This window comes from Pseudomonas sp. B19125 (assembly GCF_044218855.1).
GTDB lineage: Bacteria > Pseudomonadota > Gammaproteobacteria > Pseudomonadales > Pseudomonadaceae > Aquipseudomonas > Aquipseudomonas edaphica.
Window position 1 is genome coordinate 6,302,081 of sequence record NZ_CP162589.1, and the last position, 57,351, is coordinate 6,359,431.

Below are 57,351 nucleotides of genomic sequence, written 5' to 3' on the forward strand. Positions count from 1 at the left end.
GTGGGTGAACGATGTAAGGAAAGCATCAGTCTTGCCGGTCCAGCCGCTACCGTAGATCTCAAGCCCCTCAACATGGCTGAAGTCGACGCTTAGCAGTGGTAGTTCCAGATCGCCCCTCATCATCAGCTTCAGGGGGCCTTCACTCATAAGCCGCCAGTGACTCTTGATCTCGCGCGCGATATCGGACGCACCGGGAAAATCGGCATCCCAACCATCAGCACGCGGCGGCCCACTGGCGTAAACCCAGGCATCCAACTCCCTCGTAAACGTTTTGAACTCAGCCTTCCAGTGTTTCAACCCACCCTCGACGTCGTCGCCCAAAGTGCGGACAAACGCATTGACTGCCTCCTCGTCCATCAAAGGGAACAGATCGGTGACCTGCTCGTGTACTAAATCGACATCGCTATCGACATCACTGGCCGCCTGTCGGCTGGACCCGCCGCCACCACCGAGTAATCTCAGCGTCGAATCAATCGTCGGTTTGCGCACCGGATGCTCCAGCAACACCGTGCGCAGCGGCTCACGAGGCAAAGGCGACTGCTGGATCGCTGTCTTCAACTGCTGTGCATCGGTGAACCCGAGGCTCTGGCGTTCGGCGGTGGACAACAGGTCCCAGGTTGCCCCAAAGAAGTCCCTGGGCATGGGCGCCTCGAATAAACCATTGTCCTTGAGCACCAGGGCCTTGGTGGTGGTTGAATCCGGGGAACCGATAGCATCCAGCAACGTGCCTTGGGCCGAGTAGTGACGCAACTCCACCCGCGTTCCACGCTGCCATCCAGGCAAGGTTTCCAAAGTGCGCAAGGCGAGGCGCTGGCTGTCGATGCTTGCCAGAGTGTCCAGGTGCAGGCCTTCATAGGCACGCGATACCCGGGTTTCCTGCTCAAGCCACCTCGCCTGCTCAATACGTTCCTGGGGCAGAAACCCGGTATCTCGAAAGGTGTGCAACTGTTCAACGCTCAGCCTTCTGAGCAACTCAGTAGCCATCGACGCTGGCAGCCTGGGGTAAGTCGCCATGAGCAGGCGCACATCAGGATCGTTCGTGGCATTCAAGGCTTGATAGCGCTCTTCGACCAGCGAGCCCTTAAAGGTATCGACGACATTGGCGATGTGTTCACGCAGCTTGCCGGCCCGCACCGCCAGCGACTCTTCGGCACTGCCAGGGATGTCCCGGAGCGTGGGGTCCACGCCTTGCAAGCTGAACAGCACCTCATTGAGCCACTCACCGCTCGCCAACTGGTTGTCACCGACCACCACTACGCGTTTGGGGGCAGCTGCGAAGGTCTCCTCCCACAAAATCCTGTTGTGGCTGTCCATGACCCGCAGCGGCGCATCAGGCAACATCCCTCGTCGACGCATGATTTGCAGCAGCAGCGTGAGGTCCGCCTGGGCATAGACGGCCGAGTCGCTGCTTCTCAATTGCTCGACAAACGTCGTCAGTGCCTGATGAGCCTTGAAGTGCTGGATCGTGTCATCCAACAACAAAGGCACCGGGTCATGCTCAACAAAGGTCTGGCGCAAGACGTCTTCCTCGACACCGCTGGCCATACGGGCTTGTTCCAGCGTCGCGGAGTCAAGCCCACGCTGTTCCAGCCCCAGGCGCCTCATCAGGGTCGGTTTGTCCCAGGTCAGCGGTTGCTCGATTTCATGGCTCCAGGCGCCAGCATGGTTATGCTCCAACTGCGGCTCATACGCATCAGGGCGGCTGGGGTGCTGGATGCGATACTGCCCAGTGACGGGGTCCTGCCCAACTCGATAGTGGTCACCCTCATGGTGCAAAATCAACTGGCCGTCGTGGGAGTAAAGGCCCAAAGCGTCTGGCTTGGCGCCTGTGGCCAGCTCGACAGGCACCTTATAGGGCGCAAGATCAGGCTTCCACAGGCGGATCTTGCCGCCGGGCAACGTGACGGCTTTGAGCCGTTCAATGAAGGGTGACACTGTGAAGCGCAACGCCACCGCCTGCGCCGCCAGAGTCGCCAGGTTTTCCACCACGTCGGTAACATGCGCCCAACCTGCCTCGCGGTCGCCTTCACTGAGTTCGACCGCACCCTCAAAGACCTCGTAAAGCAGCTGACCGGCCATCACCCCGGCCATCACCAGGCCCAAGGGTGGCACGGCCATCCCCACCAGGTTCAGGCCGAACATGCCGATACTCAGGTAATGGGCTGCACGCCTTGAACTCGATGCCTTGTCAGCAGCCTCAGTGCTCACGGCCTGGTGTTGGGCATCGTTAAACAGTCGCGTGCGCAGACTGGCATGGCGATACACCCACAAGTCCGCAGCCCGCCAGAGGCCAGCGATTTCGATGGCCTGAATATTGAATTCGGGGGCTTTTATCGGAACGCGTACGGTCGGTTGCGGCTCCCCCAGCGACGAGCCGGAGGAAAAGAATGGGGCCGTCAGTAAACGCCCCCATTCCGAACGCAGCGCCTGTGAACCGAACGGTTGCGGTGGCGCATCCACCACGAGTTCGGTCAGCCTGCGGTAGTAGTAAGCGCGATCCTTATAGGCTACAAACTGGGCAAAAAGCTGCTGGTATTGCGTGGTTTGTACCCCCTTGGAGCGGTCGGCACCCTCGCTGACGCTCGCGGTCAGGTGATCAGTCAATTCGTTGCGAAACTCATTAAACGTTTCATAACGCTTGATGGGGTGCTCGAGGTGGTCAGGAATATAGACGATAACCCAGCTCGAATAACGCTGCTTGGCGCATGGGGCGATGATCAGGCAGTCATGCAGGTGCAGGTTCATCAGGCTCAAGCAGCAGTAACCGACCGGCTGGTTGCCGATCACGATGTGCTTTTCGCCAGCCGTCACACGCATCAGCAACGTGTAATCGGTGGCACCGATATCACCCTTGAGCAAGGCCAGATACGCCGCCGCCTTGAAGGCATCTTTCTGATGGCGGATGAAGCGATCCCGAAACTCGGCACGGGACCGTACATCATCAGGTATCAACTGCGCCCTGAGGTGAGCCTGGTATTGACTCCCCAAATCGAGATCACGGCATAACTGGGCGAACTCATGAATTTTCAGGGTCGTGGTGTGGCGTTCAAAGTGCTCGCGAGTATCCGGCTCGGTGATAAATCCCGAAACGCTATCGTAAAAACCGTCCTCGGCCTCCCGCGCCTCAAAGTTGCCCAGGGCAGCCTTGAGCAAGGAGAACGTCTTGACCCTGGAACCGCCGGTTTTTTTGCCAAAGGCGTCTTCAACCGGAACATACAGGCGCAACCAGGTTTGATTGACGTCCAGCGCATAACCGGCAGCCTTTAATGCCGCTTCCAATAACGGCTGGGCGAATGCTTCCAGCGCCTGGACTTTGCTTAGGGATTTCTCCAGCTCATTCAGGGAGTGGCAACGGCTCTCCAACAGCGTCTTGAGCTGATCCTTCTGCGATTGAGACGTGGCGTCGTACCAAGAGGGGATATTCGCGGGGGTCTGTTTGAGGGCCTGGCGCCGCTCAGGTGAACTGCTGACCAGGCAGGACGGGATCGCCTGTTTGATTAATTCGTAGTGTTGTCCCTGTTCACCGGGCGGGAGCGTGGAGGAGGCAATAACCTGAAGTTCGAGCATGGGATGACAACCTTGTGGTGAGAAAGATTGTCATCCTATGCAGTGCGTTTTTTTGCTGGAGCTAACTATTTAGCAAGCTCGAAAACTCATCGGGTCAGCTCGTTCAGAAGTGCTCACGGGGGTCGAAAGCGGCCTTTTCAGCCAGCGCCTGCCACAATGCCTTGACCTCATCGTCTCCAGCCTTAGGCATCACAGCCTTGAGCTGGATAAACAGATAACCGCGTTGCCCGGCCTTGTTCAACAAGCCATGGCCCTTTGCGCGCATGCGTTGGCCGTTCTGGCTGCCGGCCGGCACCTTGAGGTTAATCTTGCCGGTAAGGGTCGGCACTGCGACTTCCGCGCCCAACGCCAGCTCCCACGGGGCCAGCGGCAGGTTGATGATCAGGTTTTCGCCATCCACCTCGAACTTGGCGTGCGGCGCAAACTTGATGATCAGGTACAGGTCGCCATTGGCACCACCGCCCACACCCGGTGCGCCCTGGCCCTTGAGGCGGATGCGCTCGCCATCGGCCACACCGGCCGGAATCTTCACATTCAGGCTCTTGACGGTATTGCTGACATGCCGGCCAGACGCATCGTATTGCGGCACCTGGAAGCTGATCTGCTTGGACTCGGTGGACAGCGTTTCCTCAAGGGAAACGCTCAGTTGCATCTCCACATCCTGGCCCTTGCGCCCGGTAGGACGGCGCTGGCCGCCGCCAAAGGCGTCGCCGCGCGCGCCGAAGATCGAGCTGAAGAAGTCCGAGAAGTCGCCCGTGTCCTGGCCACCGCCATAACCACCACGGCTCTGCCAGCCCGGTGGCCCCTGGAACGGCTGGCCATGCTGGCCGTATTTACGCAGCTCATCGTACTCGGCGCGTTTGTCGGCGCTTTTGAGCGCCTCATAGGCTTCGGACGCGTCCTTGAATTTCTCTTCGGCGTCCTTTTCCTTGCTCACGTCCGGGTGATACTTGCGTGCGAGCTTGCGATAGGCGGCCTTGATTTCCTTGTCATCGGCGCTCGGCTCGACACCCAGAATCTTGTAATAGTCTTTGAAATCCATCGGCGGTTCACCATCCTTAATCGAGATCGCACAGCCCGGGGCACAACGTGCGCTGCTTTGCACCTGTTGAGTGGTGTGGCCTGGGGGTGCGTCAAAGTGTTATCGGCGCTAGCCGTATGCAACAGATGTGGGGGCAAATACCCAACTTTCAAGCACGATTTAGCGGATAGTCGGCCTACGCATCTGCGCGCGAGTGACATACACTGCGCGGCCGTTTTTTAACCGGAACCTGGAAGACATGAACAACACATCCCCAGCCCGTGCCTGCGGCATCGACTTCGGCACGTCCAACTCCACCGTCGGCTGGATCCGCCCCGGCGAGGAGACGCTTATCGCGCTGGAGGACGACAAGATCACCCTGCCGTCGGTGGTGTTCTTCAACTTCGAGGAGCGCCGCCCGGTGTACGGTCGCCTGGCGCTGCACGAATACCTGGAAAACTACGAAGGCCGGCTGATGCGCTCGCTCAAGAGCCTGCTGGGTTCCAAGCTGATCAAGCACGACACCAGCGTGCTCGGCACGGCCATGCCGTTCACCGACCTGCTGGCGCTGTTTATCGGCCAGCTCAAGAGCCGCGCCGAAGCCAACGCCGGTCGCGAGTTCGAAGAAGTGGTGCTGGGCCGCCCGGTGTTCTTCGTCGATGACGACCCGATGGCCGACCAGGAAGCCGAAAACACGCTGGTGGATGTGGCGCGCAAGATCGGCTTCAAGGACATCTCGTTCCAGTACGAGCCGATTGCGGCCGCGTTTGACTATGAGTCCACCATCGAGAAAGAAGAGCTGGTGCTGATCGTCGACATCGGCGGCGGTACGTCTGACTTCTCGCTGGTGCGCCTGTCGCCGGACCGTCGTCACAACGACAACCGCCAAAGCGACATCCTCGCCACCGGCGGCGTGCACATCGGCGGTACCGACTTCGACAAACAGCTGAGCCTGCAAGGCATGATGCCGCTGTTCGGCTATGGCAGCCGCATGAAAAGCGGCGCCTACATGCCCACCAGCCACCACATGAACCTGGCCACCTGGCACACCATCAACTCGGTGTACTCGCAAAAATCCCAGCTGGCCTTGGGCAGCATGCGCTACGACATCGAAGACACCGGCGGCATCGACCGCTTGTTCAAGCTGATCGAACAGCGTGCCGGGCACTGGCTGGCCATGGAAGTGGAAGAAACCAAGATCCAGCTGACCCACGAAGACAGCCGCCACGTGGCCCTGGACCGCATCGAAAAAGGCCTGAGCGTCGACCTGAGCCGGGCATTGTTCGAGTCGTCCATCGACGCGTTGCTGGAGCGTGTGCGCAACAGCGTCACGCAACTGCTTAACGATGCCTCGGTGAGCGTGGCCCAGGTGGACACGGTGTTCTTCACCGGCGGCTCCAGCGGCATTCCGGCACTGCGCCACAGCATCTCGGCGATGCTGCCGAATGCACGGCATGTGGAAGGCAATATCTTCGGCAGTATCGGCAGCGGTCTGGCGATTGAGGCGAGCAAGCGCTACGGCGCAATGGAGTAGATCGTTCCCACGCTCCGCGTGGGAATGCATCCTGTGACGCTCCGCGTCACGACTTCAACAGCGGACGCAGAGCGTCCAGGGCAGCATTCCCACGCAGAGCGTGGGAACGAGCTAACGGGCCAGTTAAACCATCCCCGCCAGCTTCAACTCACTCTTCAAATACGCATAATAAATCGGCCCCGCCACCACGCCCGGCAGGCCGAATGCGGCTTCAAACACCAACATCGCCAGGAGCAATTCCCAGGATTTGGCACTGATCTGCCCGCCGACGATGCGCGCGTTGAGGAAGTATTCGACCTTGTGGATCACGATCAGATATCCCAACGCCGCCACCGCCACCCAGATCGACAGCGACAGCGCGACGATGGTGATCAGGGTGTTGGAGATCAGGTTGCCGATCACCGGCAGCAGGCCGACCAGGAAGGTCAGCACGATCAGGGTTTTGGTCAAGGGCAAGTGGATGCCGCACAGCGGCAGTACCACGGCGAGGAACACGGCCGTAAACGCGGTGTTGAGTGCAGCAATCTTGATCTGGGCGAAGACGATATTGCGAAAGGCCTGGACCAACAGGTGCAGGCGGTCGAACAGCGCGGCGGCCAGGGGTTTGCGTTTGGTCAGGTCGGGCACGCGCTGCAGGGCGATAATGGCGCCGAGCACCATGCCGATCAGCAGGGTGACGAACATGTGGGCGGCGTCTTTGCCGACCAGTTGCAGCTCGCTCAGGTGTTTGCTCAGCCAATCGCCGATGGCCACACGGAACTCGGCGGCACTGGCGGGCAGGTAGGCGTCGACGAACGGCGGCAGTTGCCCGCGCGCGCGGTCGACCACGCCCATGAATTTGTCCAGGGAAGCCCCGGGGTTTTCCGCTTCGTGGAGCAGAAAGCTGATGGCGCCAGCAAAGATCAGGGTCAACACGCTGACGATCAAGGTGCCCAGCAACGCTACTGCCAGCCAACGCGCACGCCGGCCTTCAATCAGTCGCTGCAACTGCGGGGTAAGCATGTTGACCAGTTCATAAACCAGCAGGCCGGCCAGCAAGCTCGGCAACAGCTTGAGCGGCAGGACCAGCAATAGCCCGCCGAAAATGATGACGCAACTGACCAGCAACAACACGTGACGCTGAGAAAACGTTGGCATACAGCCTCAAAACGAACGGCGTTAAAGGATGGGCAGTCTGCCAGCCTTGAGGGAATCAAGCGAGAGGTCTGAATTGTGAACACCGTCAGTGTGGGAGCTGGCTTGCAGTGGCGAGGGAGCTGGCTCCCGTTCGACAGCGCAGCTGGAGCCCGCTTTTTTGGGGGCGCTTCGCACCCCAGCGCAAGCAAGCTTGCTCGCCACAGCAAGCCCGACTCCCACATGGGATCTATGTTGTTAGCTGCCTTTGAGGCAGGTGCTCATAAAGGTTTTACGCGCATCGCCAGCCAACGCCTTGGTTTTCGCCGAGGCATTGCAGTCTTTCATTTTCTGCTGCTGTGGGGTCAGGGTCTTGGCATCGTTGGCAGCTGGCGCCGACAGGCAGGTCTTCATAAAGGCCTTGCGGTCATCACCTTTGAGCGTCTTGGTGGTGGCTTGTGCATTGCAGGTGGTCATTTTATTTTGCTGGGCTGTGGCAGCGAAGCCTTGGGAACACAGCAGCAGGCCCATCATCAACAACGGAATACGCAGCATCTTCATGGAGTTTTCTCCCTGTTACCGCACCAAAGGGGCACGGCCTACGCAGCAGTGTAGTCAAAACCTGTTACATCTTCAGCGTCCGCGAATATTCGACCGTCGGTACTGCTCCGGGGTGCAGCCGGCGTGACGCTGGAACATGGCGATAAACGCCGAGGCCGTGCTGTAACCCAAGTCAAAGGCTACGTGTTGCACGCTGCGGTCGCTGTCCAGGGCTTCGATGGCGGCAAGATAGCGCAGGCGCTGGCGCCATTCGCCGAAGCTGATGCCCAGCTCGCGCACAAATTGGCGTGCCAAGGTGCGCTCACTCACATGCACCTGCTCCGCCCACTGCGCCAGCGGGCGATTGTCGCCAGGGTCGGCCTGCATGCCTTCGAGCACGCCGAGCAGCCCGGGGTGGCGCGCGTAAGGCAGAAAGCAATCATGCATCGGCGCCTGTTTGAGCTGGTCCACCAGCACCTGGGCCAGGCGTATATCGGCCTCACTCTGAGGAACATTGACGTCACGCTGGGCAAAATCGCTGAGGATGGCCTTGAGAATGTCACTGATCGCCAAGGTGCACGGCGCCTGCGGGAGTTGCGCGCACAATGCCGGGGCCAGGCCCACGGAGCGATACACAATCGCCTGGGCGTTGTAGGAGCTGTGCTCGGTATTGGGTGGGATCCACACCGCGTACTGCGGAGGCGACATAAAGCGGCTGCCGGCCACTTCCATGCGCATCACGCCATTGGCCGAATAGTCCAGCGAGCCCCAGCCATGCCGGTGCGGCGTACACTCGGTGTCGGGCGCAAATTCGGAGTAGCGGAAGTAGACCGGACTCGGCAGGCTGCGAAAATCCGCGAGGCGTACGGTGTGTCTGGCCATATTGTCTGGATACAAAGGTCGGTTGTCTGGATCGCAGTATAGGCTTCTATCCAGACAGGGGGATAATCGCGGCTCATCAACACACCTGGTTTCTTTCGATGCAATACGCGTACCCCCTGCTGGCCATCTTTATCTGGGCCGGCAACACCGTGGTCAACAAACTGGCCGTGGGCTCGATCTTCCCCGCCGAAATCGGCTTTTACCGCTGGTTGCTGGCTGCATTGCTGTTTACCCCATTCATGCTCAAGCCGGTGCTGGCCAACTGGGCGCTGATCCGCCCGAACCTGGGCAAGATCTTCATCCTCGGCGTGCTGGGCATGGCGGTGTATCAAAGCCTGGCCTATTACGCCGCGACGCTGACCAGTGCCACCAACATGGGCATCATCCTGTCGCTGATGCCGTTGATGTCGCTGACCGCTGCCATCATCAGCCTCGGCCAACGCCTCACCTTCGGCGCGCTGACCGGCGCAGTGCTGTCGTTCGCAGGCGTTGTCGTAGTGGTATCAGCCGGCAGCCTCGGCGCGTTACTGCAACACGGGCTCAACCTGGGTGACGCCATGATGCTGTTCGCCACCCTGGCCTACGCGGTCTACAGCACCTTGCTGAAAAAATGGCATTTGCGCCTGCCGCCGCTGGTGTTGCTGTATTTGCAGATACTGGTGGCGGTGGTGGTGCTGTTTCCGCTGTTCCTGTTCTCGGCCAAGGCCGGCTTGGGCTGGGCGAATATCCCACTGGTGCTGTACGCGTGCCTGCTGGCGTCGATGCTGGCGCCACTGGCGTGGATGCACTCGGTGAAACACCTGGGGCCAAGCCGCACCACACTGTTTTTCAACTTGCTGCCGTTGATTACCGCATTGATTGCGGCGGTGGTGCTGAAGGAAAAACTGGCGATGTATCACTTGGTCGGCGGCTTGCTAACCTTGGGTGGGGTGATTTTGTCGGAGCGTTGGATTACGCCGGTGCGCCGTGAGGTTGGCGTCGCCTGACAGATCGCTATCGCAGGCAAGCCAGCTCCCACATTCGACCAGGTTCCAACTTTGGAATGGGGCCAACTGTGGGAGCTGGCTTGCCTGCGATGAACGATAACCCGGTCTCCCGGTTAAACCCCCGCCGCCTTCAGCCGCCGCGCATGCTCGACAAACAACCGAATCGGCTCGGCGCCCTTGCCCACCAACCCCAAGGATTGGTTGACGATATCGAAGTGATCCAGGGCGTAGTCATCGCCGATGACCGTGCCCAGGTGCGAGCTGTAGCGCCCGACCATGCCGTCACACTGGCCCTTCTCGCGCACAAAGCTGCGGGCGAACAACCGGCAACTGCGATTCGTGCCGTCCAGCAGGTTGCGCCCACGATCGGTCTTGCCCGGCTGCAAGGTGCCGGACCACGAGTAATAACGCACGCCATTGACCACTTCAGCGCCCTGCCCGCCCCAGGTAGCGGGCAGCCCTTGAGGATACTGGCGGTTAAACAACGCCACACCGGCACTGGTCAGCGAATGGTGCGAAGCCTCTAGATCGGCCTTGAAGCGCGGGCCGCGATAGCCGGTTTCCAGCAGGCCCATCCACCAGGCAACCAGGTGAAACACCGCGCTCATCAGCCTGCCTTTCACGCTGTCAGCCGGGTAATGGGCGTGGATATGGTCCGCCAGCTCCGAGCCATGGTTGGGGCCAGCCACCGACGTCACTGACGCCACCCACTCCGGGCGCCTGGCGGCGGCATAACGCGCGGTGAGCGCGCCCTGGCTATGGCCGATCAGGTTGACCTTGTCGGCGCCGGTCTCGCGACGAATCTGCGCAATGTGTACCAACAACTGCTCGCCACGCACCTCGCTGGAATCCAGCGGCGCCACCTGAACCGCAAATACCTGCGCCCCACCCGCCCGCAGCGCCGGGACAATCCCGTACCAGTAAGGGAAAAAGCCTACGCGCACAAAGCCCAGCATGCCGGGTACCAGCACCAGGGGGTAACGCGTGGCGAGGGAATCGGGCATAGGGCGAACATCCTGGTAGGGGAAGCGATAACGCCATCCTAGACCACCCGACATGACTGCCCCATGACTGTGCCGTTTAGAAGTGTCCGGTCAGGCGGTGTGAAATCCGATAAAACTTTTTGCGCTGCCCGGGACTCACAACTTGGAGTGATCACGCCGACAGAGCGTGGCGCAAAACCGGATTAGCACCAGGAGATTGAGATGACCCAAGCAAACTTGACCGACGTTGCAACCCTGCGCAGCCGCGCCCGCCAGCACGTCGAGAACGGTGCCGTGACCGAAGGCTACGACGCCGACCGTGAGGAAATTATCCGCCTGCTCAATGAGTCGCTGGCCACTGAACTGGTCTGCGTGTTGCGCTACAAGCGTCACTACTTCATGGCCAGCGGCCTGAAAGCCAGTGTCGCGGCCGATGAGTTCCTGGAGCACGCCACCCAGGAAGCCGAACACGCCGACAAACTGGCCGAACGCATCGTGCAGTTGGGCGGTGAGCCGGAGTTCAACCCCGACCTGCTGTCGAAGAACTCCCACGCCCAATACGTGGCCGGCAATACCCTGAAGGAAATGGTCTACGAAGACCTGGTGGCCGAACGGATCGCGGTGGACAGCTATCGCGAAATCATCCAGTACATCGGTGATAAAGACCCGACTACACGTCGAATCTTCGAAGACATCCTGGCCCAGGAAGAAGAACACGCCGATGACATGGCGGATATTCTGCAGGACCTGTAACGCGCTTCACCGCTGAACCCCATGTGGGAGCGGGCTTGCCCGCGATAACAATCTAACAGTCAGTGCCTGTATCGACTGTTACAGCGCTATCGCAGGCAAGCCAGCTCCCACATTTTTTTGCGCCGGGTCCTGATCGTTCCCACGCTCCGCGTGGTAATGCATCCAGTGACGCTCTGCGTCACATCCCCTCTAGGAGCGGACGCTTTACTTAACGGTTTTCGGCGCCTTGCCTTCCTTCATCTGTTGCAGCAACGGTGCGCACTGGTTGGGCTCGTCACCGCTCGGAGCGACCAACGCCAGCAACCCGGCCGCCGGGCCGGCGATTACGCCCAGCGCGACCATGCCGGCACCCCGCAACATCAGCGGCACGGCCTTTACACCCGCATTAGGCTTGATAAACGGGCCATTGACGTACAACGGTGAACGCAGGGAGAACAAGCGAAAGCCCTTGGACTCTGGCGTGATGGTCAAGTCCAACTGCTCGGTCGCCATGTTCGCCGTGCCATCGATATAGATAATCGCGTTCTCGGTATCGAACACAAACAGCCGCGTCGTCGCCAAACCCGTCTTGATGCCAAAGTCTGCCGCCGCGCAGTTGATCTTCACTTCCTTGTCGCCAAACAAGCGGCCCACCACGTAGTTGCCCACGTTGAGCCCGGCAATTTCCATCAGGCCGCGGCTGATGGCGCCGTCATTGATCAGCATTTTCAGGTCACCGTTGGAGGTGCCCAACAAGGCCGCCACGGAGTTGCCGCGCCCGGAAATATCAGCGTCGCCGTTGAGCTCACCAAAGCTGGTCTTCATCGGTTCGAACGTCGGGAACAACTGTTTGAGCTTGAAGTTGCGTGCAGTCAACCTGGCACGGCCTTCCATTGGCGTGATGCGCCCGTTCAAGCGAATCTGCGCATCCAGCTTGCCACCCGCCACGCCAAAGCGCAGGGGTTGCAGGCTCAGCTCGCCATCGTTGAGAACCAAGTGGGTGTAGAGGTCGGTGAACGGCAAGTCGGCGCTGTGCACGATACGTTTGCCGGTGAATTCCACGTCGGCGTCCATGTCGCGCCAGCGCTCGGTGCGGAACTCTTCCACCGGCAGCACTTTGGTCGCCGGTTGCTTGCTCTCGCCACCACGGGCCTTCTGTTTAGCGTTGGAGTCGGCACCGATCAACGGTGCAAGGTCGGTCATCAGCAGTTGGTTGGACACCAGCGTACCGCTGAGCTTGGGGCGTGGCTGGCTGGCGACGTAGCTGAGGTTGCCGTGGATATCACTGTTGCCGATCTTGCCGTTGAAGTTTTCATAGGTGAATGACGCGCCGCTGGCCTCATGCAGCTTGGCGATCAGATGGCCGTCGGTGGAGTAGGCCGGAGAATCGGGCAGCGTCACGCCGGTCAGCGGGTAAAGGTTGCCCAGGCTACTACCGGACAGTTTCAACCGCAGGTCCAGGGCGCCAAGGTTCAGCGGATCGGTCAGGGTGCCGGCCAGTGCAATGCTGGTGTCGGCGATTTTCACTTGAGCTTGCAGCGGGAACGGCTTGGCCGCGTCCTGCAAGGCCAACAGCCCGCCTATCTTGCCGGTGCCGTCGAGTTTCTGGCCGTGGTACTGGCCTTTGACCTTGAGGCCGAATGCGTAGTCCTGCGGCGCCGAGCCTTTTTCCAGGGCCTTCTTGGCATCTGCGTCGCCGACGATTTCACCGAAGGGAATCGGCTTGCCAAGCAGGTCGATGATCACATCCAACTGGGTCTTGAGGGTTTGGTCGTCGAGGGTCACGTGGCCCTTGTCGAAACCGATGGAGCCGATGTCCACCACCCAGCTGGAAGGCTCGGCGTTGGGGTCTTTGGGGTCGAACTTGAAGGTCCAGTTGGCGCGACCGTCGGCAAGGCGCTGCAAGTCGGCGCTTGGCTCGGTGAGGTCGATACGCGGGATCACCACGCGCTGAGCCAACAGCGCCAGGGGCGAGATGCGCAGCTCAACGCGTTTGAGCGTGACCATCTGCGGTTTTTTTGACCAGTCCGGGTTGCCCAGGGTCAGGTCTTCGGCAATCACGTGCGGCCACGGCACCCAGGCACGCCAACCGCCTTCATCGGCCTCGCGCGCCCACACCACGGCGAGGTTGCCATTAATGGCAAACGGGCGATGCAATTCTTCGGAGACCTTGGCATTGAGCGGCGGCTTGATGCGGTTCCAATCAAAGATCACCAGCACCAAGACCACGATAGCGATTAACACAGCGAAGCTGGCGCAGCTCCAAAACACGATTTTACGAGTGCGCGTCATTGCACAGGACTCCTCAACACAGATAGCAAAACTAAAGCTTATAAGGCTACGACTGGCAAACCGCCGGGGGGTTTAACCCGATCAGCGATTTAGTCGCAAAAAGCCACATTCCTGATCGACAAGACAGTTTTCATCATCGACAGCGCACCATTGTTACCCAGGTTCGTGTCGAAAATACCCACCACGGTGCAAAAGCGCGGGCTTGAGAGGCGCGTTCTAGAGCCTCTGCGGGGAACAATCAATTCTGTTGATTATTACCATTGTGTTTATGAACTTTTATATCGACTTCTCGAGAGTAACATTAGCCCTGTACCCACTTTATCGCCCTCCCAAGGAGCAACCCATCATGAAACGCCAAATACTCGCTACTGTTCTGCTGTCGGTCCTGGCTTCCAGCGCATTTGCCCTGCCAGCCGCTGAACAAGCTACCCCACAGAACAAAGCTCAAGCCGTTCAGTCGAGCCAGACCCTGGCCCGCAGCGGTTCGCAAGAAGACGAAAACCGTGACTACGCCAAAGGCGCCGTTGCTGAAAACGGTCGCAACCGCCTGGAAGAGAAAGGCCTGGTAGAAGGTGGCGCTGAACAAGCCAACAAACGTGCTTACACCGAAGGCGTTGCTGAAGGTGGCCGTGATCGCCTGGAACAAAAAGGCCTGGTAGAAGGCGGTGCTGAGCAAGCCCACAAACGCGCTTACACCGAAGGCGTTGTTGAAGGCGGTGCTGACCGTCTGCAAGAACTGCATCAAGCACAGAGCTAACCCCGTGGTGGCCGAGAAAAAAGCCCGATCTGAAGATCGGGCTTTTGCTTTTATCTGACGCTTATCTGAACTGCATCACACCCCAACACCCCGCCAAGTTCGACGTAGCTGAAGCTGTTTTGCTAGAGTGCGTCGCTGTACTTGCCGACAAAGCCCGCCCGCCGATGCTGCCCCGCGCCGAACAGAAGCAACAGACCCGCCTCGCCTTGATGGACGCAGCCCGCCATCTGATGGAGTGTGGCCGTGGGTTCGGCAGCCTGAGCCTGCGCGAAGTGGCCAAGACAGCCGGGATTGTGCCGACCGGGTTCTATCGTCACTTTGAGGATATGGACCAGCTGGGGCTCGTGCTGGTCAGTGAAGTCGGTCAGACCTTTCGCGCCACCATTCGCCTGGTCCGTCACAACGAGTTCGTGATGGGCGGCATCATTGATGCCTCCGTGCGGATCTTTCTGGACGTGGTTTCAGCCAACCGTTCACAATTCCTGTTCCTGGCCCGCGAACAATACGGTGGCTGCCTGGCCGTGCGCCAAGCCATCGGTGCGCTGCGTGAAGACATCACCAGCGACTTGGCTGCCGACCTTACGTTGATGCCCAAGCTCCAGCACCTGGATGCCGACGGCTTACATGTGATGGCCGACCTGATCGTCAAGAGTGTGTTCGCCACCCTGCCCGACATCATCGACCCACCGGCCCAGGCCCTGCCTGCCCACCTTACGCCCCAGGCGAAAATCACCCAGCAACTGCGCTTTATCTTTATCGGCCTCAAGCATTGGCAAGGGCTGGGCAGCACCGAATAAGCCCGGTCAGCCCGCCGTGTGGAAGCGCTTGGCGGTGGTGTAGTGCTTTTTCCAGTAGCTGTTGCTCAATGAATCGATACGCACGCGTTTGCCGGTGCTGGGCGAGTGGATGAATTTGCCCTTGCCGATATAAAGGCCGACATGGCTGACCTGTCCGCGCCCATTGCCTTTGAAAAATACCGCGTCGCCGGGCTTAAGCGCCTCGCGCTGAACAGTCGCGGCGCTTGATCGATGCATTTCTGTGGTGGTGCGCGGCAGGCGGATATTGGCTTCGGTCTTGAACAGGTAGACCAGGAAGCTGCTGCAATCAAACCCCTGGTTAACCTTGGTACCGCCGCTTTTATACGGCGTGCCGAGCAGCTCATGGGCACGATCGATCACGTTGTCGATGGTGGCGGAAGGTTCGAAGGCCACAGGCGCTTTTAAATTGGCCGAGGCCGGTATGACGGCGCAGGACAAGCTGAGAATAAGTGAAACCAAAAATACTTTGAACATGATCGGCGTCGCAGTGGATTAAACACGGCGCACATCGTAATGAAACAGCGCGTAACTTTTTGAACGGAAAATCCTTCAATCACGTAGGACAAATCCGAGAAAAATCCAGTGCGAAACAGGTGAAGGAAATTTCATCCTTTACGCAACGGTGCTCAACGAAAAGCGCCCCCATCCAGTGCTATAAATCCAATAGCGCACCAATTTGAAGCGCGGCCGCCATTGGCTGACGCCCTATTCGGTGGCATGTCCGTGCTTGCCTACAGGGATTTCCCGCCCATACACACGGTTGGCAAGCCCCTTGCTCTAGCTCATTTATCGCTCATAGCTGGAAGCCTCCTGATGCTGGTGATCCACCGCCGAATCGCCCCCCAAGCCCTCTGGGCCGCCGAACTGCTGCTGAACTTCGAAGCCCGCAGCAAAAGCCGCCTGCGCTGTTTCAGTGCCGACGGCGAAGACGTCGGCCTGTTTCTGGAGCGTGGCCAGCCGCCGCTGCACGATGGCGAATGCCTGCAAGCGGAAGACGGGCGCGTGGTACGCGTGGTCGCCCGCCCTGAACAGCTGCTGCACGTGACCTGCAGCAACGCCTTTGAACTGACCCGCGCGGCGTATCACCTCGGCAACCGCCATGTGGCCTTGCAAGTCGGCGACGGCTGGCTGCGCCTGCTCGATGACTACGTACTCAAAGCCATGCTCGAACAGCTCGGCGCCACCACGCAAACCCTCGAGGCTCCGTTCCAGCCGGAACACGGTGCCTATGGCGGTGGCCATCATCATTCGCGTCATGGCGATGAAGACTTCAATTACCCGCCCAAACTGCACCAGTTCGGCGTGCGTCTATGAACCCAGCCTGGGCGCTGTTGCGTCTGGCCAGTCCGCAATTGCCGATTGGTGGCTACAGCTATTCCCAAGGCCTGGAGATGGCGGTGGAGAACGGCCGCGTCAATGATGCAGCCAGTGCCCGGCGCTGGATCAGCGACCAGTTGCTGCTCAACCTCGCCCGTTTTGAAGCGCCGCTGTTGCTCGCCCATTGCCGCGCCGCCGCCGAACAGGATTGGCCGCATTTGACGCAGCTGTGCGAAGAGCACCGCGCCAGCCGCGAGACCCGCGAGCTGTATCAGGAAAGTCGCCAAATGGGCTATTCCCTGCAACAGCTGCTCAACGGTTTACCGGAGCTGGACGACGCCGCGCGCCACTTTCTGGCCCAACGTGATGAACCCCACCTGGCCCTGGGCTGGGCTTTGGCCGCCCGCGCCTGGCACATCAACCCCGATGACGCCCTGGCCGCGTGGCTGTGGAGCTGGCTGGAAAACCAATTGGCGGTGCTGATGAAAACCCTGCCGCTGGGCCAGCAAGCCGCCCAACGCCTGACCAGCCAATTGCTGCCCCTGTTGCAACAAGCCCAGCAGGACGCGGCACGCATCGACCCTCCCCATTTCGGCAGCGCCGCGTTCGGCCTGTCCCTGGCGTGTATGGCCCATGAGCGCCAATACAGCCGCCTGTTCCGTTCCTAGGAGACCTACATGAACACACAACCTTTGCGTGTCGGCATCGGCGGCCCAGTGGGCTCCGGCAAGACCGCCCTGACCCTGGCGCTGTGCCTGGCGCTGCGCGACCGCTACAACCTGGCGGTGGTCACCAACGATATCTACACCCGCGAAGACGCGGATTTTTTGGTGCGCAACCAGGCACTGGCGCCCGAGCGCATCATCGGCGTGGAAACCGGCGGCTGCCCGCACACGGCGATTCGTGAAGATGCCTCGATCAACCTCGAAGCGGTGGACCAACTCAACCGCCGCTTCCCCGGCCTGGACCTGATCCTGGTGGAGTCCGGCGGCGACAACTTGTCGGCCACGTTCAGCCCGGAACTGTCAGACCTGACCATCTACGTGATCGATGTGTCTGCCGGTGACAAGCTGCCGCGCAAGGGCGGGCCCGGTATTTGCAAATCCGACTTGCTGGTCATCAACAAGATCGACCTGGCGCCCCTGGTCGGCGCCTCGCTGGAACTGATGAACAGCGACACCACACGCATGCGCAACGGTAAGCCCTTTGTGTTCAGCAACCAGAAAACCGGCATCGGCCTGGATGAAATCGTCGCCTTTATCGAACGTCAGGGTTTGCTGACTGCAGCCTGATCACACCCCCAAAAGGAGCCTGTATGGGACTCAACAAAATTCTTGCAACCGCCGCCCTGCTGCTGGCACCGGCCCTTGCCTTCGCTCACCCCGGGCATGGCGATAATGGTCTGGTGGCCGGTATCAGCCACCCATTGGGCGGTATTGATCATTTACTGGCCATGGTCGCGGTTGGGTTGTGGGCCGCGCAGCAACAAGGCAAGGCGCGCTGGGCACTGCCTTGCGCGTTTGTCGGCACCATGCTGGTGGGCGGCCTGCTCGGCTTTGAAGGCCTGGAACTGCCGGCGCTGGAAAGCGGGATTGCTGCCTCGGTACTGGCGCTGGGCTTGGCGGTAGCGCTGGCAGTGCGGCCGCCGTTGTTTGTGGCGGTGGCGGCGACGGCGTTGTTTGCGTTGTTCCACGGTGTGGCGCACGGCCTGGAGCTGCCTGACATGTCCAGCCCGTGGGCGTATGCGGCCGGCTTTGTGGCCGCGACGGCGGCGCTGCATGCTGCCGGGTATGCGGTGGTGCGTTTCCTGCCGGCTGCTGCGGCGCCGCTGGTACGGGTTGCCGGGGCAGCTTCGGCGGCAACCGGGGTTTGGTTGCTGGCGGGCTGATTGGCGGCGCTGCTGAGGGCACCATCGCAGGCAAGCCAGCTCCCACCTTTGACTGTGTTCACAGATCCAAAGGTGGGAGCTGGCTTGCCTGCGATGGCGGTGGCACAAACACCACAGAACTCAAGCCTGCTACCATGCGCGCCTACACCTCTGCCGTGACGACGCCAGCCGATGCCCATCGCTTCCCAACCTTCCTTGAATGCCGTGCTCACGCACTTCCACACCCTGATCGTGCCGCTGTGGCAAGGCCCGGGCTGGAACGCCGACTTGGCGCTGCCCTACGAGGCGCTGGGCGCCGATCACCAGCCATTGCCCCCGCAACGCTACCGCGCCATGGCCTGCGCCCGGCAGTTGTACCTGTTCGCCAGCCTGATCGGCGAGCCGGGTGCAGCGTTTGCCGAAGAGCGTGCAGCGGCGCTGTTTCGTTCGCTGCAACGGCATTTTCATGATGCCGAACACGGCGGTTGGTTCTACAGCATCGACGCCCACGGCAAACCGCTGGACAAGCGCAAAGACCTCTACACCCACGCCTTCATCATCTTCGCCTGCGCCCACTATTGGGCCAAAGTACGCGAGCCGTTGGTGGAGTCGGTACTCGATGCGGCCCTGGCCGTGGTCGCCGAACGTTTCGCCACCGGCGACGGCCTGTACGAAGCCGTATTGGAGCGCAACTGGTCATCGCTCAAGTCCGGCCCACTGCAAAACCCACTGATGCACCTGGCCGAAGGTTTCCTCGCCACCCTGGCCGTGCGTGAAGACGCGATCACCCAGGATGCGTTGCTGGACCTCGCCACCGCCCTGCAGAAGCGCTTCATCGACCGCCAGCACGGCGTGATGATGGAAAAACCGCTGGGCGCTGTGGATAACTGGTTTGAGCCGGGACACCAGTTCGAGTGGTTCTTTTTGCTCGACTCTTCAGAGGTACTGCGCCGCACACCCTTGCATGCCTCGCTGACGCGGGCATTTGCCTATGCAGAGCTTAAGGGTGTGGATAAGTTAAGTGGCGCGGTCAGCGGCATGCTCGCGCTGGATGGCAGCGTGCGCGACGGCACGCAACGGATCTGGGCACAGGCTGAATACCTGCGGGCGCTGACCTTGCGGCCGGGCAGTGAGGCGGTGTTGCAACGCCAATTGCTGGCGCTGCAACAGAACTTTTTGCATGAGAAAGGCTGGCATGAATGCCTGGATGCCAAGGGCGCAGTGAGCCGGCGGGATATGCCGTCGACTACACCGTATCACTTGGCGACTTGCTATCAGGGGCTGATCCAGCATCTGGGTTGACCTTTAGTGCCTCATCGCAGGCAAGCCAGCTCCCACATTTTGATGTGTGAACACAGTCAAATGTGGGAGCTGGCTTGCCTGCGATAGCGGTCTACCTGACTGTCATGCAATCCACTTGCGATCCCCAGTAAAACTGATCGTCAACCAGCGCGCCGCATCCGGCGTACCCAACCCTGTGGATATCTCCTCGCGCAGCCCATCAAGCGTCGCCACGTTATCTACCGGGTAATTGGCCGGCAACACCACATGAATCTCGATAAACCGCGCCCGCCCGTGCTTTTGCACGTAAGACACGTAGTCATCAAAACCGTGCCTGGCCTGGGCGGCATCCATCACTTCGCGCACTTTGTCATCCAAGTGGTCCGGGGCAATGCCCAGCACCTCACGCAACGCCGGGCGCAGGATCTTGAACGCCGGCGCCAGCATGCTCAGGGCCAGCAGAATCAGGATCAATGGGTCGACATACACCGCCCACTCGCCATAGCCCTGGGACTTGAGCAACAGCGCAGCGAGGAAGCTGATCAGCAAGCCCACCGACAGCATCGCGTCCACCAGCCAACTGATGTTGTCGAACTGGATCAGTGAAGATTTGAGCTCGCGATTGCGATAGCGCACGTAGAAGAAGTAGGCAAACTCGACAACGGTAAACACTGCCGCGTAGACGATCACCAGTCCCAACTCAATCTCACGCCCGCCATTGATGATGCCGAACACACCGTTGAGAAACGCGTAGATCGCGATCAACAACAGGAAGCTGCCTTCGATCAGCAGCACCATCGGCTCCAGGTGCCAGTAGCCGAACTGGAAGCGCTCGTTGCTTTTCTTGGCGATCAGCTTGGCCGTGATCAGCATCAGCACCTTGATGGCGGTGGCGATCAGCGAGAAAAAGCCGTCGAATAGAATGGACTGGGCGCCAGATATCACACCCGTGACAATCCCGGCGATCGCGACCGCGAACATCAGAATCGTCGATTGTTTGAGCAGTGCCTGCTCACCTCGGTTACTCACATTTCCTCCCGTCAAAACCTTTAAACCGCACAGTGCGGAGGGGTTTTCAGGAGTGGAGTGTACCTTATGTCCTGTTTTGGCCGATTTGACGCCATCGCAGGCAAGCCAGCTCCCACATTCGGCCGCATTCTCATGCAGGAACTCGGTCAAGTGTGGGAGCTGGCTTGCCTGCGAAGGACGCAACGCGGTCTTAAGCCTTACTTGGCCCCACGCTCAATCGCAAACCCAGCCCAGGTCTGGCTCACCGGCATCAGCTCCAACCGGTTGATGTTCACGTGCGCCGGGGTATTCATCACCCAGAAGATCGTGTCGGCAATGTCCTGCGGCTGGATCGGCTCGGCACCGGCATAGGTCGCGTCATAACGCGCCTGGTCACCGCCAAAGCGCACCAGCGAGAACTCGCTCTCACACAGGCCTGGCTCGATGTTGGTCACGCGCACGCCAGTGCCTTGCAGGTCGCAACGCAGGTTCAGCGAGAACTGCTTCACGAACGCCTTGGAGCCGCCGTACACGTGGCTGCCCGGGTAAGGGTAGTTACCGGCGATGGACCCCAGGTTGATGATGCCGGCGCCACGGCCGTGGGCGATCAGGCGCGGCAACAGCAGGTTGGTGGTGGTCAGCAGGCCTTTGATGTTGGTGTCGACCATGGTTTCCCAATCGTCGAGGCTGCACTTGGGCGCAGGGTCGGTGCCCACGGCCAGGCCGGCGTTGTTGATCAGCCCGCGCAACTTGGCGAACGACGGCGGCAGGTTGGCGATGGCCTCCTCCATACCCTTGCGGTCACGCACGTCCACCACCAGGCCATGCACTTCGGTCTGCTTGGAAAGCTCTTCGACCAAGGCATTCAAACGGTCAGCACGACGGCCGGTAAGCACCAGTTTCCAGCCAGCGTCGGCAAAACGACGGGCGCAAGCTTCGCCAAAACCAGAGGTGGCGCCAGTAATAAACAGCGTGTCGGACATGGTGTTCTCCTTGCGGGCATCGGAAAAAAAACAGCCAGCAGAATGCCCTTACGCCGCGATTGCAGCAACCGCTAAGCGCATAACTTCATACACGGCTGGTTGTTTTTTGATCACTTCAGGCAAAGCCTTATAGAACGTGGCGTGCAGCCATATGCACGCAGGTTATCCACAACTGCGCCCACAGTCTTTGGGGGCAAGTGTAAAAAGCGCCAAGCCGCTCTATACAAGGCTTGCAGGCGATTTCAGAAAGTTTTTTGCTTGACCTTGGCCAAGGCGTATGTAGCCCAATGGCAAGAGGGAAAATCCGAACGATGGCTCCAGGCCAGTCATTCCGGCCTCTGCGGCCGTCTTTCCAGAGTTTAGTCACAGACTTATCCACAGGCTGTTCCGACATAAATCAGTCATATACCTGTGTCTTTAAACAGGTTGACAAAGCCCTCGGCAGGCCAGCAAAAACCGGCTGATCAATAAACAACCACCACGCTGCAAGCCACGGTTTTAAAGGCTTGCAGCCAGCTACTCCCACGTTACCCACAGCCGGTTCCACAGCGGATGGGGACAAGTCAAAACTGTGACAAAACAGGGATTTGCGGCGGCTATATGTCGCGCTTTGGAGGGTCTCTGGATTTGTTTTCCACAATTTGGCGGGAGCACTGAAAACACCCCAAAAACACCTGTGGGAACCGTTCCATGTGGGAGCTGGCTTGCCTGCGATGGCATCTCCTCGGTCTACCTGAAAGACCGAGGTGCTTGCATCGCAGGCAAGCCAGCTCCCACAGAGAGCCGGTTCCCACATGGGGTTATTGCGTCAGGCCTTTAGATCAATGCCCGCCGAGGTAGGCGTTGCGCACTTCCTCATTCACCAGCAATTCCTTGCCGGTGCCCGTCAGGCGGATCTCGCCGTTAACCATCACATACGCCCGGTCCGACAGGCGCAGCGCGTGGTTAGCGTTTTGTTCCACCAGGAAGATAGTCATCCCGGTGGCCGCCAGCTCGCGCAGTGTGGAAAAAATCTGCTTCACCACAATGGGCGCCAGGCCCAGGCTCGGTTCGTCCAGCAACAGCAGTTTGGGCCGGCTCATCAGCGCGCGGGCGATGGCGAGCATTTGCTGCTCACCACCGGACATGGTCATTGCGCGCTGGGTGCGCCGCTCCTTGAGCCGAGGGAACAGCTCGAACATGCGCTGCATGTCTTCCTGCGCATACTTGTCACCAATCGGGATGGTGCCCATCAGCAGGTTTTCCTCGACGGTCATGTCGGGGAACACCCGCCGCCCTTCCGGCGACTGCGCAATGCCGTTGGAGGCGATGTAGTGGGACGACTTGTGGGTAATGTCGACGCCGTTGTACAGAATTTGCCCGGACTCGGCGCGCGGCTGGCCGAAAATCGACATCAGCAGCGTGGATTTACCCGCGCCGTTGGAGCCGATCAGGCTCACGGTTTCGCCTTCGTTAATGTGCAGCGAGACTTTTTTCAGGGCCTGGATCGGGCCGTAAAACACGTCCAGGTCCTTCATTTCGAGGATAGGTGCACTCATACCAGCTCCTCTTCGTCTGCGCCCAGGTAGGCGGCAATCACTTTCGGGTCGTTGCGGATCGCGTCCGGGCCGCCTTCGGCGATCACGTTGCCGTGGTCGAGCACCACGATGTGGTCGGAAATACTCATCACCATGCCCATGTCGTGTTCGATCAGCACCACTGTCAGGTCGTGTTCGTCGCGCAGCAGGCGAATCATCGCGCTGAGGGCTTCGGTTTCCTGCGGGTTGAGGCCCGCTGCCGGTTCGTCCAGGCAGATGATCTGCGGCCGGGTGCACATGGCGCGCGCGATTTCCAGGCGGCGTTGCTGGCCGTAGGAAAGCTCACCGGCCAGGCGGTTGGCGCAGTCCACCAGGTCCACCACTTCCAGCCAATAGAAGGCGTGGTCGAGGGCATCGCTTTCGGCCTTACGGTAGCCCTTGGTATTGAGGATGCCCGCCAGCATGTTGCGGTTGACCCACATGTGCTGGGCCACCAGCAGGTTTTCCAGCACCGACATTTCCTTGAACAGGCGAATGTTCTGGAAGGTCCGCGCCAACCCTGCGCGGTTGACCAGGTGGGTGCCGCCGAACATCTTGTAGTACACGCGGCTGAAGAAGCTTTTTGGCGACACAAAGTCGACGGCCTTGAAGCGTTCGCCGAGCAACTGGATCACGTTGGTCTGCTTGCCACGAATGTTCAGTTCGATCTTGCCGCCGCTGGCTTTGTAGAAGCCGGTGAGGCAGTTGAACACCGTGGTCTTGCCCGCGCCGTTGGGGCCGATCAGGGCGAAGATCGAGTTGCGTTTGACCTTGAGGCTCACATCGCTCAAGGCCTTGATGCCACCGAAGTGCATCATCAGGTGTTCCACTGAGAGGACGACTTCTTTGCTCATGGCGCCACTCCTTTACGTGGGGTCACACCGGTTCGGCTGATGCGGATCAGCCCGCGTGGCCGCCAAATCATCATCACCACCATCAACACGCCAAACAGCAGCACGCGGTATTCGGAGAAGCTGCGCAGCAACTCCGGCGCGACGGTCAAGACGAACGCCGCAATCACCACACCGACTGTCGAACCCATGCCGCCCAACACCACGATGGCCAGGATCAGCGCCGATTCGAAGAAGGTAAACGACGACGGGTTGACGAAGCCTTGGTAGCTGGCGAAGAACACCCCGGCCAGACCCGCAGTCGAGGCCCCGATGGTGAACGCCGAAAGCTTGACCAGTACATGGTTCAGGCCCATGGAACGGCAGGCGATTTCATCTTCGCGCAAGGCTTCCCAGGCGCGGCCGACCGGCATACGGGTCAGGCGGTGCTTGATGTACAGCACGGCCAGTACCACCAGGAACAGCACGATGTAGATGAACATGAACTTGATGTTGGGGTTGTAATCGATGCCGAAGAACTCGTGGAACGGAATCCCGCCATCCTTGGCCTTGCGCCCGAATTCCAGGCCGAGAAAGGTCGGCGAAGGCACCGGCATACCGTTGGGGCCACCGGTGAACGACAGCCAGTTGTTGAGCACCAGGCGGATGATTTCACCAAAGCCCAGGGTCACGATGGCGAGATAATCGCCGTGCATTCGCAGCACCGGGAACCCGAGTATGCAGCCCGCCAGCGCGGCAGCGATGGCCGCCAGAGGCAACACACTCCAGAAGCCCAGGCCCAGGTATTGATAACCGAGCGCCAGGCCGTAGGCGCCGATGGCGTAGAACGCCACGTAACCCAGGTCGAGCAAACCGGCCAGGCCCACCACGATGTTCAGGCCAAGGCCGAGCAACACGTAGATCAGCCCGAGAATCACCACGGTCAGCAGGTACTTGTTGGCGAAGATCGGGAACACGATCGCGATCACGATCAGTGCCGGGATGATCCAGCGCAGCCGCGATTTGTAGTCCGGCGGCAACACGTGCACGCCGGAGCCACTGCTCTCGAAACCCTGCAGGATCTTCACGCCCTTGGGGGTTTGCAGGAACAGGCTCAAGGCAAAGCGCCCGGCCATCACGATGGCGACCAACGTGGCCACCCGCGCAGGCTCGAGGTTAAAGCTATACCCGTCGAGGACCACGCCGACAATCGGACCGAACACGATCAACGAAATCAGCCCGGCAAGGACCGTATCGACCACACTTTTCTTGATATCGATAGATTTGGCAGCAGACATGTTTACACCTTAGCCACGAGTGGGCGACCAAGCAGGCCCTGAGGACGGAAGATCAGAATCACCACCAGCAGGGAGAAGCTGAACACGTCTTTGTAGTCAGAGTTGATCAACCCCGAAAACAACGACTCGGAGATACCCAGGATGATCCCGCCCAACATCGCCCCAGGCAGGGAGCCGATGCCGCCGAGTACCGCTGCGGTAAATGCCTTGATGCCGATGATGAAGCCGGCATAGAAGTCGAAGGTGCCGTAGTTGAGGGTGATCAGCACGCCGGCCAGGGCGGCCATGGCGGCACCGATGACGAACACGTAGGAGATCACGCGGTCGGTGTTGATGCCCAGGATCGAGGCCATCTTGCGGTCTTGCTGGGTGGCGCGGCACATGCGGCCGAGCTTGGTGTATTTGATGATGTAGGTCAGCAGGCCCATGCCGAGAAACGCGGCCACCAGGATAAACACCTTGGTGTAGGTCAACTGCACGAAGCCCGTGCCGATATCGACGCGCCAGGCGCCGGCCAGCAGGGTTGGAATGCCTTGTTGTTTCGCGCCCTGAGCGATCTGCGCATAGTTTTGCAGGATCAGGGAGATACCGATGGCGCTGATTAACGGTGCCAGCCGGGTGGAGTTACGCAGCGGTTTGTAGGCGACACGCTCGATGACCCAACCGTACACGCCGGTGACGACCACGGTGAAGATCAGAGTGCCGAGAATGAGCAGCGGGAAGGATTCGATGCCGAAGTAAGCCAGCAGTGCCAGACTGATCGCCGCGAGGTAAGCGGAAATCATATAAACCTCGCCGTGGGCGAAGTTGATCATGCCAATGATGCCATAGACCATTGTGTAGCCGATGGCGATCAGGCCGTAGACCGACCCGAGGGTCAGGCCGTTGACCAGTTGCTGCAGGAAAATACCATCCATAACGCAATCTCACGCGGTGAGCACCTGCACACGGTTGAGTGCGCGGCGCTTCTGGAGGAAAAGACAGATATCGATATCAACACCACTCCCTGTGGGAGCGGGGCCCTGTGTGGGAGCTGGCTTGTGTGGGAGCTGGCTTGCCTGCGATTGCATCACCTGGGTACTACTGAAGTACCGAGGTGCCTGTATCGCAGGCAAGCCAGCTCCCACAACAAGCCCGCTCCTACATGGGTTCCGTGGTGCTTGTTCTTACTTCTGCTTTTCCAACTGGTGGTATTTGCCGTCTTTATCCCACTGGTAAACCACGTAGTCGGAGATTTTCAGGTCGCCCTTGGTATCCCAGGCTTTTTCGCCCATGACGGTTTTCACCGGGTGAGCCTTGAGCCACTTGGCGGCGTCTTCGCCTTTGTTGGATTTGGCGCCGTTGAAGCCGGCGGCCAGGGCTTGCAGCGAGGCATAGGCATACAGGGTGTAGCCCTCTGGCTCGTAGCCGGCTTTGCGGAACTCTTCCACTACAGCCTTGCTGTCTGGCAGCAGACGCGGGTCGGCGCCGAAAGTCATGTACACGCCGTCTACGTATTGCTTGCCGCCAGCGGTGGCAACCAGTTCGTCAGTCACTACGCCGTCATCGGACATGAACTTGACGTCCTTGAGGCCGGCTTCACGAATCTGGCGAACCAGTGGGCCGGCTTCAGGGTGCAGACCACCGAAATACACGACGTCAGCGCCCAAGGAGCGGATTTTGGTAACCAGGGCGCTGAAGTCTTTCTCGCCACGGGTCAGGCCTTCTTCCAGCACCGGCTTGACGCCGCGCTTGGTCAGTTGGGCAGCGGTGGCATCGGCCAGGCCTTTGCCGTAGGTGTCCTTGTCGTTGATGACCGCGACTTTCTTGCCCTTGAGCACGTCGACGATGTAATCGCCGGCGACGATGCCCTGCTGGTCGTCACGACCACACATGCGGAACATGGCGCCCAGGCCGCGTTCTGTCACTTGTGGGTTGGTAGAGCCTGGAGTGATCGCGATGATGCCCGCTTCGTCGTAGACCTCAGAGGCGGGAATGGTATTCGACGAGCAGAAGTGCCCTACCACGCCGATCACTTTGTCCTGGTCCGCCAGACGGTTAGCCACGGCCACGGCCTGCTTGGGTTCGCAAGCATCGTCACCGGCAACCAGCACGACTTTCTCACCGTTAATGCCGCCAGCCTTGTTGATCACTTCGGCTGCCGCCTGGGCACCCTTCATGTACTGCTCACCGAACGAGGCGTTGGCGCCGGTCATCGGCCCCGCAACGCCAATCTTCACATCAGCTTGAACAAACGCAGAAACACCCAACGCCGCTGCAACGGCGAGGGCCAGAAAACCTTTCTTGTAAAACGTCTGGGACATGAGTGGTGCTCCGAGGTTTTTGTTTATTGGCACTACGAATTCGCGTCAAACTTTCACAGGAAAGCCCAGAGCAAGGCGCGTGCCATTACTTTTTTATTCTTCAAAAAGACACGGTGTCATTGTTATTACAGGCGTTTCGACTCCCTTTGCCAGTACGTGCAACCGTCTAGCATCGAAAGGTGCAACCAATGAATCCAAAAAGTACAACCCTGGCAGGTCGCACCTGCAACCGGATGCCTAAACGACAGTTCCTACAGCTGTAACAATGTGCGTAACGGAACTGCACATTTACAGTGCGTGATTGCTACGACTTGCACCAATACAGATTAGTAGCCTGCTAAGAAGATGCAGGCTTTTGACAGGTATTTCGCTGATCAGACCACGATCCGCAGGCATTGCCCGGCGTGATACAGCGAGAACCCCGCTTCATACAGGCAACTGCGCAGGCCCACCCCGGCCAGCGGTTGCATCGGCGCAAACGGGATCGGCAACGCCTGTGGATCCTGGTGACATAAGTAGTCGGCAAAGGCCTTGCCCACCACACTGCCCGTGGTCACGCCGCGGCCGTTATAACCGGTGACGGCGACCAGACCGGGGGCCGGCTCGAACAGGCGCATCAGGTGGTCCGGGGTGAAGGCGATGCAGCCGGTCCAAGTGCATTCCCACTGCACCGATTTGAGGTACGGGAAGTAATGCTGCTGCACCCGATCGGCCCACGCCTTGAGGAACCACGTCGGTTTCTGGTTGCCATTGCCCAGGCTGCCGAGCAACAAGCGACCATCCGCGTCGCGGCGGATGCTGCTTAACACCTGGCGTGTGTCCCACGAGCCCTGCCCGCCGGGGAGGATCTGTTTGGCGGCGTCGTCCGTCAGCGGTGCCGAGGCGACCTGGTAGTAATAGCCGGGGAAAAAGTTGCGCCGCAGCTCAGTCCATTCACCTTCGGTATAGGCGTTGGAGGCGATCACCACTTGCGCCGCCTGCACTGAACCTTGGGTGGTCTGCACCGACCAGACTGCACCTTGGCGTTCAAGCTGAGTGACTGGCGAATGATCGAACAGTTGCCCGCCAAGCCCCACGGCGGCATTCGCCAGGCCACTGGTGTAGGCCATTGGGTTCAAGGTGCCAGCGCGCCGGTCCAGCAGGGCGGCGGCGATCTTTTTGGTGCCGGTGGCCTGTTCACACGCCTGGCCCGTGAGCAACTCGACGGGGGCGCCACGGCGTTTCCATTGCTCTTCGCGACTGCGCAAATCCGCCTCGCCACGGGCGTTATGCGCCATGTGCAAGGTGCCCTCACGGCGCAGTTGGCAATCAATCTTGTATTTGTCGATCAGGCTGAACACCAGCGACGGCGCCGCGCCCAGCATGCGGTTGAGCTGGCTGCCCACCGCTTCGCCGAAACCCGCTTCGATCTCGTCCGGCGGGATCCACATACCGGCGTTGACCAGCCCGACGTTACGCCCCGAACCGCCATGGCCGGTGCGATGAGCCTCCAGCACGGCGACGCTTTTGCCTTGCTCCAGCAGGTGAATGGCGGCCGACAAGCCGGTGATACCGGCACCGATCACGCACACATCAACCTTGACCTCGCCCTTGAGCGCGGCGCGATCGGGCCGGCCTGGGGTGAGTTGTTCCCATAAACATGTTTCGCGTAGTGCCATTGCCAGACTCCGATGAGACCCAACAAACAACTATTGTTCTGAATTGCAAATGAGACCAAATGTGGGAGCTGGCTTGCCTGCGATAGCGGTGTATCAGCCACCACCGCTATCGCAGGCAAGCCAGCTCCCACATTGATCCCACTTCGACTTGGGGGATCAGTCGAAGGTGATGCCTTGGGCCAAGGGCAGCTCCAACGAGTAGTTCACGGTATTGGTCTGGCGACGCATATACCCGCGCCATGCATCCGAACCCGACTCACGCCCACCACCGGTCTCTTTCTCACCACCAAACGCGCCACCAATCTCCGCGCCGCTCGGGCCGATGTTGACGTTGGCGATGCCGCAGTCACTGCCCACCGCCGACATGAACTGCTCGGCTTCACGCACGTCGGTGGTGAAGATGCACGAGGACAGGCCTTGCGGCACGGCGTTATTCAGGCGCAAGGCTTCGGTGAAGTCGCTGTAGCCAACCACATACAGAATCGGCGCGAAGGTTTCGGTACACACCACGTCACTTTGCTCGGGCATCTCCACAATGGCCGGCGACACGTAGTAGGCATTCGGGAACTTGTCTTCCAGCTGGCGCTTGCCGCCGAACACCTTGCCGCCTTCGCTCAAGGCTTGCTCCAGGGCGTCCTGCATGTTCTCGAAGCCGTGCTTGTCGATCAGCGGGCCGATCAGGTTGCCTTCCAGCGGGTGGCCGATGCGCACTTTGGAATAGGCGGCTTTGAGACGGGTAACGATTTCTTCCTTGACCGACTCATGGGCGATTAAACGGCGCAAGGTGGTGCAACGCTGGCCGGCAGTGCCGACGGCGCTGAACAGAATGGCGCGCACGGCCATGTCGAGGTCGGCGCTTGGGCCGAGGATCATCGCGTTGTTGCCGCCCAGCTCAAGGATGCTGCGGGCGAAACGTGCGGCGACTTTCGGCGCCACTTCGCGGCCCATGCGCGTGCTGCCGGTGGCGCTGATCAGCGCAACGCGCGGGTCATCCACCAGCGCCGCACCGGCGTCACGGCCGCCAATGATCACTTGGCTGAGGTAGTCGGGGGCGCCGTCGAACTTCTTCAGTACGCGCTCGAACAATGCCTGGCAGGCCAAGGCGGTCAGCGGGGTCTTTTCCGAGGGTTTCCAGATCACCGCGTTGCCGCACACCAGCGCCAGCGTGGTGTTCCACGCCCACACGGCGACCGGGAAGTTGAAGGCGCTGATCACGCCGACCACACCCAGCGGGTGCCAGGTTTCACGCATGTGGTGGCCTGGGCGCTCGGAGGCGATGGTCAAGCCGTACAACTGGCGGGACAGGCCCACGGCGAAGTCGCAGATGTCGATCATCTCCTGCACTTCACCCAAGCCTTCCTGGGTGATCTTGCCGGCCTCCCACGACACCAACTCGCCCAGGTCGGCTTTATATTCGCGCAATACATCGCCGAACTGGCGCACCAGCTCGCCGCGACGCGGTGCCGGCACCTTGCGCCAGGCCTCGAATGCATGCTCGGCGCGACTGACCTGCTGCTCCACTTCAGCGGCACCTTCCCAGTGCACACTGCCGATACGGCTGCCATCAATCGGCGAATGCACGGGCTGTTTACCCGACTGGTACAGCGCCGGGTTTACCCCGAGACGGTCAAGCAATGCGGCAACCATGGGTCACTCCTTCAAACTCAAACAGAAAATTCGCGCCGCCACAGACACGGCGATCCAGACCTTATTTGTAGCTGGCCCAAGACTTGCCAACAAACGACGATTAGGCGAGATATCATTCCGTTTACTCATGCAAAGAATAAAAAGAGGCGTGCCGTGCTGAATAAAAGACATTTGCCCTCGATCACCGCCCTGCAGTGTTTCGAAGCCGCCACCCGCCACCTGAGCTTCACCCGCGCTGCCGAGGAACTGAACCTCACGCAAAGCGCGGTGAGCAAGCAGGTCGCGCAGCTGGAAGAATTGCTCCAACACCTATTGTTTCGCCGGGTGCGCCGCCGCTTGCAGATGACCCCGGCAGGGGATTTGTACCTGGTGGAAGTGCGCAAGATCCTCACGCAAGTGGAGATGTCCACCCACTACCTGCGCTCCTACGGCGGCGAGACCGAAGTGCTGCGCGTGTCCACGCCCTACACGTTCGGCGCGCGCTGGCTGGTGCCGCGCCTCAAGGGCTGGCGTTTGCGTCACCCGCAGATCCACCTGGACCTGTGCAACGAGCAGGAGCCGGACGAACTGTTGCAAGGCAAGGCCGACATGGCCTTCTACTTCGGCCAGCGTTCACGGCCAGGCACCGAGAGCCTGAAACTGTTCAGCGAAGAGTTGGTGCCGGTGTGTGCGCCAGAGAGCTTGCCTGCGCAGCCATTCACCGACCCCACGCAGTTGAGCAACCTGGTGCTGCTGCAAAACGCCTCGCGACCGCAAGGCTGGCATGACTGGTTCGCCAGCCAGGGCTACCAGACCGAGCACAGCTACCACGGGCCGCGTTTTGATACCTTTTATATGTGCATTCGGGCGGCGCAGGTCGGCTGTGGCGTGGCCTTGTTGCCGCGCTTTCTGGTGGAGGAAGAGCTGGCCGAGGGCAAGCTGGTGATTCCCTGGCAGCATGCGATGCCCAGCCAGGATGCGTATTACCTGGCGTATCCCGAGCATTCGGCGGAGGTGCCCAAGGTGCGTGAGTTTGTGAAGTGGATGATGGAGCAGGTTTAGCTCTTTTTGGGCTGCACCACCGCTATCGCAGGCAAGCCAGCTCCCACCTTTGGAATGCATTTCAAGTGTGGGAGCTGGCTTGCCTGCGATGAGGCCAGTGGCCGCACTGAAAAAATCACTGGCAAAACCCTACAGGTCTATGCGCCACTAGCACCCTTCCTTAATTGTGCGTAAAGGCCGGCGCCCATCGCCGACCCGTCTGGAGATTCCCGTTATGAGCGAGAGTGTGTTTGCCGATCGCATCGTGCAGAACTTGCTCGACACCGACTTCTACAAGTTGACCATGATGCAGGCGGTGCTGCACAACTACCCGAACGTGGAAGTTGAATGGGAGTTTCGTTGCCGCAACAGTGAAGACCTGCGCCCGTACCTGGCGGAAATCCGCTACCAGATCGAACGCCTCGCCGAGTTGAGCCTGAGCCCCGACCAGTTGGGCTTCCTGGAACGCATCAGCTTTATGAAGCCGGACTTCCTGCGCTTTCTGGGGCTGTTTCGCTTCAACCTGCGCTATGTGCAAACCGGCATCGAGAACGGCGAGCTATTTATCCGCCTGCGTGGGCCGTGGCTGCATGTGATCCTGTTTGAAGTGCCGATGCTGGCCATCGTCAGCGAAGTGCGTAACCGCTACCGCTACCAGACCGTCATCCTCGAACAGGCCCGCGAACAGCTGTACCGCAAATTCGACTGGCTGTCCGCCAATGCCAGCAGCGAAGAGCTCTCGGAGCTGCAAGTGGCCGACTTCGGCACCCGCCGGCGCTTCTCGTACCGCGTGCAGGAAGAAGTGGTCAGCGTGCTCAAGCACGACTTCCCCGGGCGTTTTGTCGGCACCAGCAACGTGCACCTGGCCCGCGAGTTCGACATGAAACCGCTGGGCACCATGGCCCACGAATGGATCATGGCCCACCAACAACTCGGCCCGCGCCTGATCGACAGCCAGATCGCCGCCCTCGATTGCTGGGTACGCGAATACCGTGGCCTGCTCGGCATCGCGCTGACCGACTGCATCACCACCGACGCGTTCCTGGGCGATTTCGACCTGTACTTCGCCAAGCTCTTTGACGGCCTGCGCCACGACTCCGGTGACCCGATTCAATGGGCCGAAAAAGCCATCGCCCACTACCACAAGCTCGGTATCGAGCCGATGAGCAAGACCCTGGTGTTCTCCGACAGCCTGACGCTGCCCAAGGCCCTGGAGATTTTCCGCGCATTGCGCGGTCGCATTAATGTCAGCTTCGGTATCGGCACCAACCTGACCTGTGACATTCCGGGTGTTGAACCGATGAGCATCGTGCTTAAAATGACCGCCTGCAATGGCCAGCCCGTCGCGAAAATTTCCGATGAGGCGGGCAAGACCCACTGCACCGATCCGAATTTTGTCGCCTATTTGCGTCACGTTTTTAAAGTACCTGCCCTTTCCAGCAAGGAGTGAATCATGCAAGCCGTACAGCGTGAGATTGCGCAGCAGCTCAAGGTCCAAGCACCGTTCAACGACCAGGCCGCCCTTGAGGCCGAAGTGGCGCGCCGCGTAGGGTTTATCCAAGGCTGCCTGCGCAATTCCGGGCTCAAGAGCTTGGTGCTGGGCATCAGCGGCGGTGTCGACTCGCTGACCGCCGGCCTGCTTGCCCAGCGTGCAATGAAAGAACTGCGCGCCAGCACAGGTGATGAAGCCTACCGTTTTATCGCGGTGCGCCTGCCCTACGAAACCCAGTTCGACGAACACGACGCCCAGGCGTCGGTGGACTTTATCGACCCGGACGAACGCCACACCGTGAACATCGGCCCGGCGGTTAAATCCCTGGCCAATGAAGTGGCGGCGTTTGAAGGCAAGGCGGCGGTGTCGCGTGATTTCGTGCTGGGCAACACCAAGGCGCGCATGCGCATGGTGGCGCAGTACACCATCGCTGGCGCGGCCGGTGGTTTGGTGATCGGCACTGACCATGCGGCGGAAGCGGTGATGGGTTTCTTCACCAAGTTCGGTGACGGTGCCTGCGACCTGGCGCCGCTGAGCGGATTGGTGAAGAACCAGGTGCGTGCGATTGCGCGGCACTTTGGCGCGCCGGAGTCGCTGGTCGAGAAGATCCCGACTGCCGACCTTGAAGACCTGTCGCCGGGCAAACCGGACGAAGCCTCACACGGCGTGACCTACGCCGAGATCGATGCGTTCCTGCACGGCGAGCCGGTGCGTGAGGAAGCGTTCAAGATTATCTGCGACACGTATCGCAAGACTGAGCACAAGCGCGTCATGCCCTTCGCGCCGTGAGGTAGACCGCAATCGCAGCGGTGCGACGATTCGACAAGCCAGCTCCCACACTTGACCGAGTTCCAACAGGGGAACGCGGTCAAATGTGGGAGCTGGCTTGCCTGCGATGAACGATAACGCGGTGTTACTTGACTACCACAGTGCCTTTCATCATCGAGATGTGGCCCGGGAACGAGCAGAAGAACGCGTAATCCGTGCCGGCAGCCAGTTTCGACACATCAAAGGTCACCGAATCTTTCTCACCAGCACCAATGATCTTGGTGTGAGCAATGATGCGAGTGTCGCCGTCTTTGAGGTAGTTTTTGTCGATACCAGCGGCCATGCCGTCGCTGGCAACGCCCGGCATGTCGGCGGCGGAACTCAGCACCCAGTTATGGCCCATGACGTTTTTCGGCAAGCTGCCGGAGTGTTCAAGGTTCACGGTGAACTTCTTGCAGCTCTTGTCGATGGTGATTTCTTTGGTGTTAAAGGACATCTGGTCGGTGGAATCAACAGTGACCGCGCACTCTGCAGCAAGCAACTGGCCGCTCGCCAGTGTCAGCAGGGAAACAGCAACGATTTTGGCAAACATGTGAATCTCCAAGGCAGGGTTTAAAAAACGCGTATTGCGACTAGGGTGCCCCAAGCAGGCTGAAATTCTTATGATCTGAATCAACAGATTGTATACAACTTTAGGCTATCAGACTGATCAACACAATCTACCAGCCAAACAACCGCCACCCGCTTATGATCGCTCCATCACCCACCGGAGCGTCTGCCATGCACTTCAATCAGTTCTTCAACGGCCTCTTGGCCGCGTATGCCTGCGGTAAGTGAAGGCCAATCGCGCTGCTAAGCTGCTACCATAGCGACCCAAGGCAGCTGCGCGCCGCCCACCCTCACCTTCGACCCTAGAGGATCGCCCATGGCCAAACCTAATTACTCCTTCGCCAAACGTCAGAGAGACTTGGCCAAGGAGCAGAAGAAAGAGGAAAAGCTGCAACGCAAGAAAGCCGCTGCAGATGAAGAAGCAGGCGCACTGAACCCGGATGCTGAAGGCGAAGTGGCTGCTGATGACACCGAGACACCGAAAGACCCGGCGGAATAAATTTTGTTGAGGTGAGCAGGCCCTCCCTGCTCACCCCAACCCACTGTTACTCCAGCGGCATCACCGTCACCCGAACCTCCGGGTCATGGTTCCCTCCTCCCAGAATCACCCCACGCAACGGCGACACATCCGAGAAATCACGGCCCCAGGCCAGAGTGATGTGCTCCAGTGCCGGCTGCACGTTATTCGTCGGATCAAAATCCACCCAGCCCGCCACCGGGCAAAACACCGAGACCCAGGCGTGGGATGCATCGGCGCCGATCAGACGTGGCTGGCCGGGCGGTGGCTGGGTCAGCAGGTAGCCGCTGATGTAACGCGCGGCCAGGCCCCGCGAGCGCAGGCACGCGAGCATCAGGTGAGCGAAGTCCTGGCACACGCCGCGTCGGCGCTCCAGCACTTCCACCAAGGGCGTGGCGACCTGGGTGGCTTCGGCATCGAAGGTGAATTCGCTGAAGATCTTCTGCATCAAGGCCTGCACGCCCAGCAGCAACGGCACGCCTGGCGGGAAGCAGCTTTCGGAGAACTCGACGAAGGTGCTCTTCAGGTGCACGTAGGGCGACTCGAAGCGATAACGGCAGGCTTCGAGCATCTCCGGCGACAGCACCTGGCTGCTGTAGGTCAGGCTGTCGCGCGTCTGGTCCCAAGGCGGTGACTGCTGGAAATCCAGCGCCGGCCGCGCCAGCACTTCCACGGTCAGCCCGGCATTGACCAGCAATTCATCATGGGGCCGTTCGAACGCCAGCCGGGTGATCGGGTTGCCGAACACGTCCAGCTCATCACGACGCGACGACGGCTGCGGGCTGATATCCAATTGCTGGGAACTGCAGCGCTGCCACGCGCACGGCCGCGGCCACAGGTGCGCCAACTGCTGGGCCAGGGACACCGGGCTGTCGTAGTGGTAATGGGTATCGTGAAAAATCTGGTAGCGCGCACTCATCACACCGACACCGTTTGCTGGCTGACATCATCCACATGGGCAAAGTGGCGCAACGCCAGGCGATCCGACACTTGCCCGCTCTCATCGGCGACCGCTTGCAGCAGGTCCGCCAGGCCGTCCAACGCGGCACGTACGCTGGATTCGCCGAACAGCGGGTTCTCCAGGCAGCCCAGATCAAAACGCGACAGGCGCTCCACCAACGGCGCCAGGCCGGTTTCCCGTGGCACGCCAAAGTCATCATTGAGACGCCGCAGGGTGCGGCTGACCAGCTTCAACTGGAACAGCACCGCATGCGGGTTCTGCTCATCGAGCAGCAACAAGTCGAGCACCGGGATCAGTTGCGGCACGGCCAGGTAACGCGAGCGATAGGTGATGCTGCTATTGCCCAGCTCCAGCAGCCATTCCAGCCCGGCCTGATCAAATACCGCCACGCCACGCAGGAACGCGGCGAGGCTGCTGCTGAGAAATTGCAGGCGCTCAATACGCCGGCCCATCATCAAAAAGCGCCAGCCTTCATCACGGGTCATGTCATCCAGGGCAAACCCGGACAGCGCCGCCAGGGACATCACCAGGCGGTTGAGGAAGTCCAGCAACTCGCCAAAATCCGGGGCCTCGCTTTCCAACTCCAGGGCTTCGCGCTGCAACTCCACTAGCGCTTGCCAGTTCTCGCGGGACAACTTGCCACGCACCTGGGACGCCGCCCACTGCAAGCGTTGCAGGTTGGCGCGCAGGCTCGACGGCCAGTCATCGCCGAGCAAAGCGGCAAGCAGGCGCTCGGGCAGTTCGCCCTCCTCCGGCAACAAGCGCAGGGTCTCGCCCAGCTCGACAGCGGCCTGCAAGGCTTGCGGGTCGTCGCCATCGACATAACGCGCCAGCACAATGCGCAGCCAGCGCGCGCTGTCATCACAGCGTTCGCAGTAACGGCCAAACCAGAACAGGTTTTCCACTACGCGCGACGGCAGATAAGGGTCGCGCCGCACCAGATCATGTACGCCAATCGCCCGTTGCGCGCGCCAATGCTCGCCGCCGACAGCGCGATCGCCGAGCACCCACGTGTCTTTGCTCGCGCCACCACGCTGCATCGACACCACTTCGGCATCCGCCTCAGCCGCCACGCGAGTCAGGCCGCCGGGCAGTACACGGTAGCCGTCAGCGCTGGCCACCGCGTACACGCGCATGCCGATGGCACGGTGTTGCAGATGGTCGTCGACGGTGTGCCATACCGGCGCCTGGGACAATTGCGCCAGCTCCTGGGCCACATAGGCGTAAGGCCGCGCACGCATGCGCTCGGCCAGGGCCAGGCGTTGCTCTTCGTTCAAATCGCGGCCGAATACCGGCGCGAAGCTTTGCGAAGGAAACGCTGGTTTGATCAGCAATTCCGGCAGCTTTTCCAAGGCTTCGGCCAGCACCGGCGCCTCGCCGCACCACCAGGTGGCGATGGACGGCAGGATCAGTTCTTCACCAAACAAAAACTCGTTGATCTTCGGCAGAAAGCCGAGCAAACCGGGCGACTCCAGCACGCCGCTGCCCAAGGCATTGGCCACCAGCACATTGCCCTGGCGCACCGCATCCAGCAGGCCGGGCACGCCCAGCGCCGAGTCGGTGCGCAGCTCCAGCGGGTCGCAGAAATCGTCATCCAGGCGCCGCATGATCGCGTGCACCCGGCGCAGGCCGCTGAGGGTTTTGAGGAACACCGTGCTGTCGCGCACCGTGAGGTCGCCGCCTTCTACCAATGGGTAGCCGAGCTGGCGCGCCAGGTAGAGGTGTTCGAAATAGCTTTCGTTGAAACGCCCCGGCGTGAGCAGCACGATCAACGGTGGCTGGTCGTCACCGGGCGCCTGGCGGGCCAGGGTTTCCTGGAGCGTGCGGAAGAAACCGGTGAGGTGTTGAACCTGCAAATCGCGGTACAGATCCGGGAATGCACGGGACACGATGGTGCGGTTTTCCAGCGCGTAACCTGCGCCCGATGGCGCCTGGGTACGGTCGGCGGTGACCCACCAACGGCCATCCGGGGTGCGCGCCAGGTCCACGGCATACAGGTGCAGAAACGCGCCGTCCGGTGGCTGAATGCCCTGGCACGGCCACAGGAAGTTGTTGTGCCCAAACACCAGCTCCGCCGGCAACAGGCCTTCTTTGATCAAGCGCTGCGGGCCGTACAGGTCGGCGAGCACGGCATTGAGCAAACGCGCACGCTGGGCGATACCGGCCGACAGGTGCAGCCACTCATCGGCGGCCAGCACATGGGGCAGCAAGTCCAGCTCCCACGGGCGGTCGGCGCCTTTGGGGTCGGCGTAGACGTTGTAGGTCACGCCGTTTTCCTGGATCTGCCGGGTCAGCAACGCCTGGCGCTGGGCCAGTTGCACGGGCGTACTGCGTTGCAGGTGATCGAGCAGGCGCTGCCAATGGGCACGTACCGCGCCACTGTCGTCGAGCAGTTCGTGATAGGTGCCCGCAGTGAGCGGGTAACGGTCGAGCAAGTCGGGCATGGAACGCTCGGCAGAGGCAAGGGAAGTCAGTTTAAATCAAATTCAACGCGATCTTGTGTGGGAGCTGGCTTGCCTGCGATAGCGGTTTTCCTACCACCTGATTGGCTGGCTGATACACCGCTATCGCAGGCAAGCCAGCTCCCACATTTTAGATCTCATTTAGTCATTTTTATTGGGGAAACGCCGCAAATCCAGGGTCATTGGTAGTTCATCGTTAATCACCAAGGGCGGCACAGGCAATTTGCCTGGGCTGTGGCCGAGGCGGAAAAACCGCGCCATGCGCCGGCTCTCCGCCTCATTGGCATTCACCGGCAAGCTGTCGTAATTGCGCCCACCCGGATGCGCTACGTGGTACTGGCAGCCGCCCAGCGAGCGTTGCATCCAGGTATCGAGCAAGTCGAACACCAACGGCGCATGCACCGCGATGGTCGGTTGCAAACAGTTAGCCGGTTGCCAGGCGCGATAACGCACGCCAGCGACGAACTCGCCGATACGCCCGGTCGGCTGCAACGGCACCGGGATGCCGTTGCAGGTCAGCAGGTAGCGTTGCGGCGCCAAGCCGCTCAACTTCACCTGCAAGCGTTCCAGGGATGAGTCCACGTAACGCACCGTGCCACCGACGGCGCCTTCTTCGCCCAGCACGTGCCAAGGCTCCAACGCCTGGCGCAACTCCAGTTCGATACCGCTGACGGCGTAGTCGCCGACCTTGGGGAAACGAAACGCCAGGTGCGCGGCAAACCATTCGGCGCGCAGCGGGTAACCAGCAGCATTCAGCTCGACGATCACGTCGGCAAAATCCTGCTCGATAAAGTGCGGCAGCAAAAAGCGATCGTGCAGCTCAGTGCCCCAACGCGCCAGTTTTGGCGGTGCATACGGTTCGCGCCAGAAACGCGCGACCAAGGCGCGCAACAGCAATTGTTGGGTGAGGCTCATGCGCGCATGGGGCGGCATTTCGAACGCACGCAATTCCAACAGACCCAGGCGGCCAGTGGCGCCATCGGGCGAGTAGAGTTTGTCGATGCAGAATTCGGCGCGGTGGGTGTTGCCAGTCACGTCGATCAGCAGGTTGCGCAACAGCCGGTCGACCAGCCACGGCGGGCATTCTTCGCCAGGCTCGGGCATTTGTGCGAAGGCGATTTCCAGCTCATACAGCGCGTCGTTACGCGCTTCATCCACCCGTGGCGCCTGGGAGGTCGGGCCGATAAACAGCCCGGAAAACAGGTACGACAAGGACGGATGGTTATGCCAGTAGCTGATCAGGCTGCGCAGCAAATCCGGGCGGCGCAGGAACGGTGAGTCTTTCGGCGTCGCGCCGCCCAGCACAAAGTGGTTACCACCGCCGGTGCCGGTGTGGCGTCCGTCGATCATGAACTTTTCGGTGGTCAGGCGGGTTTGCCGCGCCTCTTCATAGAGGAACTCGGTGCGCTCTACCAGCTCATCCCAAGTGGCGGACGGCTGCACATTGACCTCGATCACACCCGGATCCGGCGTGACCCGGAAGTTGCTCAAGCGCGTATCGAACGGCGGCTCGTAACCTTCCAGCAACACCGGGCAATGCAGTTCTTCGGCGGTGGCTTCAATAGCGGCCACCAACTCCAGGTAATCCTCGACGCGTTCCAGCGGCGGCATAAACAGGTACAAACGCCCTTCCCGTGCTTCGGCACACAAGGCGGTGCGAGTCAGCCAATCGGCGGATTCGTCGACCTTGGGCACGCGCTCGTCGCTCGGCGCAGGCGTGCCATGGCTTTGCAGTTGCGCGGTGGTCGGCAGGTCCGGCTGATCCTGATTCGGGTCAGTGGGATGCACAAATGGGTATTCCGCCGCCGTCACCCACGGTTGCGAGGCCAGTGGCAGGCGGTAACCCAGCGGCGAGTCGCCCGGCACCAGACGGCAGTGGTTGTCACGCAGGTACCAGCGCCCACTCTGCCAGCGGTCATTGGCCGCCGTGCGCGCCAGAGGCAACACTTGGCCGATGACTTTATCCAGGCCCTGGCTGAACACTTTGCGCAGACGCTCGCGCTCCAGGTCATCACTCAGGCGCGGGTCCTGGGCGGTGACGTTTTGCGGCAGCGCACCTTCGCGCCACAGGTAGTAGAAGTTGTCTTCGAAAGCCGGGAACACAAAGCGTGCCGGCAGTTTAAGGCGCTCGGCGACACTGGCCAGGAAGCGCCCAGCCATCACGCCATCGGCGCCGTAGTCCTGTTGTTCATCGGCGATCAGCGCGCTGTTGTGCCAGATCGGCACGCCGTCCCGGCGCCAGTAGCAATTGAGCGACCAGCGCGGCAGTTGCTCGCCGGGGTACCACTTGCCCTGGCCGAAATGCACCAGGCCTTTGGGCGCGTAGTGTGTGCGCATGCGCTGGAACAGCTCGGCAGACAGGCGACGCTTGTCCGGCCCCAGCGCCGCGGTGTTCCACTCGGCGCCGTCGGGATCATCGATGGAGACAAAGGTCGGTTCGCCGCCCATGGTCAGGCGTACATCGTCCTTGAGCAGGTCGGCGTCGATCTGCCGGCCCAACGCCTGGATCGCCAGCCATTGCTCTTCGGTGTAGGGCTTGGTGACGCGCGGCGCTTCCCAAATGCGCTCCACCGACATCTCGTGGGTAAATTCGCACTCGCAGGGTTCCACCAGCCCGCTGATTGGCGCAGCGGACGAAGGATCAGGGCTACAGGCCAATGGGATATGCCCTTCACCGGCGAACAGCCCGGAGGTGGCGTCCAGGCCGATCCAGCCCGCGCCGGGCAAATACACCTCGCACCAGGCGTGCAGGTCGGTGAAGTCGACTTCGGTGCCGGACGGGCCATCGAGGGCTTTGACGTCGGCGGTGAGCTGGATCAAGTAGCCCGACACAAACCGCGCCGCCAGCCCCAGGTTGCGCAGTAGTTGCACCAGCAGCCACGCCGAATCGCGGCAGGAGCCGGAAGCGGCGCCCAAGGTGAATTCCGGCGTTTGTACGCCCGGCTCCATGCGGATCAAATAGCCGATGTCGGCCGCCAGGCGCTGATTGAGCCCGACCAGAAAATCCACAGCCGGCAGCGGCGTGCGGTCGATGCCGGCCAGATAGGCGGCAAACTTTGGCGTCAGCGGCAAGGTTTCCAGGTACGGCGCCAGCTCGCGCTGCTCATCGGCGGCGTAACTGAAGGGGATTTTTTCGGCGTAGGGCTCGAGGAAAAAATCGAACGGGTTGAATACCGCCATCTCGGCGACGAGGTCGACCTCAATGCGCAACTCATCGGTCTTTTCCGGGAATACCAGGCGCGCCAGGTAATTGCCCTGCGGGTCTTGCTGCCAATTGATGAAGTGCTGCTCGGGCAGCACTTTGAGCGCGTAAGACAAGATCCGCGTGCGGCTATGGGCAGCCGGGCGCAAGCGCACGATCTGTGGGCCGAGTTCGACAGCGCGGTCATAGCGGTAATGCGTAACGTGGTGCAACGCGACATGAATCGACACGGCGGCCTCCTGCGAGCCAGGGCATGAACACAAAGCGCGCAAGACTTATGCCAGAGCGGCCGTCATTGCGCTTTATCGTAAGACCCGGTGCAGTACAGCACCAAAACGGCGCCAACGTGGGTGCCGTGGTGCAAGGCTTGCACATATTTGTGGCGTGCGTGTGAGGCCGGGTGGTGAATCTACCCAGTCAGCGCGTTTTGTGGCGAGCGATCGTGGCTTCGCGAAGGTGGCGGACTTCGAGCAGCTTTTGGCGCATTTCGCGGTGGCGCTTGCTGTTAAGCAGGAGCAACCCCAACAGCGGAAAGAGCACAGCCGAGCCGTAGACCAGTTTGGGAATGGGGTACTGGATCATCGGCAGCACGAACAGCAGGCAGCAACCCAGGTAACCCGCCACCAGGCCGGTGGCCCATGGGCGGCCACGCGCAACCATCACGTTGGCAAAGACCAGCACCGCCACCAGCAGCAAAATCGCCAGGCCTGAGTAGTCGGATTTAAGCGACGCATCGACACCCCGCAAATACGTCACGCCGGCGAGGGATACAGCAGACGCGCCGGAAAAGATCGCCATGAAGATCGTGCCCATGAACACCGGGAAATAGCGCGCGAGGAAACTGCCCATGTCGGGGAAACCTTTCATTCGGTGAGGTCCTCGTACAAGCCGATTGCAAGGGTGGTGGCGGTGCCCACGCTACCGCTGCGGTAGCTGCCCACGATACCGAGGATGCCGCCCAATGCGTCTTTCATCTGGGTCAGGGTGGCATGCCGAATTTCCGTGGAGCTGAAGCTCTTGGTCAGTTTGCCTGCACGCTGCTGCAACTTGAGCAACTTGGGCGTCAGGCTGGGGTCGCGCAGGCTTAGCAGCTCTTTGGTCAGTTTCTTGCGTTCCTGGCGATTTAAACCCTTGAGCAATTCATACCAACTCTTGCCCAGAGCGGCAGCCTTTTTGGCCCTGAGCAGCTTCACCGTGGTCAGCGCGCCGGTGCCGATCCCCACCAGGGAAGCCGTATCAAGGATGGTTGAAACAGCGCCGAACCATTCGGCGTCATCCATCCGGTCGTTAGCGTCAGGGTCGAGTATCTCGTTGTAGGTACGCGCCACGCCAAACCCGCATTGCGCACTGCTGGCCAGCGCCGCCGTCACGCCAATGCCCACCACGAACGCGCTGGCGCCCGCCGTAAAAGGCACGGCGACGCTGCCGCTGAACACCACGATCCAACCGATAATCGCGGCGGTGCACGACAAGCCCATATCAAACGCCTCTTTTCTGAGGCGTTCTTCCCGTGGGTCGGTCTTGACCTGCTCCACAAATTGCGCGGGCGAAATGTACTTCTGTGCTTCGCGCAAAATGATGCGCTTGGGCTTAATGCTGCAGAGGGGCTTGAATTCGCGCAGGGTGATCACATTGAAGTCGGCGTCGATGTACACCACACCGGCGCCGACAATGCCGGGGTCGGCATCGATGGCGGCGAACAACCGTGGCAGGTTGATCTGGCTTTCGATGCGCTGGCGCGCCATGAATTGGGAGCGGTTAGAGTCCATGCCGATGGAGAGCAGGGGGTTGCTCATGGGTGTTCTTCCTTGAATATGAGGATGGCCGGGCCGGCTTTGTGGGAGCTGGCTTGCCTGCGATGGCGATCTAATGGGCGCCACCTTAACAAACAGGCACGCCAGCGAATAGAAAGCAAAACGCCAGCACGAGGCTGGCGTTTTGCATATTCAGGTTGCGATCAGCGCGGCACGACCGGCTTGCGCGCAGGCTTGCCGCCTTTGCCCTTCGCCGCATCACTGCGTTCTTTAGCCGCCTGCTTGTTACGCGCCTGAGCTGCCGCCTTGGCTTGCTCACGCTTGTCCCACGGGTTGCTGCCATCACTGCCGCGCGGTGGCAGGCCGGTGTGCTGGGTGAGGATCCTGGTGGTGGTCTCCTTCGCAACCTTATGGCTGCCAGCCGGCGTCGAGTTCTTGCGACGGGCGCTCTGGTAGCTGTCGGTGGACGGCTGGTGCAGCGGGATCAACTGATCCTTGCCCGGCCCGATCAGGTCGGCGCGGCCCATGCGCGTCAGTGCTTCACGCAGCATCGGCCAGCCTTTCGGGTCGTGGTAGCGCAGGAAGGCCTTGTGCAGACGGCGCTGTTCCTCGCTCTTGACGATGGTGACCGCGTCGCTCTTGTAGGTGACCTTGCGCAGCGGGTTCTTGCCCGAGTGGTACATGGCGGTGGCGGTGGCCATCGGCGACGGGTAGAACGCTTGCACCTGGTCGGCACGGAAGCCATTGCCCTTGAGCCACAGGGCCAGGTTCATCATGTCTTCATCGGTGGTGCCCGGGTGGGCGGCGATGAAGTACGGGATCAGGTACTGTTCCTTGCCCGCTTCCTTGGTGTACTTCTCGAACATGCGCTTGAACTTGTCATAGCTGCCAATGCCCGGTTTCATCATCTGGTTGAGCGGACCTTCCTCGGTGTGTTCCGGGGCGATCTTCAAGTAGCCACCGACGTGGTGGGTAACCAGTTCCTTGACGTATTCCGGCGACTCGACCGCGAGGTCGTAGCGCAGGCCGGAAGCAATCAGAATCTTCTTCACACCCGGCAACGCACGGGCGCTGCGATACAGCTGAATCAACGAGGAGTGATCGGTGTTCAGGTTCGGGCAGATGCCCGGGAACACGCATGACGGCTTGCGGCACGCGGATTCGATTTCCGGGCTCTTGCAGGCGATGCGGTACATGTTCGCGGTCGGGCCGCCGAGGTCGGAGATCACGCCGGTAAAGCCTGGCACTTTGTCGCGGATCTCTTCGATCTCGCGAATGATCGACTCTTCGGAACGGTTCTGGATGATGCGGCCTTCGTGCTCGGTGATCGAGCAGAAAGTACAGCCACCGAAGCAGCCACGCATGATGTTCACCGAGAAACGGATCATGTCGTAGGCCGGGATCTTTTCCTTGCCGTACACCGGGTGCGGGACGCGGGCGTAAGGCATGCCGAACACGTAGTCCATTTCTTCGGTGGTCATAGGGATGGGCGGCGGGTTGAACCACACGTCCACTTCGCCATGCTTCTGCACCAAAGCGCGGGCGTTGCCTGGGTTGGTTTCCAGGTGCAGCACGCGGTTGGCGTGGGCGTACAGGACCGAGTCGCCACGGACTTTTTCCATGGACGGCAGACGAATGACCGTCTTGTCACGGGTCATGCGCGGGCTGGCAAGAATTTGTACGACCTTGGCTTCTTCCGGGTCTTCAACCGGGCCTTTTTCCTGCTCAATGGCGCAGGCCTGGGTGTCCTGGGTATTCACATACGGGTTGATGATCTTGTCGATCTTGCCCGGACGGTCGATACGCGTGGAGTCCACCTCGTACCAGCCTTCAGGCGTGTCACGGCGAATGAACGCGGTGCCGCGCACGTCGGTGATGTCTTCGATCTTGTGGCCCCACGACAGGCGCTGGGCAACTTCGACGATGGCCCGCTCGGCGTTGCCGTACAGCAGGATGTCGGCGCAGGCATCGATCAGGATCGAGTTGCGCACACGGTCCTGCCAGTAATCGTAGTGGGCGATGCGGCGCAGGGACGCTTCGATGCCGCCAAGTACGATCGGCACGTTCTTGTAGGCTTCCTTGCAACGCTGGCTGTACACCAGGCTGGCGCGGTCCGGGCGTTTGCCGGCCATGCCGCCTGGGGTGTAGGCGTCGTCGGAACGGATTTTCTTGTCAGCGGTGTAACGGTTGATCATCGAGTCCATGTTGCCGGCCGCGACGCCGAAGAACAGGTTCGGCTCGCCGAGCTTCATGAAGTCGTCTTTGGACTGCCAGTTCGGCTGCGCAATGATCCCGACGCGAAAGCCCTGGGACTCCAGCAGCCGGCCGATGATCGCCATGCCAAACGACGGGTGATCCACATACGCATCACCGGTGACGATGATGATGTCGCAGGAATCCCAGCCAAGCTGATCCATCTCCTCCCTGCTCATCGGCAGGAATGGCGCAGGACCGAAACATTCGGCCCAGTACTTGGGATAGTCAAATAACGGCTTGGCTGTTTGCATGACGGTGACCGGTGTTGAGATGAAAAATCGCGGGCGCGGAATATAGCACAAATTTTGACCAATTCCGACGGTAATGGTCGGAATTGTGCTGATGCAATCGAAGGCAAGCCAGCTCCCACACTCGAACGGTGAATACCTTCAAATGTGGGAGCTGGCTTGCCTGCGATGAGCATAGGTATCTACACAACTTTTAAAAGCAGCCTATTTCTCCTGTGGCGAGCAGGCTTGTCCTGCGTTGGGCTGCGAAGCAGCCCCAAAAACAGACGCTGAGTACTTTCAGCAAAATTGCCGTGCTTGTACTGGGGCCGCTTCGCAGCCCAACGCAGGACAAGCCTGCTCGCCACAACAGCCCACCTGCCACAGACTTCGTGTTAACCGGTTGTGTAGATACCTATGCTGCGATGAGGCCCTTACAGGCGCTGAAACTTACTCATCATCGTCGAAGTTATAGCTACCCGGCGCCAGGTTCTCGAAGCGCGTGTACTTACCGATAAACGCCAGGCGGATAAAGCCGATTGGCCCGTTCCGCTGCTTGCCGATGATGATTTCGGCAATGCCCTTGTGCTCCGTTTCGGGGTGATACACCTCGTCGCGGTACACGAACATGATCACGTCAGCATCCTGCTCGATCGCTCCGGATTCCCGCAAGTCGGAGTTCACCGGGCGCTTGTTCGGGCGTTGCTCAAGGGAACGGTTGAGCTGGGACAGCGCCACCACCGGGCAGTTGAATTCCTTGGCCAGGGCTTTGAGCGACCGGGAGATTTCGGAAATCTCGTTGGTGCGGTTGTCACCGCTGGAGCCTGGAATCTGCATCAGCTGCAGGTAGTCGATCATGATCAGGGCGATGTCGCCGTGCTCACGCACCAGCCGGCGAGTACGTGCACGCATCTCTGATGGGCTGATACCGGCGGTGTCATCGATAAACAGCTTGCGGTCGTTAAGCAAGTTGACCGCCGATGTCAGGCGCGGCCAATCGTCGTCTTCCAGGCGACCGGCTCGCACCTTGGTCTGGTCGATACGGCCAAGCGAGGAAAGCATACGCATGATCAGCGATTCACCTGGCATCTCCAGCGAGTAAACCAAGACGGCTTTGTCGCTGCGCAACACGGCGTTTTCCACCAGGTTCATCGCAAAGGTGGTTTTACCCATGGATGGACGGCCGGCGACGATGATCAAGTCAGACGGCTGCAGGCCGCTGGTCTTCTCGTCGAGGTCGGTGTAGCCGGTGGAAATACCCGTGATGGCGTTGTCGGTGTTGAACAAGGTGTCGATGCGGTCGATGGCCTTGGTCAACAGGTCGTTGACGCTGACTGGGCCGCCGGTTTTCGGCCGCGCTTCGGCGATCTGGAAGATCTGGCGCTCAGCTTCGTCGAGGATCTCGGCGGCAGTGCGGCCTTCAGGGTTAAAGGCGCTGTCGGCGATTTCGGTGCTGATACCGATCAATTGGCGCAGCGTGGCGCGCTCGCGAACGATCTGCGCATACGCCTTGATGTTGGCGACGGATGGCGTGTTTTTCGCCAGCTCACCCAGGTAGCCCAGACCACCGACTTGGGAGGTCTGGCCTTCCTTGTCCAGCTGTTCGGCCAGGGTTACCACGTCGATCGGCGAGTTCTGGTCGGCCAGCTTGGCAATGGCGCGGAAGATCAGGCGGTGGTCATGGCGATAGAAATCACCGTCCGAGACTTGATCCAGCACGCGTTCCCAGGCGTTGTTATCCAGCATCAAGCCACCGAGCACGGCCTGTTCGGCCTCGATGGAATGCGGCGGCACCTTCAGGGCAGCGGTTTGCAGATCGTATTGCTCAGGAGCTGAAATATCGTTCATGGCCACTTGGAATTAGGGGTGTGTAGAAAAACAAAAGGCACGACCTGTAAACAGGATCGTGCCCGATGTTAACCGCCTGGCACGCGAGGTGCCAGTCAGTTAGGTGTTGCTTAAGCTGCTACCACTACAACGCGTACGGTGGCTTCAACTTCAGCGTGCAGGTGCACGGCTACGTCGAATTCGCCTACGTTGCGGATGGTGCCGTTCGGCAGACGAACTTCGCTCTTCTGCACTTCAACGCCGGAGGCGGTCAGTGCATCAGCGATGTCGTGGGTGCCGATCGAACCGAACAGCTTGCCTTCGTCACCGGCGGTGGCAGTGATAGTCACTTCCAGCTCAGCCAGTTGGGCAGCGCGAGTTTCGGCCGAAGCTTTTTTGTCTGCTGCGGCTTTTTCCAGCTCAGCACGACGCTCTTCAAACGCAGCCAGGTTGGCAGCGGTTGCAGCGGTGGCTTTGCCGTATGGCAGCAGGTAGTTACGACCGTAGCCGGCCTTAACGTTCACTTTGTCGCCCAGGTTGCCCAGGTTGGCGACTTTTTCCAGAAGGATCAGTTGCATGTGAAAATCCTCTAACTTTTAACCTTCACCGTTCGCGTTATCGGCGTCTTTCGACGCCAGACGACCGCGAAAATCAATCAGGCCGTCGACAATGGCCAAAACCACGAGTAACGGATAGATCAGCTGCATAAACAGCAACATCGTGACGTACAACCCCACCAGCCAGAACTTGGCCAGGCGCTTTCGCGCAACCAGCCCGTGAATCAGGGCCAGCCCGGCAAACACCAGCGGCACACTGCAAATCGGCGCCAGCAAGGCCATCTGTGGGCCGAAGTTCGGCCCGACAACCATGCACGCCAGCAGCAACATCGCCGGCCCCGCTGGGATTCTGATACTGCGAAATTCGCGACCAAAACCACCCGGGTTGTACAACAACGCTTGCCAATAACGCCCAACAATCAGGCTCAGCACGCTGACGACCTGCAACAATGCCGCAATCAGGCCGGTCAGGACCGGGGCAATCAGTGACGCAAACCGCGCTCGCTCATCTACCGACAATTGCTGGTAGAGATCCCCGAGGGCCATCGGCAGGATCTTGACGATCTCTTGCGACAGCGCTTCGATTTGCGGGCGGAAAGCCGCGCCAAGCATCACTGAGTACACCAACCCCAATGCCACGCTGACCAGCAGCGTGCGGACCCAGGACTCACTTGCGCGTAAAACCAACGCAAGGCTCGATGACCCCAGCAGTACCAGAAGTACCCGTGGATCACCGAATTGAAGCCACCAGATCAAGGCCGGCAACAATCCCAGGGCAAGAACGCCAAGGGCGTCCTTCAAACCGCGCCGCAGGAGCACAAGGCAACCTGCAGCAGCACCCAACCAATAAAGCAGCGGCAATGCTGCACATCCGGCCACTACCAGAGTGGCCTGCACGCGACCGCGCATGATGAACTCAGCTAAGGCGCGCATGCATTCAATCCCTTACTACTTGTCGACTGCCCGGTCTCAGCGGCCGTGGCTGTCGGTGTAGGCCAGCAGGGCCAGGAAGCGGGCGCGCTTGATAGCGGTGGCCAGCTGACGCTGATAACGTGCTTTGGTACCGGTGATACGGCTTGGAACGATTTTGCCGGTCTCGGATACGTAGGCTTTCAGAGTGTTGAGATCTTTGTAATCGATCTCTTTCACGTCTTCAGCGGTGAAGCGGCAGAATTTACGACGACGGAAGAAACGTGCCATTTGATAGGCTCCTTAAAAGGTCCGTGGATTACTCGTCAGCGTTATCGCTGTTGTCGCTGTCATCACTATCAGCGCTTTCAGCGCCTTCGTGCTCAGGACGGTCGCGACGCTCACGGCGCTCACTGCGGTTTTCTTCAGCCTTGAGCATCTCGGATTGGCCGGTAACGGCTTCTTCGCGACGGATGACCAGGTTACGGATCACTGCATCGTTGTAGCGGAAGTTGTCTTCCAGCTCGGCCAGGGCCTTGCCAGTGCACTCAACGTTCAGCATCACGTAGTGAGCCTTGTGAACATTGTTGATTGCGTAGGCCAGTTGACGACGGCCCCAATCTTCCAGACGGTGGATTTTGCCGCCGTCTTCTTCGATCAGCTTGGTGTAACGCTCAACCATGCCGCCGACTTGCTCGCTTTGATCCGGGTGGACCAAAAAGATGATTTCGTAATGACGCATGAATGCTCCTTACGGGTTGTAGCCTGCCGCTCAAAAACGGTCAGACAAGGAGTGAATGACACTTATGGATCTTGCCGCAGGGAGGCACATAGGTGCCTGCCAGGAAGGCAAGGGGCGCAATTGTAGAGAAGGGGGAGAAACGGCGCAAGGTGATTGGTGATTATTTGAACAATCTTCCAAACACCCTGAAACGACTGCGGGAGCTGAAATTCTGTGGGAGCTGGCTTGCCTGCGATGCAGGCACCTCGGTGTATCAGTGATACAGAGGTGATGCTATCGCAGGCAAGCCAGCTCCCATACAAGCCCGGCCGCACATTTTTGATCGGGTTACTTCTTGCTCTTGGCCTTGGCACCGCGCTGACGCTGAGCCTCGAACAAGCACACGCCGGTGGCAACCGACACGTTGAGGCTGCTGACGCTACCGGCCATCGGCAATTTCACCAGGTAATCGCAGTGCTCGCGGGTCAGGCGACGCATGCCTTTGCCTTCGGCCCCCATGATCAGGATGGTCGGGCCGGTGAGGTCCTGGTCATAAATGCTGACCTCGGCTTCGCCTGCAGTGCCCACGATCCAAAGGCCGCGCTGCTGGAGTTTCTCCAGGGTACGCGCCAGGTTGGTCACGGCCACCAGCGGAATCACTTCCGCCGCGCCGCACGCAACTTTACGCACGACCGGCGTCAGCGTTGCCGACTTGTCCTTAGGCACGATCACCGCCAGCGCACCGGCGGCATCGGCCGAACGCAGGCAAGCGCCGAGGTTGTGCGGGTCGGTCACGCCGTCCAGCACCAGCAACAGCGGTGCGCCTTCGGTACGGTCGAGCAGCTCGTCGAGCATCGCTTCGCCCCAGACCTGGCTCGGGCTTACGTCCGCAACCACGCCTTGGTGAACGCCCTCGACCCACACGTCCATTTCACGGCGCTCGGCCTGGCCGATGGCAACCTTGTTTTGCGTAGCCAGCTCGACCAGCGCTTGTACACGCGGCTCGCTGCGGCCTTCGGCCAACCACACCTGCTTGACGCGTTTAGGGTGATGACGCAGCAGTGCTTCTACGGCGTGCACGCCGTAGATTTTTTCCAGACTCATGACTTGGCCTTAGGTTTGCGCGACCCGCCGCTTTTCGCGGGGGCCGAACCCGCTTTAGGCGGGCCTTTACGGTGTTTACTCGGTTTGCTCGACGGCTTTTCCGCCCCGTGGGACTTTCCCCCAGACGCCGCTTTACCACCGCTTTTGGCTTCGTTGAGCAACTGCTGCTTCAACTCACGGCTCTTGCGCACTTCAGCGTTTTTCGCCGCTGCATCGCTCGGGCGGTAGGCCTCAGGGGCCTTCTCCTTGGTGGACGAACGACGAGCAGCCTTGGCTGGCGCAGGCTCGGTAGCCGCTGCTTTCGCAGGCGCGCCCTTGCCTTTGCTGGCTGGCGCAGTCGGTTCGCTGCCACGCTTTTTACGGCCAGTCGGTGTTTCGGTCGGCTTGTCGGGCATGCCGAAGTCGATCTTGCGCTCGTCGAGGTCGACGCGCATGACCTGCACTTCCACGGTGTCGCCCAAACGGAAGCTGCGACCGGTGCGCTCGCCCGCCAGGCGGTGATGCACAGGGTCGAAGTGGTAGTAATCGCCCGGCAGCGCAGTGACGTGCACCAAGCCTTCGACGTAAATGTCGGTCAGCTCGACGAACAGGCCAAAACCCGTCACAGCAGTGATCACACCTGGGAACGACTCGCCCACGCGGTCTTTCATGAACTCGCACTTGAGCCAGTTCACTACGTCGCGGGTGGCTTCGTCGGCGCGGCGCTCGCTCATGGAGCACTGCTCACCCAGCTGTTCCAGGGCCGCTTCGTCGTACGGATAGATCCGTGCCTTCGGAATGGTCATGGCACCGGCGCGCTTGACGTGCGGGGTGTTCTGCTTGGAGTGGATCACGCTGCGGATCGCCCGGTGCGTGAGCAGGTCCGGGTAACGACGAATCGGCGAAGTGAAGTGGGTGTACGCCTCGTAATTCAGGCCGAAGTGGCCCTGGTTATCGGCGCTGTACACCGCCTGGCTCAGCGAGCGCAGCATCACGGTCTGGATCACGTGGTAATCCGGACGGTCCTTGATGCTGGCCAGCAGCGCCTGGTAATCCTTCGGCGTCGGGCCGTCCTTGCCTTTGTGCAGGGACAGGCCAAGCTCACCGAGGAAAGCGCGCAGTTTTTCCAAACGCTCCGGCGGCGGGCCGTCGTGAACACGGTACAGGGCAGGAATTTCGTGCTTTTTGAGGAACTCTGCGGTGGCCACGTTGGCCGCCAGCATGCACTCCTCGATCAGCTTGTGCGCATCGTTACGCGTGGTCGGCGTAATGGCCGCGATCTTGCGCTCGGAACCGAAGACAATCCGGGTTTCCTGGGTTTCAAAGTCGATTGCGCCACGTACATGACGTGCGCCCAGCAACACCTTGTACAGCGCGTAAAGCTGCTTGAGGTGCGGCACTACGTCGGCATATTCGCCACGCAAGGCCTTGGCTTCGCTGGTCTTCGGCGCTTCCAGGATGGTGCTGACCTTGTTGTAGGTCAGGCGCGCCTGGGAGTGGATCACCGCTTCGTAGAACTGGTAGTCGGTCATTTCGCCGGTTTTGGAGATGGTCATCTCGCACACCATGGCCAAACGGTCGACTTTCGGGTTCAGGGAGCACAGGCCGTTGGACAGCTGCTCAGGCAGCATCGGGATCACGCGCTCAGGGAAATACACGGAGTTGCCGCGCACCTGGGCTTCGTTATCCAGGGCCGAACCGATCTTCACATAGCTGGACACGTCGGCAATCGCAACGAACAACTTCCAGCCGCCGGAGAACAGGCGCAGCTTGCCAGGCTTGGCTTCGCAATAGACCGCATCGTCGAAGTCGCGGGCATCTTCGCCGTCGATAGTGACGAACGGCAGATGGCGCAGGTCGATGCGTTTTTCTTTGTCTTTCTCTTCCACTTCCGGCTTGAGCTTGGCGGCTTCCTTGAGCACAGCCTCCGGCCAGACGTGAGGAATATCGTAGGTGCGCAGCGCAACGTCGATTTCCATGCCCGGCGCCATGTAATTGCCGACCACTTCAACAATATCGCCCTGTGGCTGGAAGCGCGCGGTTGGCCAGTGGGTGATTTTCACCTCGACGAACTGGCCGACCTTGGCGGCGCCATTGCGACCCGGGGTGATCAGCACTTCCTGCTGGACCTTCGGGTTATCCGGCACTACAAAGCCGATGCCGCCTTCTTCGAAGTAACGGCCAACGATGGACTCGTGGGCACGGGACACCACTTCGACGATCACGCCTTCACGGCGACCACGACGGTCCAGGCCGGAAACGCGGGCCAGGGCACGGTCGCCGTCGAATACCAGGCGCATTTGCGCCGGGCTCATGAACAGGTCGTCGCTGCCGTCATCCGGGATCAGGAAGCCGAAGCCATCCCGATGGCCGGCGATGCGGCCCAGGATCAAGTCGAGCTTATCCACAGGCGCATAGGTGCCACGACGGGTGTAGATCAGTTGAGCATCGCGCTCCATGGCACGCAAACGGCGGCGCAGGGCTTCGAGCTGGTCTTCGGTGGTCAGACCGAACTCTTCAACCAACTGCTCGCGGCTAGCAGGCGAACCACGATCGGCGAGATGCGCCAGGATCAGTTCGCGGCTAGGAATAGGGTTTTCATATTTTTCCGCTTCACGAGCGGCCTCGGGATCGAGGGACTGCCAATCGGCCATTAGAGAGTTTTCACCTTGTCTATATGCGGGTTAGTTTGGCATACGCGTATTGAAACGGGAAATTTCAGGTGTCAACAAGCGTTTAAAAGGCCTTTGCAGCCCTCGGAAAGCGCCTTGAATGACCATTGGCGAAATTTTCCGGGCTTTTTTCATCGCAGGGCTTTACAGCTCAAAATCGCCTCCGTATAGTGCGCGCCATCGACGACGGCAACGTTGTTGATGCTGCCCAGGTGGTGAAATTGGTAGACACGCCAGCTTCAGGTGCTGGTGATCGCAAGGTCGTGGAAGTTCGAGTCTTCTCCTGGGCACCAAATTCAGATTAAACCCGCGAAAGCGGGTTTTTTCGTTTCAGGCCTCTGATTTTTAACAAGAATATTGAATTATATTTTTGATATCAGGGGTTTACAGATTAAAAAGCGCTCCGTATAGTTCGCTCCATCAACAGCGCAAGCGTTGTTGATAATGCCCAGGTGGTGAAATTGGTAGACACGCCAGCTTCAGGTGCTGGTGATCGCAAGGTCGTGGAAGTTCGAGTCTTCTCCTGGGCACCAAATTCAGATCAAACCCGCGAAAGCGGGTTTTTTCGTTTCCGGGGTTTGAAAACTTCCCCAAGGATTCTCCCCTCATCCGCACTTGAGAAGTTTTATCGTTTATCCTTGCAATGATTTGTTGCATACAAGCGAGGAACACTTCGGATGATGATCCGCGATAACCGTCTCAAGACATCCCTTCTGCGTGGCCTGACCCTCACCCTGCTTGGCTTGACGCTGCTCTCGCCCACCGCCTACTCCGCCGACAAGGTGTCCCTGACCCTGTACAACGGCCAGCACAAAGAAGTCGGCGATGAACTCGCCAAGGCCTTCGAAGCCAAGACCGGCATTCACGTCAACGTGCGCAAAGGCAGCAGCAACCAGCTCGCCAGCCAGGTCGTGGAAGAAGGCGAGCGCTCCCCTGCCGATGTGATCTACACAGAAGAATCGCCGCCGCTGAACAAACTCGGCGAGCAAGGCCTGCTGGCCAAGATTGATGCGAGCACGCTGGACGTATTGCCCAAGGATTACGTCGGCAGCAACGGTGACTGGATGGGCGTGACCGCTCGTACCCGCGTCGTGGCCTTTAACCCCAAACTGATCGCCGAAAAAGACCTGCCCAAATCGGTACTCGATTTCGCTGGCCCCGAGTGGCAAGGCAAAGTCGGCTTCGTGCCCACCAGTGGCGCATTTCAGGAGCAGGCCGTGGCGATTATCAAGCTGCACGGTCGCGAAGCTGCTGAAGAATGGCTGACCGGCCTGCGCGCCTTCGGCAAGGTGTACAGCAACAATATGGTCGCGCTCAAGGCCGTGGAAAACGGCGAAGTGGCCACCGTGCTGGTGAACAACTACTACTGGTTCGCCCTGAAGAAAGAAAAAACCAACCTGGATTCTCAGCTGCATTACTTCACCGATGGCGATGTGGGCGGCCTGATCACCGTGTCCTCGGCGGCGGCGCTCAAATCCAGCAAGCACCCCAAAGAAGCCCAGCAACTCCTGGCATTCATGGCCAGTGAAGAAGGCCAGCGCGTCATCACCAATACCTCGGCCGAATACCCGCTACGCAAGGGCATGCAATCCAATCGCGGCCTCAAGCCGTTCAGCGAGCTGCAACCGCCGAAAGTCACCCCGGCAGACCTTGGCAACGCCGAAGAAGCCCTGGACCTGGAACGTGACGTTGGCTTGAACTGATGAACCCATCGCTACCCGCCGGGGTGTTCACCCCCCGGCGCAAACGCCCGTCGATCTGGCTGTTGTTACCCGTGCTGTTTCTGGTTGGCCTGAGCCTGCTGCCGCTGGTATATGTCGGGACCAAGGCCTGGCAGGCCGGCTGGGCGGAGGCGGTGCACCTGCTGTGGCGGCCGTATGTGTTCGGGCTGTTGCGCAACACCTTGGCTTTGATGGTTGGGGTGACGGTGGCTTGCGGCGTGATCGGCCTGTCACTGGCGTGGCTACTGGAGCGCAGCAACCTGCCGGGGCGACGCATCTGGGGAGTAATCCTGTGCCTGCCGTTTGCGGTACCGGCCTTTGTCAGCAGCTTTACCTGGGTCTCGCTGAGCGCCAACTTCGAAGGGCTTGGCGGGGCAATACTGGTGATGACCCTGTCCAAGTACCCACTGGTGTTTCTGCCGGTGGCGGCGACATTGCGCAATCTTGATCCATCCCTTGAAGAGTCGGCCCGCACGCTGGGACTGAATCGCTGGGGCGTTTTTTTCCGAATTACACTGCCGTTGCTCTGGCCCTCGCTGCTGGCCGGAGCCCTGCTGATCGCGCTGCATATGCTGGTGGAATTCGGCGCGCTGTCGATCATCGGCCTGCAAACCTTTACCACCGCGATCTACCAACAGTTCGAACTGGAATTCAGCAACGCCAATGCCGCGATGCTCTCGGCGGTGCTGCTGGTGATGTGCCTGACACTGCTGTGGCTGGAGCTGCGGGTGCGCGGCAAAGGCCGGCATGTGCGCATCGGCCAGGGCGCGGCGCGGCATGCTGAACAGGTCAAGCTGGGCAAATGGTCGACCGTGGGCCAGCTGTACTGCCTGGCGCTGGCGATCATTGGCAGCGGCATTCCGCTGGGGATGCTCGCTTATTGGCTGGCAGTGGGCTCATCGGCGGCATTCCCGGTGGCCGAGATTGGTGAGGCACTGCTGTCCTCTCTGGCACTGTCGTTGGGCGGCGCTGCGCTTTGCCTGGTATTAGCTGTACCGGTGGGGCTGCTGGTGGTGCGCTACAAAGGCCAGTTGGCGATTTGGGCTGAGCGCCTGCCTTATCTGCTGCATGCCCTGCCAGGGTTGGTGATTGCGCTGACACTGGTGTATTTCGCCCTGCACTATGTGCCGGCGCTGTATCAGACCTCGGCGCTGCTGCTGATTGCTTATGCGCTGTTGTTTTTGCCGCTCGCTCAGGCGCCGATTCGAACCGCACTGAACAAAGCTGCGCCGCAATTGGAAGAGGCGGCACGCACGCTGGGCTCCTCGTCGTTCAGCGCGTTTTGCCGGGTGACCTTGCCGATTATTTTCCCGGCCTTGGGGGCGGCGTTCGCGTTGGTGTTTCTGGATGCGATGAAGGAGCTGACGGCCACTTTGCTGCTCAGCCCGACGGGGCTGAATACCCTGGCGACTGCCGTGTGGGCGCATACCTCGAATGTTGAGTTTGCGGCGGCGGCGCCGTATGCGGCGCTGTTGATTCTGGTGTCGGGGTTGCCGGTGTATCTGCTGACGACGCGGATGTATTTGAGCCGCTGAGACCGCTATCGCAGGCAAGCCAGCTCCCACATTCGATTGCATTCCAACGCTGGAACTCGGTCAAATGTGGGAGCTGGCTTGCCTG

General features: G+C 60.2%; 47 protein-coding genes and 2 tRNA genes (1 of these 49 running past the window's edge). 18 read left to right on the forward strand and 31 right to left on the reverse strand.

Annotation, left to right across the window (positions count from 1 at the left end; all coding sequences use genetic code 11):
• Together AB4P96_RS28890 and AB4P96_RS28895 are read right to left on the reverse strand one after the other, a co-directional pair.
• Window positions 1-3,567, reverse strand: partial view of an NEL-type E3 ubiquitin ligase domain-containing protein gene (locus AB4P96_RS28890; protein ID WP_395600358.1) — the 5' portion only. 2,448 nt of this gene lie to the left of the window's left edge; the window shows 3,567 of its 6,015 coding nt (coding positions 1-3,567); it begins with the start codon at window positions 3,565-3,567; its stop codon lies off the left edge, out of view.
• Between the two features lie 103 nt (window positions 3,568-3,670).
• Window positions 3,671-4,609, reverse strand: a complete 939-nt coding sequence (locus AB4P96_RS28895) for a DnaJ C-terminal domain-containing protein (protein WP_017136782.1) — start codon at window positions 4,607-4,609, stop codon at window positions 3,671-3,673.
• A gap of 238 nt (window positions 4,610-4,847) precedes the next feature.
• On the opposite strand from AB4P96_RS28895, the gene AB4P96_RS28900 reads away from it, so the two are divergent.
• Window positions 4,848-6,122 carry an Hsp70 family protein gene (locus AB4P96_RS28900; RefSeq protein WP_176991761.1) on the forward strand — a complete coding sequence of 425 codons (1,275 nt, stop codon included), beginning with the start codon at window positions 4,848-4,850 and terminating at the stop codon, window positions 6,120-6,122.
• 123 nt (window positions 6,123-6,245) lie between these two features.
• Here the strand turns inward: AB4P96_RS28900 and AB4P96_RS28905 are convergent, their stop codons facing one another.
• The 3 genes from AB4P96_RS28905 to AB4P96_RS28915 all read right to left on the reverse strand — a co-directional run bounded on the left by AB4P96_RS28905 (window position 6,246) and on the right by AB4P96_RS28915 (window position 8,657).
• Complete coding sequence (locus AB4P96_RS28905) at window positions 6,246-7,259, reverse strand: AI-2E family transporter (protein ID WP_138449249.1); 1,014 nt, start codon at window positions 7,257-7,259, stop codon at window positions 6,246-6,248.
• A 234-nt stretch (window positions 7,260-7,493) separates the two neighbouring features.
• Window positions 7,494-7,796: a PsiF family protein gene (locus AB4P96_RS28910; protein WP_017136785.1), complete on the reverse strand. Its 303-nt coding sequence runs from the start codon at window positions 7,794-7,796 to the stop codon at window positions 7,494-7,496.
• 72 nt (window positions 7,797-7,868) lie between these two features.
• Window positions 7,869-8,657, reverse strand: a complete 789-nt coding sequence (locus AB4P96_RS28915) for a helix-turn-helix transcriptional regulator (protein ID WP_017136786.1) — start codon at window positions 8,655-8,657, stop codon at window positions 7,869-7,871.
• A 98-nt stretch (window positions 8,658-8,755) separates the two neighbouring features.
• On the opposite strand from AB4P96_RS28915, the gene AB4P96_RS28920 reads away from it, so the two are divergent.
• Window positions 8,756-9,643 carry a DMT family transporter gene (locus tag AB4P96_RS28920; protein ID WP_138449247.1) on the forward strand — a complete coding sequence of 296 codons (888 nt, stop codon included), beginning with the start codon at window positions 8,756-8,758 and terminating at the stop codon, window positions 9,641-9,643.
• A gap of 113 nt (window positions 9,644-9,756) precedes the next feature.
• Here the strand turns inward: AB4P96_RS28920 and AB4P96_RS28925 are convergent, their stop codons facing one another.
• Complete coding sequence (locus AB4P96_RS28925) at window positions 9,757-10,647, reverse strand: triacylglycerol lipase (RefSeq protein ID WP_017136788.1); 891 nt, start codon at window positions 10,645-10,647, stop codon at window positions 9,757-9,759.
• Between the two features lie 201 nt (window positions 10,648-10,848).
• Here AB4P96_RS28925 and AB4P96_RS28930 point away from each other — a divergent pair, with 201 nt between their 5' ends.
• Window positions 10,849-11,379: a bacterioferritin gene (locus tag AB4P96_RS28930; RefSeq protein ID WP_017136789.1), complete on the forward strand. Its 531-nt coding sequence runs from the start codon at window positions 10,849-10,851 to the stop codon at window positions 11,377-11,379.
• Window positions 11,380-11,583: 204 nt separating this feature from the next.
• Here the strand turns inward: AB4P96_RS28930 and AB4P96_RS28935 are convergent, their stop codons facing one another.
• On the reverse strand, window positions 11,584-13,650 hold the full coding sequence (locus AB4P96_RS28935; RefSeq protein ID WP_395600359.1) for an AsmA family protein: 2,067 nt from the start codon (window positions 13,648-13,650) through the stop codon (window positions 11,584-11,586).
• 346 nt (window positions 13,651-13,996) lie between these two features.
• Between AB4P96_RS28935 and AB4P96_RS28940 the strand changes: the two genes are divergently transcribed.
• Window positions 13,997-14,407: a hypothetical protein gene (locus AB4P96_RS28940; protein ID WP_099548110.1), complete on the forward strand. Its 411-nt coding sequence runs from the start codon at window positions 13,997-13,999 to the stop codon at window positions 14,405-14,407.
• Window positions 14,408-14,571: 164 nt separating this feature from the next.
• Window positions 14,572-15,204: a TetR family transcriptional regulator gene (locus AB4P96_RS28945; RefSeq protein ID WP_017136792.1), complete on the forward strand. Its 633-nt coding sequence runs from the start codon at window positions 14,572-14,574 to the stop codon at window positions 15,202-15,204.
• A gap of 6 nt (window positions 15,205-15,210) precedes the next feature.
• Here AB4P96_RS28945 and AB4P96_RS28950 read toward each other — a convergent pair whose 3' ends face one another.
• A complete protein-coding gene (locus AB4P96_RS28950) occupies window positions 15,211-15,699 on the reverse strand; it encodes a C40 family peptidase (protein WP_017136793.1) in 489 nt (162 codons plus the stop codon).
• A 339-nt stretch (window positions 15,700-16,038) separates the two neighbouring features.
• Between AB4P96_RS28950 and ureE the strand changes: the two genes are divergently transcribed.
• From ureE to AB4P96_RS28975, 5 genes are all read left to right on the forward strand, one after another.
• Window positions 16,039-16,539: an urease accessory protein UreE gene (ureE, locus tag AB4P96_RS28955; RefSeq protein ID WP_017136794.1), complete on the forward strand. Its 501-nt coding sequence runs from the start codon at window positions 16,039-16,041 to the stop codon at window positions 16,537-16,539.
• A complete protein-coding gene (locus tag AB4P96_RS28960) occupies window positions 16,536-17,210 on the forward strand; it encodes an urease accessory protein UreF (protein WP_395600360.1) in 675 nt (224 codons plus the stop codon). The genes ureE and AB4P96_RS28960 overlap by 4 nt, the downstream gene beginning before the upstream one ends.
• Before the next feature lie 9 nt (window positions 17,211-17,219).
• A complete protein-coding gene (gene ureG, locus AB4P96_RS28965; RefSeq protein WP_017136796.1) occupies window positions 17,220-17,834 on the forward strand; it encodes an urease accessory protein UreG in 615 nt (204 codons plus the stop codon).
• Between the two features lie 23 nt (window positions 17,835-17,857).
• Window positions 17,858-18,430 carry a HupE/UreJ family protein gene (locus AB4P96_RS28970; RefSeq protein WP_017136797.1) on the forward strand — a complete coding sequence of 191 codons (573 nt, stop codon included), beginning with the start codon at window positions 17,858-17,860 and terminating at the stop codon, window positions 18,428-18,430.
• Window positions 18,431-18,601: 171 nt separating this feature from the next.
• The gene (locus tag AB4P96_RS28975) at window positions 18,602-19,711 is read left to right on the forward strand and encodes an AGE family epimerase/isomerase (protein WP_395600361.1); all 1,110 of its coding nucleotides are present in this window, start codon (window positions 18,602-18,604) and stop codon (window positions 19,709-19,711) included.
• Between the two features lie 102 nt (window positions 19,712-19,813).
• On the opposite strand, the gene AB4P96_RS28980 is transcribed toward AB4P96_RS28975, so the two are convergent.
• The 9 genes from AB4P96_RS28980 to AB4P96_RS29020 all read right to left on the reverse strand — a co-directional run bounded on the left by AB4P96_RS28980 (window position 19,814) and on the right by AB4P96_RS29020 (window position 30,973).
• Window positions 19,814-20,719, reverse strand: a complete 906-nt coding sequence (locus AB4P96_RS28980; protein ID WP_017136799.1) for a cation diffusion facilitator family transporter — start codon at window positions 20,717-20,719, stop codon at window positions 19,814-19,816.
• A 197-nt stretch (window positions 20,720-20,916) separates the two neighbouring features.
• Complete coding sequence (locus tag AB4P96_RS28985; RefSeq protein ID WP_058422443.1) at window positions 20,917-21,681, reverse strand: SDR family oxidoreductase; 765 nt, start codon at window positions 21,679-21,681, stop codon at window positions 20,917-20,919.
• A gap of 821 nt (window positions 21,682-22,502) precedes the next feature.
• Window positions 22,503-23,219, reverse strand: a complete 717-nt coding sequence (locus AB4P96_RS28990) for an ABC transporter ATP-binding protein (RefSeq protein ID WP_017136079.1) — start codon at window positions 23,217-23,219, stop codon at window positions 22,503-22,505.
• Complete coding sequence (locus tag AB4P96_RS28995) at window positions 23,216-24,091, reverse strand: ABC transporter ATP-binding protein (RefSeq protein WP_017136078.1); 876 nt, start codon at window positions 24,089-24,091, stop codon at window positions 23,216-23,218. The genes AB4P96_RS28990 and AB4P96_RS28995 overlap by 4 nt, the downstream gene beginning before the upstream one ends.
• Complete coding sequence (gene livM, locus AB4P96_RS29000) at window positions 24,088-25,365, reverse strand: high-affinity branched-chain amino acid ABC transporter permease LivM (RefSeq protein ID WP_017136077.1); 1,278 nt, start codon at window positions 25,363-25,365, stop codon at window positions 24,088-24,090. The genes AB4P96_RS28995 and livM overlap by 4 nt, the downstream gene beginning before the upstream one ends.
• A gap of 2 nt (window positions 25,366-25,367) precedes the next feature.
• The gene (locus tag AB4P96_RS29005; RefSeq protein ID WP_017136076.1) at window positions 25,368-26,282 is read right to left on the reverse strand and encodes a branched-chain amino acid ABC transporter permease; all 915 of its coding nucleotides are present in this window, start codon (window positions 26,280-26,282) and stop codon (window positions 25,368-25,370) included.
• Between the two features lie 249 nt (window positions 26,283-26,531).
• Window positions 26,532-27,668, reverse strand: a complete 1,137-nt coding sequence (locus tag AB4P96_RS29010) for a branched-chain amino acid ABC transporter substrate-binding protein (protein ID WP_169986517.1) — start codon at window positions 27,666-27,668, stop codon at window positions 26,532-26,534.
• Between the two features lie 374 nt (window positions 27,669-28,042).
• A complete protein-coding gene (locus AB4P96_RS29015) occupies window positions 28,043-29,326 on the reverse strand; it encodes an FAD-binding oxidoreductase (RefSeq protein WP_170040304.1) in 1,284 nt (427 codons plus the stop codon).
• 156 nt (window positions 29,327-29,482) lie between these two features.
• Window positions 29,483-30,973, reverse strand: coding sequence for an aldehyde dehydrogenase family protein (locus AB4P96_RS29020; protein WP_017138439.1), 1,491 nt, complete (start codon window positions 30,971-30,973; stop codon window positions 29,483-29,485).
• A 153-nt stretch (window positions 30,974-31,126) separates the two neighbouring features.
• Between AB4P96_RS29020 and AB4P96_RS29025 the strand changes: the two genes are divergently transcribed.
• From AB4P96_RS29025 to nadE, 3 genes are all read left to right on the forward strand, one after another.
• Window positions 31,127-32,014: a LysR family transcriptional regulator gene (locus tag AB4P96_RS29025; protein ID WP_017138440.1), complete on the forward strand. Its 888-nt coding sequence runs from the start codon at window positions 31,127-31,129 to the stop codon at window positions 32,012-32,014.
• A 214-nt stretch (window positions 32,015-32,228) separates the two neighbouring features.
• Window positions 32,229-33,443, forward strand: a complete 1,215-nt coding sequence (gene pncB / locus AB4P96_RS29030) for a nicotinate phosphoribosyltransferase (protein WP_017138441.1) — start codon at window positions 32,229-32,231, stop codon at window positions 33,441-33,443.
• Window positions 33,444-33,446: 3 nt separating this feature from the next.
• Window positions 33,447-34,274: an ammonia-dependent NAD(+) synthetase gene (nadE, locus tag AB4P96_RS29035; RefSeq protein ID WP_017138442.1), complete on the forward strand. Its 828-nt coding sequence runs from the start codon at window positions 33,447-33,449 to the stop codon at window positions 34,272-34,274.
• A gap of 124 nt (window positions 34,275-34,398) precedes the next feature.
• On the opposite strand, the gene azu is transcribed toward nadE, so the two are convergent.
• On the reverse strand, window positions 34,399-34,845 hold the full coding sequence (gene azu, locus AB4P96_RS29040; protein ID WP_017138443.1) for an azurin: 447 nt from the start codon (window positions 34,843-34,845) through the stop codon (window positions 34,399-34,401).
• Between the two features lie 333 nt (window positions 34,846-35,178).
• Here azu and AB4P96_RS29045 point away from each other — a divergent pair, with 333 nt between their 5' ends.
• Window positions 35,179-35,361 carry a hypothetical protein gene (locus AB4P96_RS29045; protein ID WP_017138444.1) on the forward strand — a complete coding sequence of 61 codons (183 nt, stop codon included), beginning with the start codon at window positions 35,179-35,181 and terminating at the stop codon, window positions 35,359-35,361.
• Between the two features lie 46 nt (window positions 35,362-35,407).
• Here the strand turns inward: AB4P96_RS29045 and AB4P96_RS29050 are convergent, their stop codons facing one another.
• From AB4P96_RS29050 to rnr, 13 genes are all read right to left on the reverse strand, one after another.
• On the reverse strand, window positions 35,408-36,298 hold the full coding sequence (locus AB4P96_RS29050) for a transglutaminase family protein (protein ID WP_170040302.1): 891 nt from the start codon (window positions 36,296-36,298) through the stop codon (window positions 35,408-35,410).
• The gene (locus tag AB4P96_RS29055) at window positions 36,298-38,784 is read right to left on the reverse strand and encodes a circularly permuted type 2 ATP-grasp protein (RefSeq protein WP_099548103.1); all 2,487 of its coding nucleotides are present in this window, start codon (window positions 38,782-38,784) and stop codon (window positions 36,298-36,300) included. The genes AB4P96_RS29050 and AB4P96_RS29055 overlap by 1 nt, the downstream gene beginning before the upstream one ends.
• A gap of 159 nt (window positions 38,785-38,943) precedes the next feature.
• The gene (locus AB4P96_RS29060) at window positions 38,944-42,234 is read right to left on the reverse strand and encodes a DUF2126 domain-containing protein (protein WP_395600362.1); all 3,291 of its coding nucleotides are present in this window, start codon (window positions 42,232-42,234) and stop codon (window positions 38,944-38,946) included.
• A gap of 187 nt (window positions 42,235-42,421) precedes the next feature.
• The gene (locus tag AB4P96_RS29065; RefSeq protein ID WP_176991758.1) at window positions 42,422-42,871 is read right to left on the reverse strand and encodes a hypothetical protein; all 450 of its coding nucleotides are present in this window, start codon (window positions 42,869-42,871) and stop codon (window positions 42,422-42,424) included.
• Window positions 42,868-43,800, reverse strand: coding sequence for an NAD synthetase (locus tag AB4P96_RS29070; protein ID WP_099548100.1), 933 nt, complete (start codon window positions 43,798-43,800; stop codon window positions 42,868-42,870). Before AB4P96_RS29070 ends, AB4P96_RS29065 begins: the two co-directional genes overlap by 4 nt.
• 161 nt (window positions 43,801-43,961) lie before the next feature.
• The gene (locus tag AB4P96_RS29075; RefSeq protein ID WP_017138450.1) at window positions 43,962-46,265 is read right to left on the reverse strand and encodes a YgiQ family radical SAM protein; all 2,304 of its coding nucleotides are present in this window, start codon (window positions 46,263-46,265) and stop codon (window positions 43,962-43,964) included.
• A gap of 426 nt (window positions 46,266-46,691) precedes the next feature.
• Window positions 46,692-48,089: a replicative DNA helicase gene (gene dnaB / locus AB4P96_RS29080; protein WP_017138451.1), complete on the reverse strand. Its 1,398-nt coding sequence runs from the start codon at window positions 48,087-48,089 to the stop codon at window positions 46,692-46,694.
• 110 nt (window positions 48,090-48,199) lie between these two features.
• Window positions 48,200-48,646: a 50S ribosomal protein L9 gene (gene rplI, locus AB4P96_RS29085; RefSeq protein ID WP_003171376.1), complete on the reverse strand. Its 447-nt coding sequence runs from the start codon at window positions 48,644-48,646 to the stop codon at window positions 48,200-48,202.
• 18 nt (window positions 48,647-48,664) lie between these two features.
• Window positions 48,665-49,558, reverse strand: a complete 894-nt coding sequence (locus AB4P96_RS29090; protein ID WP_099548099.1) for a hypothetical protein — start codon at window positions 49,556-49,558, stop codon at window positions 48,665-48,667.
• 36 nt (window positions 49,559-49,594) lie between these two features.
• The gene (rpsR, locus tag AB4P96_RS29095; protein WP_002551829.1) at window positions 49,595-49,825 is read right to left on the reverse strand and encodes a 30S ribosomal protein S18; all 231 of its coding nucleotides are present in this window, start codon (window positions 49,823-49,825) and stop codon (window positions 49,595-49,597) included.
• A gap of 28 nt (window positions 49,826-49,853) precedes the next feature.
• Complete coding sequence (gene rpsF, locus AB4P96_RS29100) at window positions 49,854-50,276, reverse strand: 30S ribosomal protein S6 (RefSeq protein ID WP_003217491.1); 423 nt, start codon at window positions 50,274-50,276, stop codon at window positions 49,854-49,856.
• A gap of 327 nt (window positions 50,277-50,603) precedes the next feature.
• Window positions 50,604-51,359: a 23S rRNA (guanosine(2251)-2'-O)-methyltransferase RlmB gene (rlmB, locus tag AB4P96_RS29105; RefSeq protein ID WP_017138453.1), complete on the reverse strand. Its 756-nt coding sequence runs from the start codon at window positions 51,357-51,359 to the stop codon at window positions 50,604-50,606.
• Entirely contained in the window at window positions 51,356-53,992 is a 2,637-nt protein-coding gene (gene rnr, locus AB4P96_RS29110; protein WP_017138454.1) for a ribonuclease R, read from the reverse strand. The genes rlmB and rnr overlap by 4 nt, the downstream gene beginning before the upstream one ends.
• Before the next feature lie 224 nt (window positions 53,993-54,216).
• On the opposite strand from rnr, the gene AB4P96_RS29115 reads away from it, so the two are divergent.
• The 4 genes from AB4P96_RS29115 (at window position 54,217) to AB4P96_RS29130 (ending at window position 57,266) form a co-directional block, all read left to right on the forward strand.
• A tRNA-Leu gene (locus AB4P96_RS29115) sits at window positions 54,217-54,303 on the forward strand.
• Between the two features lie 153 nt (window positions 54,304-54,456).
• Window positions 54,457-54,543, forward strand: a tRNA-Leu gene (locus AB4P96_RS29120).
• A gap of 144 nt (window positions 54,544-54,687) precedes the next feature.
• Entirely contained in the window at window positions 54,688-55,713 is a 1,026-nt protein-coding gene (locus AB4P96_RS29125) for an extracellular solute-binding protein (RefSeq protein ID WP_138449479.1), read from the forward strand.
• Window positions 55,713-57,266 (forward strand): iron ABC transporter permease, encoded by a 1,554-nt coding sequence (locus AB4P96_RS29130; protein ID WP_099548096.1) that lies wholly within the window; start codon window positions 55,713-55,715, stop codon window positions 57,264-57,266. The genes AB4P96_RS29125 and AB4P96_RS29130 overlap by 1 nt, the downstream gene beginning before the upstream one ends.
• Window positions 57,267-57,351: the final 85 nt, after the last annotated feature.

Excerpts from the sequence above, each read along its gene's own strand:
- rpsR (WP_002551829.1), bottom strand. The coding sequence starts at position 49,825 with ATGGCACGTTTCTTCCGTCGTCGTAAATTCTGCCGCTTCACCGCTGAA.
- AB4P96_RS28900 (WP_176991761.1), top strand. The coding sequence starts at position 4,848 with ATGAACAACACATCCCCAGCCCGTGCCTGCGGCATCGACTTCGGCACG.
- AB4P96_RS29130 (WP_099548096.1), top strand. The coding sequence starts at position 55,713 with ATGAACCCATCGCTACCCGCCGGGGTGTTCACCCCCCGGCGCAAACGC.
- nadE (WP_017138442.1), top strand. The coding sequence starts at position 33,447 with ATGCAAGCCGTACAGCGTGAGATTGCGCAGCAGCTCAAGGTCCAAGCA.
- AB4P96_RS29055 (WP_099548103.1), bottom strand. The coding sequence starts at position 38,784 with ATGCCCGACTTGCTCGACCGTTACCCGCTCACTGCGGGCACCTATCAC.
- AB4P96_RS28935 (WP_395600359.1), bottom strand. The coding sequence starts at position 13,650 with ATGACGCGCACTCGTAAAATCGTGTTTTGGAGCTGCGCCAGCTTCGCT.
- AB4P96_RS29070 (WP_099548100.1), bottom strand. The coding sequence starts at position 43,800 with ATGAGCAACCCCCTGCTCTCCATCGGCATGGACTCTAACCGCTCCCAA.
- AB4P96_RS28960 (WP_395600360.1), top strand. The coding sequence starts at position 16,536 with ATGAACCCAGCCTGGGCGCTGTTGCGTCTGGCCAGTCCGCAATTGCCG.
- AB4P96_RS29010 (WP_169986517.1), bottom strand. The coding sequence starts at position 27,668 with ATGTCCCAGACGTTTTACAAGAAAGGTTTTCTGGCCCTCGCCGTTGCA.
- AB4P96_RS28995 (WP_017136078.1), bottom strand. The coding sequence starts at position 24,091 with ATGAGCAAAGAAGTCGTCCTCTCAGTGGAACACCTGATGATGCACTTC.
- AB4P96_RS28925 (WP_017136788.1), bottom strand. The coding sequence starts at position 10,647 with ATGCCCGATTCCCTCGCCACGCGTTACCCCCTGGTGCTGGTACCCGGC.
- AB4P96_RS29065 (WP_176991758.1), bottom strand. The coding sequence starts at position 42,871 with ATGAAAGGTTTCCCCGACATGGGCAGTTTCCTCGCGCGCTATTTCCCG.
- AB4P96_RS29020 (WP_017138439.1), bottom strand. The coding sequence starts at position 30,973 with ATGGTTGCCGCATTGCTTGACCGTCTCGGGGTAAACCCGGCGCTGTAC.
- ureG (WP_017136796.1), top strand. The coding sequence starts at position 17,220 with ATGAACACACAACCTTTGCGTGTCGGCATCGGCGGCCCAGTGGGCTCC.
- AB4P96_RS28910 (WP_017136785.1), bottom strand. The coding sequence starts at position 7,796 with ATGAAGATGCTGCGTATTCCGTTGTTGATGATGGGCCTGCTGCTGTGT.
- dnaB (WP_017138451.1), bottom strand. The coding sequence starts at position 48,089 with ATGAACGATATTTCAGCTCCTGAGCAATACGATCTGCAAACCGCTGCC.
- AB4P96_RS29015 (WP_170040304.1), bottom strand. The coding sequence starts at position 29,326 with ATGGCACTACGCGAAACATGTTTATGGGAACAACTCACCCCAGGCCGG.
- AB4P96_RS28975 (WP_395600361.1), top strand. The coding sequence starts at position 18,602 with ATGCCCATCGCTTCCCAACCTTCCTTGAATGCCGTGCTCACGCACTTC.
- AB4P96_RS28920 (WP_138449247.1), top strand. The coding sequence starts at position 8,756 with ATGCAATACGCGTACCCCCTGCTGGCCATCTTTATCTGGGCCGGCAAC.
- rnr (WP_017138454.1), bottom strand. The coding sequence starts at position 53,992 with ATGGCCGATTGGCAGTCCCTCGATCCCGAGGCCGCTCGTGAAGCGGAA.
- AB4P96_RS28985 (WP_058422443.1), bottom strand. The coding sequence starts at position 21,681 with ATGTCCGACACGCTGTTTATTACTGGCGCCACCTCTGGTTTTGGCGAA.
- azu (WP_017138443.1), bottom strand. The coding sequence starts at position 34,845 with ATGTTTGCCAAAATCGTTGCTGTTTCCCTGCTGACACTGGCGAGCGGC.
- AB4P96_RS29050 (WP_170040302.1), bottom strand. The coding sequence starts at position 36,298 with ATGAGTGCGCGCTACCAGATTTTTCACGATACCCATTACCACTACGAC.
- AB4P96_RS29005 (WP_017136076.1), bottom strand. The coding sequence starts at position 26,282 with ATGGATGGTATTTTCCTGCAGCAACTGGTCAACGGCCTGACCCTCGGG.
- AB4P96_RS28915 (WP_017136786.1), bottom strand. The coding sequence starts at position 8,657 with ATGGCCAGACACACCGTACGCCTCGCGGATTTTCGCAGCCTGCCGAGT.
- AB4P96_RS28905 (WP_138449249.1), bottom strand. The coding sequence starts at position 7,259 with ATGCCAACGTTTTCTCAGCGTCACGTGTTGTTGCTGGTCAGTTGCGTC.
- livM (WP_017136077.1), bottom strand. The coding sequence starts at position 25,365 with ATGTCTGCTGCCAAATCTATCGATATCAAGAAAAGTGTGGTCGATACG.
- AB4P96_RS28970 (WP_017136797.1), top strand. The coding sequence starts at position 17,858 with ATGGGACTCAACAAAATTCTTGCAACCGCCGCCCTGCTGCTGGCACCG.
- rpsF (WP_003217491.1), bottom strand. The coding sequence starts at position 50,276 with ATGCGTCATTACGAAATCATCTTTTTGGTCCACCCGGATCAAAGCGAG.
- AB4P96_RS29045 (WP_017138444.1), top strand. The coding sequence starts at position 35,179 with ATGGCCAAACCTAATTACTCCTTCGCCAAACGTCAGAGAGACTTGGCC.
- AB4P96_RS29090 (WP_099548099.1), bottom strand. The coding sequence starts at position 49,558 with ATGCGCGCCTTAGCTGAGTTCATCATGCGCGGTCGCGTGCAGGCCACT.
- pncB (WP_017138441.1), top strand. The coding sequence starts at position 32,229 with ATGAGCGAGAGTGTGTTTGCCGATCGCATCGTGCAGAACTTGCTCGAC.
- AB4P96_RS28990 (WP_017136079.1), bottom strand. The coding sequence starts at position 23,219 with ATGAGTGCACCTATCCTCGAAATGAAGGACCTGGACGTGTTTTACGGC.
- AB4P96_RS28930 (WP_017136789.1), top strand. The coding sequence starts at position 10,849 with ATGACCCAAGCAAACTTGACCGACGTTGCAACCCTGCGCAGCCGCGCC.
- rplI (WP_003171376.1), bottom strand. The coding sequence starts at position 48,646 with ATGCAACTGATCCTTCTGGAAAAAGTCGCCAACCTGGGCAACCTGGGC.
- AB4P96_RS28940 (WP_099548110.1), top strand. The coding sequence starts at position 13,997 with ATGAAACGCCAAATACTCGCTACTGTTCTGCTGTCGGTCCTGGCTTCC.
- AB4P96_RS28895 (WP_017136782.1), bottom strand. The coding sequence starts at position 4,609 with ATGGATTTCAAAGACTATTACAAGATTCTGGGTGTCGAGCCGAGCGCC.
- ureE (WP_017136794.1), top strand. The coding sequence starts at position 16,039 with ATGCTGGTGATCCACCGCCGAATCGCCCCCCAAGCCCTCTGGGCCGCC.
- rlmB (WP_017138453.1), bottom strand. The coding sequence starts at position 51,359 with ATGAGTCTGGAAAAAATCTACGGCGTGCACGCCGTAGAAGCACTGCTG.
- AB4P96_RS28950 (WP_017136793.1), bottom strand. The coding sequence starts at position 15,699 with ATGTTCAAAGTATTTTTGGTTTCACTTATTCTCAGCTTGTCCTGCGCC.
- AB4P96_RS28945 (WP_017136792.1), top strand. The coding sequence starts at position 14,572 with ATGCTGCCCCGCGCCGAACAGAAGCAACAGACCCGCCTCGCCTTGATG.
- AB4P96_RS29125 (WP_138449479.1), top strand. The coding sequence starts at position 54,688 with ATGATGATCCGCGATAACCGTCTCAAGACATCCCTTCTGCGTGGCCTG.
- AB4P96_RS29075 (WP_017138450.1), bottom strand. The coding sequence starts at position 46,265 with ATGCAAACAGCCAAGCCGTTATTTGACTATCCCAAGTACTGGGCCGAA.